The organism is Photobacterium galatheae, assembly GCF_000695255.1.
In the GTDB taxonomy this organism is placed as follows: domain Bacteria; phylum Pseudomonadota; class Gammaproteobacteria; order Enterobacterales; family Vibrionaceae; genus Photobacterium; species Photobacterium galatheae.
On record NZ_JMIB01000023.1, the window covers coordinates 1 to 57,671 of the forward strand.

At 46.9% G+C, this 57,671-nt stretch carries 46 protein-coding genes (1 of these 46 running past the window's edge); 19 read left to right on the top strand and 27 right to left on the bottom strand.

Annotated elements, in window-relative coordinates:
* Positions 1–276 (top strand): IS3 family transposase (locus EA58_RS11225; RefSeq protein ID WP_036752631.1); only part of this gene is annotated, 276 nt, incomplete at its 5' end.
* Positions 277–407: 131 nt separating this feature from the next.
* On the opposite strand, the gene rmf is transcribed toward EA58_RS11225, so the two are convergent.
* From rmf to pepN, 10 genes are all read right to left on the bottom strand, one after another.
* The gene (gene rmf / locus EA58_RS11230) at positions 408–581 is read right to left on the bottom strand and encodes a ribosome modulation factor (protein WP_036752980.1); all 174 of its coding nucleotides are present in this window, start codon (positions 579–581) and stop codon (positions 408–410) included.
* A 167-nt stretch (positions 582–748) separates the two neighbouring features.
* A complete protein-coding gene (locus EA58_RS11235; RefSeq protein ID WP_036752634.1) occupies positions 749–2,770 on the bottom strand; it encodes a DUF3466 family protein in 2,022 nt (673 codons plus the stop codon).
* On the bottom strand, positions 2,770–4,698 hold the full coding sequence (gene uup / locus EA58_RS11240) for an ATP-binding cassette ATPase Uup (protein ID WP_036752636.1): 1,929 nt from the start codon (positions 4,696–4,698) through the stop codon (positions 2,770–2,772). Before uup ends, EA58_RS11235 begins: the two co-directional genes overlap by 1 nt.
* Positions 4,685–4,933, bottom strand: coding sequence for a glutaredoxin family protein (locus EA58_RS11245; protein ID WP_036752639.1), 249 nt, complete (start codon positions 4,931–4,933; stop codon positions 4,685–4,687). Before EA58_RS11245 ends, uup begins: the two co-directional genes overlap by 14 nt.
* 31 nt (positions 4,934–4,964) lie before the next feature.
* Positions 4,965–7,109, bottom strand: coding sequence for a bifunctional 23S rRNA (guanine(2069)-N(7))-methyltransferase RlmK/23S rRNA (guanine(2445)-N(2))-methyltransferase RlmL (gene rlmKL / locus EA58_RS11250; protein ID WP_036752642.1), 2,145 nt, complete (start codon positions 7,107–7,109; stop codon positions 4,965–4,967).
* Between the two features lie 994 nt (positions 7,110–8,103).
* Complete coding sequence (locus EA58_RS11255) at positions 8,104–8,643, bottom strand: cell division protein ZapC (RefSeq protein ID WP_036752645.1); 540 nt, start codon at positions 8,641–8,643, stop codon at positions 8,104–8,106.
* A gap of 238 nt (positions 8,644–8,881) precedes the next feature.
* Complete coding sequence (gene pyrD / locus EA58_RS11260; RefSeq protein ID WP_036752648.1) at positions 8,882–9,901, bottom strand: quinone-dependent dihydroorotate dehydrogenase; 1,020 nt, start codon at positions 9,899–9,901, stop codon at positions 8,882–8,884.
* A 44-nt stretch (positions 9,902–9,945) separates the two neighbouring features.
* On the bottom strand, positions 9,946–14,775 hold the full coding sequence (locus EA58_RS11265) for an NAD-glutamate dehydrogenase (protein WP_036752651.1): 4,830 nt from the start codon (positions 14,773–14,775) through the stop codon (positions 9,946–9,948).
* A gap of 419 nt (positions 14,776–15,194) precedes the next feature.
* Entirely contained in the window at positions 15,195–15,416 is a 222-nt protein-coding gene (locus tag EA58_RS21350) for a DUF2835 domain-containing protein (RefSeq protein ID WP_081819632.1), read from the bottom strand.
* A gap of 93 nt (positions 15,417–15,509) precedes the next feature.
* The gene (pepN, locus tag EA58_RS11270) at positions 15,510–18,134 is read right to left on the bottom strand and encodes an aminopeptidase N (RefSeq protein WP_036752654.1); all 2,625 of its coding nucleotides are present in this window, start codon (positions 18,132–18,134) and stop codon (positions 15,510–15,512) included.
* A gap of 457 nt (positions 18,135–18,591) precedes the next feature.
* Between pepN and pncB the strand changes: the two genes are divergently transcribed.
* Positions 18,592–19,788, top strand: coding sequence for a nicotinate phosphoribosyltransferase (gene pncB / locus EA58_RS11275; RefSeq protein WP_036752657.1), 1,197 nt, complete (start codon positions 18,592–18,594; stop codon positions 19,786–19,788).
* Positions 19,789–19,864: 76 nt separating this feature from the next.
* Here pncB and EA58_RS11280 read toward each other — a convergent pair whose 3' ends face one another.
* The 4 genes from EA58_RS11280 to EA58_RS11295 form a co-directional block, all read right to left on the bottom strand.
* Positions 19,865–20,530: a lipocalin family protein gene (locus EA58_RS11280; protein WP_036752660.1), complete on the bottom strand. Its 666-nt coding sequence runs from the start codon at positions 20,528–20,530 to the stop codon at positions 19,865–19,867.
* 311 nt (positions 20,531–20,841) lie between these two features.
* Positions 20,842–22,845 carry a carboxy terminal-processing peptidase gene (prc, locus tag EA58_RS11285; protein WP_036752663.1) on the bottom strand — a complete coding sequence of 668 codons (2,004 nt, stop codon included), beginning with the start codon at positions 22,843–22,845 and terminating at the stop codon, positions 20,842–20,844.
* 17 nt (positions 22,846–22,862) lie between these two features.
* Positions 22,863–23,501: an RNA chaperone ProQ gene (proQ, locus tag EA58_RS11290; protein ID WP_036752666.1), complete on the bottom strand. Its 639-nt coding sequence runs from the start codon at positions 23,499–23,501 to the stop codon at positions 22,863–22,865.
* Positions 23,502–23,612: 111 nt separating this feature from the next.
* Positions 23,613–24,071, bottom strand: coding sequence for a GAF domain-containing protein (locus EA58_RS11295; protein WP_036752669.1), 459 nt, complete (start codon positions 24,069–24,071; stop codon positions 23,613–23,615).
* 84 nt (positions 24,072–24,155) lie between these two features.
* Between EA58_RS11295 and EA58_RS11300 the strand changes: the two genes are divergently transcribed.
* From EA58_RS11300 to EA58_RS11320, 5 genes are all read left to right on the top strand, one after another.
* Positions 24,156–25,988, top strand: a complete 1,833-nt coding sequence (locus tag EA58_RS11300; RefSeq protein ID WP_036752672.1) for an ABC transporter ATP-binding protein — start codon at positions 24,156–24,158, stop codon at positions 25,986–25,988.
* Positions 25,989–26,041: 53 nt separating this feature from the next.
* Positions 26,042–27,232, top strand: coding sequence for a paraquat-inducible protein A (locus EA58_RS11305; RefSeq protein ID WP_036752675.1), 1,191 nt, complete (start codon positions 26,042–26,044; stop codon positions 27,230–27,232).
* Positions 27,219–29,882, top strand: a complete 2,664-nt coding sequence (locus tag EA58_RS11310) for an MlaD family protein (RefSeq protein ID WP_036752678.1) — start codon at positions 27,219–27,221, stop codon at positions 29,880–29,882. The genes EA58_RS11305 and EA58_RS11310 overlap by 14 nt, the downstream gene beginning before the upstream one ends.
* A 135-nt stretch (positions 29,883–30,017) precedes the next feature.
* Positions 30,018–31,454 (top strand): 16S rRNA (cytosine(1407)-C(5))-methyltransferase RsmF, encoded by a 1,437-nt coding sequence (rsmF, locus tag EA58_RS11315; protein WP_036752681.1) that lies wholly within the window; start codon positions 30,018–30,020, stop codon positions 31,452–31,454.
* A 392-nt stretch (positions 31,455–31,846) separates the two neighbouring features.
* Positions 31,847–32,440 (top strand): FMN-dependent NADH-azoreductase, encoded by a 594-nt coding sequence (locus EA58_RS11320; protein WP_036752684.1) that lies wholly within the window; start codon positions 31,847–31,849, stop codon positions 32,438–32,440.
* Between the two features lie 148 nt (positions 32,441–32,588).
* Here the strand turns inward: EA58_RS11320 and EA58_RS11325 are convergent, their stop codons facing one another.
* Positions 32,589–32,903 (bottom strand): DUF496 family protein, encoded by a 315-nt coding sequence (locus EA58_RS11325; protein WP_036752687.1) that lies wholly within the window; start codon positions 32,901–32,903, stop codon positions 32,589–32,591.
* Positions 32,904–33,371: 468 nt separating this feature from the next.
* On the opposite strand from EA58_RS11325, the gene cspE (EA58_RS11330) reads away from it, so the two are divergent.
* The 4 genes from cspE (EA58_RS11330) (at position 33,372) to EA58_RS11345 (ending at position 36,210) form a co-directional block, all read left to right on the top strand.
* Complete coding sequence (gene cspE, locus EA58_RS11330) at positions 33,372–33,581, top strand: transcription antiterminator/RNA stability regulator CspE (RefSeq protein ID WP_036752690.1); 210 nt, start codon at positions 33,372–33,374, stop codon at positions 33,579–33,581.
* A 397-nt stretch (positions 33,582–33,978) separates the two neighbouring features.
* Positions 33,979–34,188, top strand: coding sequence for a transcription antiterminator/RNA stability regulator CspE (cspE, locus tag EA58_RS11335; RefSeq protein WP_036752693.1), 210 nt, complete (start codon positions 33,979–33,981; stop codon positions 34,186–34,188).
* 235 nt (positions 34,189–34,423) lie between these two features.
* Positions 34,424–35,839 (top strand): tyrosinase family protein, encoded by a 1,416-nt coding sequence (locus EA58_RS11340; protein ID WP_036752695.1) that lies wholly within the window; start codon positions 34,424–34,426, stop codon positions 35,837–35,839.
* A 56-nt stretch (positions 35,840–35,895) separates the two neighbouring features.
* Positions 35,896–36,210, top strand: a complete 315-nt coding sequence (locus EA58_RS11345; protein WP_036752697.1) for a hypothetical protein — start codon at positions 35,896–35,898, stop codon at positions 36,208–36,210.
* Between the two features lie 108 nt (positions 36,211–36,318).
* Here the strand turns inward: EA58_RS11345 and EA58_RS11350 are convergent, their stop codons facing one another.
* From EA58_RS11350 to EA58_RS11390, 10 genes are all read right to left on the bottom strand, one after another.
* Positions 36,319–37,335 (bottom strand): hypothetical protein, encoded by a 1,017-nt coding sequence (locus EA58_RS11350; RefSeq protein ID WP_036752699.1) that lies wholly within the window; start codon positions 37,333–37,335, stop codon positions 36,319–36,321.
* A gap of 323 nt (positions 37,336–37,658) precedes the next feature.
* Positions 37,659–38,759: a hypothetical protein gene (locus EA58_RS11355; RefSeq protein ID WP_152547998.1), complete on the bottom strand. Its 1,101-nt coding sequence runs from the start codon at positions 38,757–38,759 to the stop codon at positions 37,659–37,661.
* Between the two features lie 244 nt (positions 38,760–39,003).
* A complete protein-coding gene (locus EA58_RS11360) occupies positions 39,004–39,564 on the bottom strand; it encodes a hypothetical protein (RefSeq protein ID WP_036752701.1) in 561 nt (186 codons plus the stop codon).
* Complete coding sequence (locus EA58_RS20930) at positions 39,561–40,586, bottom strand: hypothetical protein (protein ID WP_152547999.1); 1,026 nt, start codon at positions 40,584–40,586, stop codon at positions 39,561–39,563. Before EA58_RS20930 ends, EA58_RS11360 begins: the two co-directional genes overlap by 4 nt.
* A 1-nt stretch (position 40,587) precedes the next feature.
* Positions 40,588–42,312 (bottom strand): hypothetical protein, encoded by a 1,725-nt coding sequence (locus EA58_RS20935; RefSeq protein WP_051642033.1) that lies wholly within the window; start codon positions 42,310–42,312, stop codon positions 40,588–40,590.
* 63 nt (positions 42,313–42,375) lie between these two features.
* Positions 42,376–42,543, bottom strand: coding sequence for a hypothetical protein (locus EA58_RS21685; RefSeq protein WP_161781036.1), 168 nt, complete (start codon positions 42,541–42,543; stop codon positions 42,376–42,378).
* Between the two features lie 295 nt (positions 42,544–42,838).
* Positions 42,839–43,450: a class I SAM-dependent methyltransferase gene (locus tag EA58_RS11375; RefSeq protein ID WP_235199602.1), complete on the bottom strand. Its 612-nt coding sequence runs from the start codon at positions 43,448–43,450 to the stop codon at positions 42,839–42,841.
* A gap of 305 nt (positions 43,451–43,755) precedes the next feature.
* The gene (locus tag EA58_RS11380) at positions 43,756–44,274 is read right to left on the bottom strand and encodes a hypothetical protein (RefSeq protein WP_036752702.1); all 519 of its coding nucleotides are present in this window, start codon (positions 44,272–44,274) and stop codon (positions 43,756–43,758) included.
* Entirely contained in the window at positions 44,267–44,458 is a 192-nt protein-coding gene (locus tag EA58_RS11385) for a hypothetical protein (RefSeq protein WP_036752703.1), read from the bottom strand. The genes EA58_RS11380 and EA58_RS11385 overlap by 8 nt, the downstream gene beginning before the upstream one ends.
* 187 nt (positions 44,459–44,645) lie before the next feature.
* Positions 44,646–45,815, bottom strand: coding sequence for an alpha/beta hydrolase (locus tag EA58_RS11390; protein ID WP_200872180.1), 1,170 nt, complete (start codon positions 45,813–45,815; stop codon positions 44,646–44,648).
* 398 nt (positions 45,816–46,213) lie between these two features.
* On the opposite strand from EA58_RS11390, the gene sbcB reads away from it, so the two are divergent.
* The 6 genes from sbcB to EA58_RS11420 all read left to right on the top strand — a co-directional run bounded on the left by sbcB (position 46,214) and on the right by EA58_RS11420 (position 51,834).
* Entirely contained in the window at positions 46,214–47,638 is a 1,425-nt protein-coding gene (gene sbcB / locus EA58_RS11395) for an exodeoxyribonuclease I (protein ID WP_036752704.1), read from the top strand.
* A gap of 305 nt (positions 47,639–47,943) precedes the next feature.
* Positions 47,944–48,486 carry a hypothetical protein gene (locus EA58_RS20940; protein WP_051642052.1) on the top strand — a complete coding sequence of 181 codons (543 nt, stop codon included), beginning with the start codon at positions 47,944–47,946 and terminating at the stop codon, positions 48,484–48,486.
* A 93-nt stretch (positions 48,487–48,579) separates the two neighbouring features.
* Positions 48,580–48,927: a CidA/LrgA family protein gene (locus tag EA58_RS11405; protein WP_268748946.1), complete on the top strand. Its 348-nt coding sequence runs from the start codon at positions 48,580–48,582 to the stop codon at positions 48,925–48,927.
* Positions 48,927–49,604, top strand: a complete 678-nt coding sequence (locus EA58_RS11410; protein ID WP_036752705.1) for a CidB/LrgB family autolysis modulator — start codon at positions 48,927–48,929, stop codon at positions 49,602–49,604. The genes EA58_RS11405 and EA58_RS11410 overlap by 1 nt, the downstream gene beginning before the upstream one ends.
* 242 nt (positions 49,605–49,846) lie before the next feature.
* Positions 49,847–50,734, top strand: coding sequence for a cytidine deaminase (cdd, locus tag EA58_RS11415; protein ID WP_036752706.1), 888 nt, complete (start codon positions 49,847–49,849; stop codon positions 50,732–50,734).
* A gap of 191 nt (positions 50,735–50,925) precedes the next feature.
* On the top strand, positions 50,926–51,834 hold the full coding sequence (locus EA58_RS11420) for a DMT family transporter (protein ID WP_036752707.1): 909 nt from the start codon (positions 50,926–50,928) through the stop codon (positions 51,832–51,834).
* Between the two features lie 79 nt (positions 51,835–51,913).
* Here the strand turns inward: EA58_RS11420 and EA58_RS11425 are convergent, their stop codons facing one another.
* Together EA58_RS11425 and acnA are read right to left on the bottom strand one after the other, a co-directional pair.
* Entirely contained in the window at positions 51,914–52,315 is a 402-nt protein-coding gene (locus EA58_RS11425; RefSeq protein WP_036752708.1) for a hypothetical protein, read from the bottom strand.
* Positions 52,316–52,475: 160 nt separating this feature from the next.
* The gene (acnA, locus tag EA58_RS11430) at positions 52,476–55,142 is read right to left on the bottom strand and encodes an aconitate hydratase AcnA (RefSeq protein WP_036752709.1); all 2,667 of its coding nucleotides are present in this window, start codon (positions 55,140–55,142) and stop codon (positions 52,476–52,478) included.
* Positions 55,143–55,381: 239 nt separating this feature from the next.
* Between acnA and EA58_RS11435 the strand changes: the two genes are divergently transcribed.
* Together EA58_RS11435 and EA58_RS11440 are read left to right on the top strand one after the other, a co-directional pair.
* Positions 55,382–56,305 carry a LysR family transcriptional regulator gene (locus EA58_RS11435; protein ID WP_036752710.1) on the top strand — a complete coding sequence of 308 codons (924 nt, stop codon included), beginning with the start codon at positions 55,382–55,384 and terminating at the stop codon, positions 56,303–56,305.
* A 137-nt stretch (positions 56,306–56,442) separates the two neighbouring features.
* Positions 56,443–57,671, top strand: partial view of a DUF3179 domain-containing (seleno)protein gene (locus EA58_RS11440; RefSeq protein ID WP_036752995.1) — the 5' portion only. Its footprint extends 1 nt past the window's final position; the window shows 1,229 of its 1,230 coding nt (coding positions 1–1,229); the start codon lies at positions 56,443–56,445; only part of the stop codon is in view: it crosses the right edge, with 2 bases visible at positions 57,670–57,671.

The following is a 57,671-nucleotide window of genomic DNA, read 5'->3' on the forward strand; positions in this document are numbered from 1 at the left end:
CATAGCGATCAAGGTTGGCACCAGCAGACAGTGGCTGCCAGAGGGTTAACGCAAAGTATGTCGAGAAAAGGTAACTGCTTAGACAACGCCGTCGCTGAGAACTTCTTTGCCCTGCTCAAAACCGAGATGTACCATAACCAGCACTTTGAAGACGCAAATGATCTCATAGAGAAAATCCAAGAATACATTGAGTATTACAATACCAAACGCATCAAGGTGAAACTAAAAGGCCTGACACCGATAGAATATCGGAAGCAGGCCTTACAAGTCGCTTAACAGAAATGTCCAACTTTATGGGGTCACTTCATTTTGCGGCTTTTTTACGTTTCGACACGCCTAAAAAAAGAAAAGCCCCTACTCCAAAGGGGCTCTGCATGGTTGTGGATATGAGGGTGAAAGACTTATCTTTATTTCGCGCGGCCAGACTGTACCTCTTCTCTTGCATCACGCCAGCCACCTAGCCAATTCATACGGGCGTCCATGGTTTGATATGGACATGTATCACTGGAACGACCATTTAAACCAGCTTGATAGCCTCGAGATTGTGCGCGTTCCATACGATCCCGCTTTTGTCTCTTCATAGTTCGATCCTCATCCTTATTCATATTCATCATTACCATTACATAATGATGGAGCTTTTGTGACTCCACTTCTAAGGATTGGATATTTAGAGAAAGATATCAACCTTCATAAAAAATCAGGCTCACAACTTGTGAGCCTGATTAAAATTTAAACAAAAATGACAGTATTACCGTCTCCGGCGTAACCCAAAAAACGCCAGAAGTGACAGCGTCACCAGACCAATCGAGCCACCTTTTCGAGTGACCTTCTCTTTTTCTTCTGCGCGTGGCTGTACTTTCGCATCTGTTCTTGGCACCAGCTTCACCGCCACCAAACGCTCCTCACCAGCACACTCTGCATTTTTGCTGAGCGTTTTGAAACCATTCTCACACTTCAATGCCGTCGCAGAAATTACCCCAGCATCATTAATTCCTGTTGCCTGAGCGATACGATATTGGTTCGCTGTACCACCAATAACATCATCATTCGTCAGATCATCCAACAACCAGGCTGATTTCGCAGGCAAGGCATCCGTGACAACGTCACTACCAGCAAGGTATGTGAAAGCACGCTGACGGCGTTGACGACCGTTTACTTGATTGACCGTTTCCGTATCAACCCACCCAACAACTTGGTCTTGATTATTAATCTCACTGGCGAAGCCATTTGCGCCTTTAAAGAACAAACCGCTGACTGAAGAATCTAACCAAGAGAATTTTTGCGTGTTGACGTCGTATAAATACAATTTTTCAGCAAAGGAACGTTCTTCAGAACGTGCTGACTTTGCAACACCGATCACCTTGCCATTATCATTGATATCCGTGGCGATGGTATAGCGATAAACACGCTCATTCCCGGATTCAATATTCATATTTGGAATGTAAGAGACACTCCAGTCTTTCGCCGATGGTGCTCCAGTTACCCCATCTTTCAGCTTGTAAACAGCGGCACGGACAGCGTAATAGTCATTATCAACGGAGTCAGTCGTGTAACCCACCATCACAGGCTTGCTGTTGACCAAAGCCACGGCACGCGCTGAAGCCTGGAAAGAGCGGTTCTTATCATCCGGATCAAGCGCTGGACGGTTGGAAGCCCTTTCGGACAATAGCTGTGCTTCAGGGTTCGTTGCACTGCCATCGACGTTCCAGAACACGGCGTCATTCGCAAACACAACAAACTGACAAGCCCAAGAGCCAAACAACTGGCTAGGGTTTGAGCCATAAGACTTACAGTTGTTCAGATCACCACGGTTGATGGGAACATCATCCGGCAATTTGAGATTGTTATTCAGTTCAGAAGGTGAAAATGCAGCGCTGCCAACCACCAGCAGATTACCACTACTTTCAGGATACTCTACAGCATCCCAAGCAAGCGTCTGGCCCGTGTGTTTCACCAGATCGTCTCCGGTGAGCGGCAACAGCGACACCTGATTGCCATTCACATTCACAAAACCACGCTTGTTAAACTGACGTGCATAATGGTTATTCTTGGAGAAGTAAGCTGAGCTCGTTACACCCAGGGTAAAGTCCCCCAGCGTTGAACTGCCTACCGCATTCACAGCGCCATTGGTCGAAACATGATCACCACCATCCACCAGCGTGCCAAGTGACGGCGTCACACTTGAATCATACCCAGAAGCTGTGTTGGCAAAGGTTGTCACTCGTCCAAGGCTGTCTGAGCCATTATCAAGCAATGGCAAGGTGTTCGCGTAATAGTTATTCTGCCAAGCAAACTGTTCCCGACGTAAGCCGCCGAACCCCTCTCCATTTTCCGGGTCATCAGAATTGTAATTAACCCCGAAGAAACGAATATTCGCCCAGGTATCACAGGTATTGAACCCTAACGCAGAACTACAGTGCCTCTCCAGAGACCACTGATCATTAATCTGCTGAAAGTTATCCAGCTGATAAGGAATCTCATCACGAATATCGATACCATCACTACCGAAGCGGCTTTCACCGAAAACTTTGTAGTTGGTTGAGGTACAGCTGGTTTCAAAACATTTTTCACCAGAAGACTGGCTGACACCCTGTCCGTAAAACTGCACCTGTGCAGCCAGATCGCTATTGTTTTTGTCATAATATTGCAGTGAATCAACACCACTGCTTTCACCAGAGACTTCAACGACGTCATAGACTGCCGCCTGAGCCTGAGTAACACTGGCGATTAATATCGCCAGTGTCGAAAACGTAAACGTCTTATGTCGCATTAGGATTCCTTCTGCATTGCTTCTAACTCTTCCCAACGCTCAAATGCTTCTTCAAGTTCCTGCTCAGCCTCCGCAAGGCGTGACAGCGTCACTTGAGTTTCATCTGATGCACTCTGGAAGAAGGCAGGATCATTAATTTTCTCCTGCAATTCGGCAATCTCATTTTCCAAATCTTCTAAACGAGCGGGCAGCTCTTCAAGTTCCTTCTGGAGCTTATAAGATAGTTTTTTTGCCGGTTTCTCACGGTTCGTCTGCTGCCGCTGTTTGTTCTCAGCTTTTTTCTTCTCTGCCTCAATCACTTCAGCTTGTGCTTTTGCGCGCTGAGATGCAGAGTTCGCCCGCTGGGCCTGCGCATCATGGTAGCCACCAACATACTCATGAATGACACCCTGACCTTCAAAAATCCAGCTTGTGGTCACAGTATTGTCAACAAACTGTCGATCGTGGCTGACCAAAAGCAAAGTGCCCTGATAATTGGCAAGAATTTCTTCTAAAAGTTCCAGAGTTTCGATGTCCAAATCATTCGTTGGTTCATCGAGCACCAGTAAGTTATTCGGTTTCAGGAACAGTTTTGCCAGTAGCAGCCTGTTTTTCTCACCACCGGAGAGCGCTTTCACCGGGGTGCGAGCACGTTTGGGATGAAACAGGAAATCCTGCAAATAGCCAAGTGCATGGCGACTACGCCCATTGACCATCACCTCTTGCTTACCTTCTGCGAGGTTATCCAAGACCGTCTTCTCCGGATCCAGAATTTCCCGATACTGATCAAAATAAGCAACTTCGAGCTTCGTACCGCAATGGAAATGCCCTTCAGTCGGCTTGAGTTCACCCAACAATAACTTGAGCAAAGTACTCTTCCCACAACCATTTGGCCCAATGAGTGCAATCCGGTCGCCCCGCATCACATTAAAGCTGAAGTCCTTGATAATCGGTTTTTCATCATAACGATAACTGATATTTTCCGCTTCGAAGACCACTTTTCCTGAACGGCGCGCCTCCTGGAGCTGCATGTCAGCTTTGCCCATGACTTCGCGACGCTCACTTCGTTCGACACGGAGCTGCTTCAATGCACGGACACGCCCTTCATTACGGGTACGGCGCGCTTTAATCCCCTGACGAATCCAGGCTTCTTCTTGTGCGAGCTTTTTATCGAATTCAGCATTTTGTTCGCTTTCAACACGCAACAGGTCTTCTTTCGCATCCAGATACTTGTCGTAGTCTCCAGGAAAAGAATTCAGTTGCCCCCGATCCAAATCCACAATCCGGGTCGACATCGAACGGATAAAAGCACGGTCGTGAGAAATAAAGATAATTGAACCACGGAAATCTTTCAGAAATCCTTCCAACCATTCAATAGTCGAAACATCCAGGTGGTTTGTTGGCTCATCCAGCAGCAGGATATCGGGATCACTCACCAAAGCGCGGGCCAGTGCAGCTTTGCGCTGCCATCCACCCGACAAATCCGCCAAAAGAATTTCTGGTTTCAGTTCCAGATGCTCAAGCACGGAAGTGATCTTATTATCAAACTGCCATGCATCAGCATGATCCAGCTTTTCCTGCACTTTCGCCAACCGGGCAAAGTTCAGTTCACTCGGCTCCGTCGTGATGCTCTCCAGTAGATGGTGATATTCACGGAGCAAACGCCCAACATCCGACAGCCCTTCTGCGACGTAATCAAACACAGTGCCATCTGCATCACGCGGCGGATCCTGCTCAAGACGTGACACTTTCAGCTCGCTCATCCGCTGAATACTGCCGTCATCTAACAGCACGTCACCAGCAATCACTTTCATCAAGGTGGATTTACCGGCACCATTCCGGCCAACCAGACACACCCGCTCATTCGGTTGCAGCAAAAACTCAGCGTGATCCAGCAGAGGATGATCGCCATAAGCAAGCTGCGCATTACTAATCTTAATTAACGCCATGACTCTTTAACCAATTAGCCAGCTGACTGGCATCAAACGGCCAGCCAAGCTCAGAAATAGATCCATCAATTTCGAGGGAAACCACAGGGATGGTGACACCGTAACGAGAAAACAGGCCATCATCAAAGGCAATATCAACAACGTTGACCTGTTCGGCTACACCCACCTCTGTGAGCAACGCATAAGCCTGTTCACAGAGATGGCACCCTTCCGTACTGTAGAGGATGATAGGCAAGTAACAATCCTTAGTTCAATGTTATGGCGGCTCAGTGAGCGCCTTCCTGATGCGTGATAATCCAGCAGTTGTGGATGTGCTTATTCCGGGCAAAATCCTGCGGCAAGGTCTCAGACGAAATATTCTTCGCTTCCAGCCCTAACGCCAACAATCCGGCATCATCCATTTTGAAATGACGCTTGTTATTTGAGAAGACAATCTGACCGCCTGGACGCAACATCCGTTTCAGATTCTCCATCAACATGATGTGATCACGTTGCACATCAAAACTTTGTTTCATGCGTTTTGAGTTCGAGAATGTTGGTGGATCAATGAAAATCAAATCAAACGTGTCATCGACTTCTTGCAGCCACTGCAGACAATCCGCCTGAATATATTCATGCTGTCGGCCCACCTGCCCGTTCAGCGCCATGTTCTCCTGAGCCCAACGCAGGTAGGTATTCGACATATCCACCGTCGTTGTCGATTTCGCGCCACCACAGGCAGCATGGACTGTCGCAGAACCTGTGTAGGCGAACAGGTTGAGGAAATCTTTACCATTCGCCATTTCACCTAAACGACGACGGGTAATTTTATGATCCAGGAACAAACCAGTATCGAGGTAATCAAACAGATTCACCTGAAGCTTCACGCCGTATTCATTCACCGTCATGTAACGGGCAGCACTGGACAATTTCTGGTACTGGCTCTTGCCTTTCTGGCGTTCACGCACTTTCAGGACGACTTTGTCGCTATCGACACCTGTCACCTGAATCGTTGCACGCATGATATCCATTAATCGACGGCGCGCTTTTTCTTCAGGAACAGATTTTGGTGCAGCATATTCCTGAATCACAATGTAATCTTTGTACTTGTCCACCGCCGCGTTATATTCAGGCAGATCTGCATCATAGACGCGGTAGCATTCCAGTTGTTCTTTCTTCGCCCATTTATCCAGCTTGGAGAGGTTTTTCTTTAAGCGGTTCGCAAAATCAGGTGCAACCTGCTGTTCTTCCAATTGCCCTTCCTGAGCACCTTCTACCTGCTTCACACCACCGGCGGTGATCTTGTATGTCTTGAGCACACAGTCCAGTGCACCATTTCGGAGCTTGAACTGTTTATCGGCACGCATTCGCATACAACTCAATAATTCGTTAGAAGATGAATAAATCGCGGCAGTCGAACCGGCAAATGCTAATTTCAGGCGATTCCCCAGCTCTGTATAGAGCGCAATCAGTTCAGGTGTCGTTCCCAGACGCTCACCATACGGTGGGTTACACAAAATCACACCCGTTTCAAAATCTTTCGGGCGAACCAGTTGTGTTGCATCACCATATTTGAAATCCATCAGCTCAATCACGCCTGCGCGACCTGCATTATCTCTGGCAATGCTCAGGACGCGTCTGTCCATTTCGCGGCCATAGAACCGGGTCGTGACTTTACCGACGCCGCGACGAGCTTTTACCGATGCTTCCGCATGAATTTCATGCCAGGCCGGCGCATCAAAATCTTTCAGTACTTCAAAGCCCCAATGTTTACGCTTCAGGCCCGGTGCAATCTCAGCAGCAATCATAGCGGCTTCAATCAATAACGTGCCTGAGCCACACATTGGATCGAGCAAGGGTTGCTCAGGTGTCCAACCACTTTTCATCACTAAAGCCGCAGCATGCGTTTCACGCAATGGTGCCTGACCGGCTTCAGTCCGGTAGCCACGCTGGTGCAGCCCACTCCCCGCCATATCCAGACCAACAATGGCTTTATCATTAGACAGGCGAACATGAATACGTAGATCTGGGCGTTCACGATCAATGGTTGGCCGAGGCTGATTACCTTTCACAAAACGGTCAACAATAGCATCTTTGACCTTCATCGCACCGTACTGGCTATTCCGTATTTCGCGGTTTGTACCGTTAAAATCCACCACAATGCGCGTGCTGGAATTGAAATACTGGTCCCAGTTGATAGCCGTTGCTCCCAAGTAGAGATCTAAATCATTTCTGACATTGAATTCACTCAGAACTTGGATGATGCGTGATGCTACTCGAGTCCAGAGGCAACAACGATATGCTGTATGCTGATCCGCAGAAAAACGCACGCCAGCATGCACCACTTTCACGTGTGAAGCACCCAGTTGTGACAGTTCATCGGCAAGGAGATTTTCCAGGCCACGGGAAGTAATAGCGAGATATTGATTCATGAGGTTCTTTTCATACAAATGTTGAGGCCAATTATACCTGAAATCGGCGCTAAACACCTGTATACCGGCTCTCAGCTGCCCTTTTTTTACACATTCACTTCCTATGAAGGCGATTCTGATCGGTAATCCTCTCTTTTCCGTTTGACTCACCGCCCATTTTTAAGCCCAACCCAACCGTTTCCCACGAGAAACAAACATCATATCCCCCTAGAACGCCTGATGGTCATTCAACCGATTGACGTACTCTCTTCTATAAGACACAACTGTTTCCCTGCGGAAACACCTGATTTATCCAATTAAAATCAATATCTTATATTCAATACAGACACAAACCTCCCAAAGCTGGCCTGATGCTATTAAAAAATGATTCGTGAACACTGGCCCCCACAATAGATATGTATATACATTTAAGGTGGGTCATTTCCAATCTGGAAACTCTAATTATTTCCAGATTGGAAACAATTGCCGCGTGGTGATTTTCACCTGTGTCATGGAGTTTCAGGATGGAGGAAAAACAGGAAATATTGATGAGAGAGAACGAATTTTTCCGTGACTGAGCTTGTATTTTTTTGCTGTAAAAAGACAAAAAGAGGCATTAAAAAATGCAAAAATTTACGGTCTTTTGACCTTGGTACAGCTTTTCAGATCACTGAAAGTCTCTTGAAATTGGTCTTTGTGGCCAAAAAGCCGCCACTGAGATGACGCAGATCTGGTTTTTTCGCAATTTCCGCCAACAAAAAACATGGTTCAGCAAGGGCTGCCAACGAATGATCAGCGCACTCAATACCTATCTTGATTGAAGCTCTCGATTGGAACAGTCGACTGAAGCGGATTATTTTTGCAATCAACACCAAGCAATGGGAATCAGAACCAGGATGAATCAAAATGGGTCATGAACTTCGCTTTTCCGGTAGAGGGAAACGGAAGATTTGGATGAAGGGAGAATAAATAACGTGAAGGAAGGTTTACAAAGCAGCGGCTATACCCTGTGGGTTTAACCCACCAGGGCGAAGCCTAATTCATCATCCATGCGCACTGGCTGCATGCGATCGTTCATGACCTTAATTACACCACAAAAGGCAATATCCTTACCGACTGCTAACTGATGTGACTCAACATCAGCCAGCATACACAGGCTTGCACAGCCGCTATTTTCAATGACTAAGTACTTTGCCGAGGCCAATTCAGTATTCAGCACGATAATGTCGCCATTTTGGGGCTCATATGTCCCCTCCTGCTGCATAAAAAACCAACTCTTTGGCATCATCGGCTTGTGGAATCGGCTTGCTGCGACTGCATTGAGCGCCAATTCGACCTTACGGGGACCGGATAGCTCCAACGTCGCGATATTTTCCAGGAAGGTTTGATAGGTGCTGGCATCATCCACAGTAAATTCACTGCGATTGAACGCACAGGTGATGAGATGTTTGCATGGAATGGAAACGCGGAAAACCATCTCTTCGCCCAAATCGAGCATTAAAGAGTCATTCTTCTGGTCGTAATACCACGTCCATGAATTATTTGGTTTTAACACGATAAGCTCCAATGTCCTTCTATGGACAGTCATCAAAGCAAGAGATTGAATACGCACATAGAATTGTACTAATCAAGTGATAAATTAAAAGGGGAAAAACCTTAGGAGATCATGCGGTTAAGGAATGTAATTTTGACAACATTCTGGCTTTTATCATCCCCAGATATGCAAAAACGCCCACATTTATTGTGAGCGTTTTCAATTAAAGAGGGTTATTAATACGTGACAGCGTCACTGATTAGCGTAAATCGCAGTTCATCACAATCTCTTTCACCAATTGAGGGCCATGGTAAATGAAGCCTGAGTAAATCTGCACCAGACTCGCACCAGCCAGTAGCTTCTCACGTGCTGCAATCGCTGAATCGATACCACCAACTCCAATAATCGGGATTTGGCCTTTCAGCTCGTGATTCAGCATACGAATGACCTCTGTACTACGGTGTTGCAAAGGACGACCACTCAAGCCCCCTGCTTCCTCACAATGCGGCATCCCTTGAACCAAGGTGCGATCCAGGGTGGTATTTGTCCCTATCACACCGTCGATCTCATTTCGGATCAGTGAGTCTGCAATTTGGATCAGCTCGTGATCTTCAAGATCTGGCGCGATCTTCAGCGTCAATGGAACATATCGTCCAAATTTCTCGGCCAGAGCCTTCTGTTTATGCTTCAGCTGAGTGAGAAGATCATCTAATGCCTCGCCATACTGCAGATTACGCAAACCCGGCGTGTTTGGCGACGAGATATTCACGACAACATAACCCGCGTGCTCATAGACCTTATCCATACAGATCAGATAATCGTCTACCCCTTTTTCGAGCGGTGTGTCTTTGTTCTTACCTATGTTGATGCCAATAATACCGTCGAACGTGGCTTTCTTGACGTTTTCAACCAGTTGATCAACCCCTAGATTATTAAATCCAAAGCGGTTGATGATGCCTTCTGCCGGTTTTACCCGAAATAAACGCGGTTTATCGTTACCAGGCTGAGGTTTTGGGGTTACTGTACCAACCTCAACAAAACCAAAGCCCATTGCGCCAAACGCATCAATACATTCGCCGTTTTTATCCAGGCCAGCAGCCAGACCTACAGGGTTTTTAAAGCGAAGTCCCATGACTTCGACAGGACGTTCCGGGAGGTGTTGACGGTAAAAAATATCGAGAGGAGTGCCGGTGAAGCGAGAAAAGTTCTTAATAGCCAAATCATGCGCTTTTTCAGGATCAAGCTGAAACATGGCCGAACGCGCGAGGCGGTAAAACATTATACCTCCTTAAAAAAAGCCCCGTATAAACGGGGCCACATTATTCACTGATTTGGTTTGCAATTCAAATTTAATAGCACTAATTCCCTCATCGCGACTGAGAATTTCGCGAATTCGTGGGTCGTCCCCACTTTGAATTCGGTCAAAACACTTTCCCAGCGCTGAATCGCAGGATGATGGTGATCAACCCACAGGTCAATTAATGCTTCCGGAGCTTCATTGCCCTGGCCTGCTCCAATCACTGCAGAAGTCAGCTGACGTTGCTGCCAATCCAGATCTTCGCGGAAAGAAGCGCGAGCCAGCGCCTGCCAATGGTTTTCTACAGGCTGGTTATGTACCTGCTGCAGGAACCAGTGCAGTGACAACTGAGCACCCAAAACAAAGTAAACACGAGCGATGAAACCAACTTCTTTGTTCAGCTCTCTCGCAATCTGAGCGATATCCATTGCGGAGTACAGGCTGCTCAGACGAGCAATGTTGTGCGCCAGTTGAGCCGGAACACCTTCTTTGATCATAGTGTTGGCCTGATCATCATGCTCCTTCACTTCCTCTGCAACCAGGTATTGCTCCAGATTGTCACGCAGGGTGTTCAAGGTTGGCTGATAGAAAGCGATTTGCTCTTCAATGCCCATCTTACGGTCACGATTACGCAGGAACCAGCGTGTGATACGGCGCAGCATACGACGGCAGCGATACATCATTTCGTACTGGGCATGTGCCGGCACTTTATTATCCAGCTCGCGAATCTGCTCGAAGAACTGCTCAAAGCCAAACACAGCACGGCCTACAGAGTACGCAGAAGAGATTTCCGCGACCGTTGAACCCGTTTCTTCCATCAAACGCGTGACGAAGTTGCAGCCCATTTCGTTTGACATCTGATTTGCCAGCGATGTTGCAATCAACTCACCTTTCAGCGGGTGATTCTCCATCTGAGTGCGATACTTCTCTTGCAATGCTTTCGGGAAGTATGCTGGCAGCAGGCGGTTATGATAAGGATCTTCTGTGATCTCTTCAGTCACCAGATCTTCTTTCAGAACCATCTTACCGTAGGCAACCAGTACCGCCAGTTCAGGGCGTGTCAGGCCAATACCATCTTTTTCACGCTCTGCCAGTGTTTCGTCATCAGGCAGGTACTCCAGTGCACGATCCAGTTTGCCTTCTTTTTCCAGATGATGAATAAAGCGGATCTGCTCTTTCAGCAACTGTACATTCTGATGCTGAGTGACTGAGATGGATTCACTCTGGGTATATGCATCGTCAAGGACGATCTCACCCACTTCATCTTCCATCTGCTCCAGCAGCTCATTCCGTTGCTTGTAGGTCAGATCGCCTGCAGCAACCAGACCATTCAGCAGGATCTTAATGTTGACTTCGTTATCTGAACAGTCAACACCACCCACGTTATCGATGAAGTCGGTGTTTACGCGGCCACCATTTTTCGCATACTCAACGCGGCCCAGTTGGGTCATCCCCAGGTTACCACCTTCACCAACGATCTTGGCTCGAAGCTCACCACCGTTCACACGCAGCGCATCATTTGCACGGTCACCAACATCGCTATGCGTTTCAGAATCAGACTTCACATAAGTACCGATACCACCGTTCCACAGAAGATCCACTTCCATTGTCAGGATCAGTTTGATCACTTCATTCGGTGTCAACGTCTGCTTCCGAGTGCCCAGCAGTTTCTGGATCTGAGGCGTCAGTGTGATTGACTTGCTGCGACGAGAGAATATACCGCCACCCTCAGAGATCAGGCTGCTGTTATAATCTTCCCAGCTAGAACGCGGTAAGTGAAACAGACGGTTGCGCTCTTCCCAGCTTGTGGCTGCATCCGGCGTCGGATCCAGGAAGATATGCATATGGTTAAAGGCCGCAACCAAACGTGTATGCTTCGACAGCAGCATGCCGTTACCAAATACATCACCGGCCATGTCACCCACACCAGCACAGGTAAAATCAGTGGTCTGACAGTCAATTCCCAGTTCACGGAAGTGACGTTTTACAGATTCCCAGCCACCCTTCGCGGTGATCCCCATCTGCTTATGGTCATAACCATTCGAGCCACCAGAAGCAAAAGCATCCCCCAGCCAGAAGCTATAATCAGCCGATACAGAGTTTGCCAGATCAGAGAACGTTGCCGTCCCTTTATCCGCAGCCACAACCAGATACGGGTCATCTTCATCATGACGAACCACATTGGCTGGCGGAATAATTTCACCCTCATGAATGTTATCAGTCACATCCAACAGCGCGCGGATAAAGCGCTTGTAACAACGCTGACCTTCAGCCAGGATTTCCTCACGGGAGCTCATTTGTGGTTGACGCTTGCAGACGAAACCGCCTTTCGCACCCACAGGAACAATGACGGTGTTCTTCACCTGCTGAGCTTTTACCAGACCCAGAATCTCTGTACGGAAGTCTTCCTGGCGATCAGACCAGCGCAGACCACCACGGGCAACTTTACCACCACGCAGGTGAACACCCTCGATATCCGGTGCATAAACGAAGATCTCGAAGAACGGCACCGGTGCAGGAATTTCTGGAATCTCAGACGGACGCAGTTTCAGAGACAACCAAGGTTTTGGCAAACCACTTTCATCAAGCTGATAGTAGTTCGTCCGTTGGGTTGCCTGAATCATTTCCATATAACGACGGATGATACGGTCATCATCCAGGCTTTCGACTTCTTCAAGCTTCGCATGCATCTCTGCAATCAGCGCTTCTTCCGCTTTCTCGCTGAAGTTGCGTTCAGGATCAAAGCGCAGTGCGAACAGCTCAACCAGATCACGGGCCAGATCCGCATGATTGGCCAGCGTATCTTCAATATATTGCTGACTGAACGGGAAACCAACCTGACGCATGTAGCGTGCGTAACTCCGGACAATCGTGATTTCACGACCGGTCAGTCCTGCACACAGCAGCAGACGGTTAAATCCGTCACTTTCCAGTCCACCGTGCCAAATCGAAGCAAATGCTTCCTGGAAACGATCACGTGCATCACTCAAATCGATCTCGCTCGTGCCGGTCACCAGCATGGCGAAATCCAGGATCCAGTAAACTGTACCGTTCGCTGTAACAACCTCATACGGTGATTCACCAATCACGCGCAGGCCCAGGTTTTCCAGCATTGGCATCACATCAGACAGATGGATTGGCTCATCACGATGATAAAGTTTCAGTTTCACGAAACGTGAATCAGTCGCAACTTCCTGTGGGCGGTAGAACAACATACCCAGCTTGTTCTCTTCACTCAGGCCTTCCAGCAATTCGATGTCTGCAACGGCTGAACCCGGCAGCATTTGCTCTTTATATGAACGAGGGAAAGCGCGAGCGTAATTTTTCGCAAGCGGTGTCCCTTGGTTCTCACCAAAGTTGGAGATCAGTGAATCACTCAAACGATCTTCCCAGGAAACAGCAGCTTCCACCAGATTACGTTCAATCGCTTTTACATCTACATCGAAGTTATTGTTATCTACACGCACAATATAATGAGTTCTCGCTAGTGGGCCTTCAGAGAAAGAAGTGGTGAAATCGACGTTTTGGTCAGAACCAAAGTATTCTTTGAAAATTTTCTGCGTTTTAATCCGCAGCTCAGTGTTATAACGCTCACGAGTCACATACACCATGCAAGAGAAGAAACGGCCGAAAGGATCCCGGCGGACGAACAAACGCAGCAGATCACGATCCTGCATACGCACAACGCCACTGGCCACATCCTGCATTTCTTTCTCACTGGCCTGAATCAACTCATCTCGCGGATACGTTTCAAGGATGTTGTTCATCGCTTTCCACGAGTGTGAGCCTTCGGAATAACCGCTGCTCTCAAGGATACGAACGACTTTGTTGCGGATCAGTGGAATGTTCATCGCCGTCTGATGATAAGCGGTTGCTGCATACAAACCGGTAAAACGATGCTCGCCGATGACATTCCCATCTTTGTCGAAGCGTTTAATACCAATGTAATCGGTATAAGCTGGGCGGTGGATTTTTGATCTCGCATTACTCTTGGTCAGAATCAGTAAATTTGGTTTTCTTGCTTCGACTCTTGCTGACTCTGGTAACTCAGACAACATCAGGCGACGGGCTTTACCCGGCTTACTCAGCAGACCCAACCCTTTTTCATCACAAGGACGGAGTTCAAAATCCCCTTCAACAGGAATCAAATCATATTGATGGTAACCCATGAAGGTGAAGTTGTGGCGAGTGACCCACTCCAGGAATTCGATCGCTTCATCACAATGGCTTTGTTCTACTGGCAAGCTGGCTGTTTTCAACTCTTCAGCAATTTCAATCATCTTGCTTTGCATGGCCTGCCAGTCATTCACCACCAGCTCAATATCCCGCAAGACTTGCTCAAGTTCTGTTTTCAGCGCTTCCATTTCTTCTTTGCTGGACAAACGATCCACTTCGATATGGAACAACGTTTGTAAGTCGCCTTCTTCACCACAGGCTTCAATAATGGTACCTTCTTCATCGCGCTTGAAATAATAAGGACCATTAAACATCAGGTGACTGTTAATCCCCTGACGATTGAGTGTCATACGTACGGAGTCGACCAGGAACGGATGGTCTGGCGTCACAATTTCCACGACCGTGTGGGTTGACTGCCAGCCATAACGACTGAGTGTCGGGTTATAAACACGAACAGAGGTTTGGTCCGGTTGGTTTTGCACAAGATGGTGCCAGAGGCTCAGAACAGCACCATACAAATCAGATTCATTCCGTTGAAGCAGATCGTCTTCTGCCAGTTGTCCTAACAATCGTTGAGCAAACACTTCGACTAATGACTGCTGAGGCGTTTCTATCTTGTCCTGGATTAAGCCGTACACTTTTTCAAGTAGTACCGGCACTATTGGGTCAGGTGCGGTCATAGCAGATGCTCCATCGTTATTACTTTTATCAATCTAGTATAGGGTTTGATAACGACGCCCCGAGTTCAGCACTAAAAACTTCTCTCTGGCGAGGTATAGTTGATTCGGAAGCTATTGTAGGGCGTTTTGTTGCCAAATGGTTACGATAATTACTCTGTAATCAGAAGAAAAAATCGAATATGTGACTAAGGTAGATGTTTTAGCTCGAGGGAAGATGACCAAGGGATAATATGACGCACTCTGATGCTATTAACCCAGTATTCTGGTCTAACCATCTAGAAATCAATGATTTTTCACTGCAAAAAAACTAACCAACACGGTTGCTGCGACGCAGAAATCGACTTCATTCAAAACAGATAAAAAATCTACATTCGCATAATTATGTAGTGTTTTTGTTAATTTCTGACTAAAGCAAGGTTCTAAGCGATTTTCTCCAATTTTTCCAGGCGATTTTCTGAACTGACACTCACTCTGAAACGTCCCCGAACGCCAAGTTGGCTCAGAAACGGCCGGAGTCTGCTTGCAGGTAGCTGAAGACGAAGACCTTCATCGGTGTACACCAGTACGGCACTCGCAGCACCGGAGTAATGTTGCAGGAAGGTTTGGTAAGGAATGTTGACTGAAAAGCTGTATCTCTTCATGCAGACAGGCCTGGCAGCGATAGACAGAAAAAGAAATGGCAGATAAAAAGAAAGCTCCCTTTTGAGGAGCCTTCTGATTAAAACAAATTGAGCTTATTGTTCAAGGGCTTTTTCCACTTTCTCGAACAAATCTCTCGCTAGATTTTCCAGTTTCGCCAGTTGCTCAAGCTCAGCGCGCATCAGTGCCTGACGATCTTCATCGTACAAACGATACTTCAGGAAAGGTTCAATCAGGCGTGAAGCCACCTGAGGATTTGAACTGTTCAGCGCCGTCAGAATCTCAGTCAGGAAACGATAACCGCTGCCATCTTTCGCATGGAAATGAACTGGGTTATTCGCACAGAAGCTGGCAACCAGACTACGCGTCCGATTCGGGTTCTTCAGACTAAACGCCGGATGGTTCATGGTTTCGCGGACATTGGCCAGTGAATTCCCCGCTGGGTTTTTACCCTGCAGGACAAACCACTTGTCCATCACCAAACCATCATGGCTCCATTTACTGCTGAAGTCCGCCATCTGTGTTTCACGGCAAGCGAGCTGTGCTTCATTTGCTGCACTCATCGCAGCAATCGTATCTGTCATATTGTCGGCTTTCCCGTACTGAGCAGAAACCAGTTTTTCCCCCTGCTCTGTATACGCCAGATAAGCCAGGCAACGATTACGCAGTGAACGTTTTGCCATCGCATCATGAGTAATGCTGTAGCCGCTTTGTGACAGAGAATGATAAATAGCAGACAGTTCATCTTCCAGCGCTGATGCGAGGATCTGTTCAATCTGCGCCAGCACTGTGTGGATCGCATCCACATCAACCCGCTCATACCAACCGGCGACTTCATTTTCACTCGGTAATGTCAGCATTTCAGCAATGAAAGCCGGATCCAGTTTTTCATCCAGCAACGCACCACGGAATGCATCAACCACATTTTCCGGGAAGACGACGGCATTACCAGCCTGTACTGCCTGAACATTACTGCGGATATACTTCGCTAGCAGCATCTGACCAGCGTCCCAGCGGGCAAACTCATTCCGGGCATGCGTCATCAGGAAGACCAGCTCTTCGTCGCTGTAATCATATTCCAGCACAACCGGTGCAGAAAACTCACGCAGCATCGAGATAACAGGCTTTTCATTCACCTGATCAAACGTGAAAGTTTGCTCAGACTGAGTGACGTTCAGAATGTGATGCACACGCTCACCGTTACACTGTAACTCAATCACCTCGCCTTTACTGTCATACAGCTCGATATCAAACGGAATATGCAGCGGCAACTTCTCTTTCTGCCCTGGTGTGGGTGCAGTTTGCTGCTTCACTGTGACTAGGTAACGTTTCGCATCCGCCTCGTACGCTGTGCTGACAGTCACTACCGGTGTACCAGACTGGCTGTACCACAGACGGAACTGACCCAGATCAACGCCAGAAGCATCTTCCATCGCCTGAACAAAGTCATCACAGGTGGCAGCAGTGCCATCGTGACGCTCGAAGTATAATTTCATTCCCGCCTGGAAGCCGTCTTCGCCCAGCAGTGTATGCATCATCCGAATCACTTCACTCCCCTTCTCATAAACGGTCAGGGTGTAGAAGTTATTCATCTCAATCACTTTCTCCGGACGGATTGGATGCGACATTGGGCCACGGTCTTCCGCAAACTGAGGACCACGCATGATCCGGACATTTTGAATACGGTTCACCGGACGAGAACCCAGATCAGAAGAAAATTCCTGATCCCGGAATACCGTCAGACCTTCTTTCAGACTCAGCTGGAACCAATCGCGGCAGGTCACGCGGTTACCGGTCCAGTTATGGAAGTATTCGTGACCAATCACAGACTCAATCCCAAGATAGTCGGTGTCTGTCGCAGTCGCTGAATTCGCCAGAACGAACTTAGAATTGAAGATATTCAGACCTTTATTTTCCATGGCACCCATGTTGAAGAAATCAACGGCAACAATCATGTAAATATCCAGGTCATATTCCAGGCCGAAGCGCTCTTCATCCCACTTCATGGAATTGATCAGCGAGTGCATCGCATGCTCTGCACGGTCCAGATTGCCTTTATCGACAAAAATTTCCAGTGCCACATCGCGACCACTGACTGTTTTATAGCTGTCTCGCAGCACATCAAAATCGCCGGCAACCAGTGCGAACAAATAACAAGGCTTCAGAAACGGATCCTGCCATTGTACCCAGTGACGGCCATTCTCCAGATCACCGCTCCCCACTTTGTTACCGTTACTCAGCAAATAAGGGAAACTTGCTTTATCGGCAATCACTTTGGTTGTAAAACGGGCCAAGACATCCGGACGATCCTGGTAATAAGTAATTCTTCGGAAACCTTCAGCTTCACACTGGGTACAGAAACCACCACCGGATTTGTACAGACCTTCCAGAGAGGTATTTGCTTCCGGATTGATCTCAGTTTCAATCGTCAACTCAAACACCGCAGGAAGTTCACGAAGAATCAGGCCACTCTCCGTCTGCTCAAAGTGCTCCCAGCTTTCACCGTTGATTTCCAGCCGATGCAAAACCAATTCATCACCGTCCAGTTCTAGCGAAGTCACCCCTTGTGTTTGTTGCTTAACTTGACTGACAGCAATCACGCGGGTGGCTGTGTCATGCAGATCAAACGTCAGGTCGATATCCGTGATCGTAAAATCTGGTGCCTGATAATCTGCACGATATTTAGCAGTCGGTTGTGCGGCAGTGGGTTGATCAGCCATTTCTATTCTTCCTTAGTCATCCATATTGGCAGTCTCGCCGTCAGAGTAAACCTTTCAAAACCATGAACGGCCATTAGCTCTGGCGTGTTTCAGTCATTGAAACACCAGCTGCGAGACTGAGAAATTACAAAACCAGCGCAAAAGATGTTCACTGGTAACTCAGCAGATAAAGACAAGATTCACGGCATCACTGCCGCTTCGGGTCAAAAGAAATCAGACAAGATTGCTTAAAAGTGCATCAGCTATACTTCATAGTAATACTTCAGCATGTTCTCATCTTGTCTTTACTCTGAATGAAGACAAAATGTTAGCAGATAGCACTTGCGCTGAAAATCTTATCTTTTTACTTGTTCCCCATGCCTTGTCGCGCAACAATGGCAAATCTAAAAAATTCCAACCGATACACTCTGCTCAAGTAGATTGATTTTAGCCGTTTTAACAGGAATTACTCTGCAATATGAACCACATTATGCAACCTTGGATCATTGATTCACTGCTTGATACCGATGCCTACAAACTCCATATGCAGCAGGCAATCTTCCACCTGTATCCCGATGTAGATGCTGCCGCTGAGTTTCATTGTCGCAGTGACGAGGATCTACGGCCATACAAGGATGATATCCAAAGACAGCTCGAACACATGGGTGAGCTGAAATTTACCCATGAAGAAATTGAATATCTTGCGACTCTACCTTTCTTTCAACAGGATTATCTGGATTTCCTCAAAGACTTTCGCCTGAATCCTTCGCAAGTCGAAGTCGGTGAAGCGGATGGACAACTCACGATACGTATTGAAGGGAAATGGCTGGATCTGATTTTATGGGAAGTCCCTTTACTGGCCATTGTCTGTGAACTCCGCTGTCATCAGCTTTACCCTCAGGCCACAGTCACCGACGCCATAAATCAGCTACAACGTAAGCTGGCGCATTTCGATGCGCTGGGCCGAGATACAGATACGAGCCATTTTTCACTGGTTGACTTTGGTACTCGACGTCGCTTTTCGAAAGAAGTCCACTATGCCGTCGTGAATTACCTGAAACAGCATTTTCCTCATCTAAGCGGCACGTCAAACTACCATTTGGCTCGAACGCTCAACCTGACACCCATTGGCACACAGGCACATGAATGGTTTCAGGCGCATCAGCAGCTTGCGGGGGAACTTGCAGACTCGCAACAGCTTGCACTCAACCGCTGGTTACAGGAATACCCGGATAGCCTGGGGATTGCCCTTACCGACTGCATTAACATGGATGCATTCCTGCGCGATTTTGATCTGCGTCTTTCCCTGCGCTTCACCGGACTTCGTCACGATAGTGGTGATCCAATCGCATGGGGTGAAAAAGCCATTGCACACTATGAAGCATTAGGGATTGATCCAAAAAGCAAAACCCTGGTGTTTTCTGACAGCCTGACATTGGAACGCGCGCTGACCATTTATCAGCATTTCTGTGAACGTATCAACGTCAGCTTTGGGATTGGCACAAGCATGACTTGTGATTTACCGGGTGTGAAAACGTTAAATATCGTTTTGAAACTCACAGAGTGTGAAGGCCGGCCAGTGGCCAAAATCTCAGATGAGCCGGGCAAAAGCATTTGTCATGATGAGGCCTATCTTGATCAGCTGCGCCAGGCATTCAAGATTGCCAACGACTGATCGTTCCGAATCGAACGTAAAAAAGAGAGGCTTTTCAGCCTCTCTTTGCTTTCACTTTTTGATAAATGAAGTCTACTTACTGACGTTGCATCACTGCTTCCATTCCAAACTGTTTATTGGTCAGGGTGAGTGTATTATCTCCCCCTAACTTGAAATGACTGTCGTGCTGACCATCTTCATAAATAAGGACAATACGATCATCTTCGAGATAATAAATACCTTTATGCTCAATTCGCTTCCCGTCTTTGCCAATGACCTGAGCAGAAAATAAAAAGTCCGGCCGTAAAGATAACTTCAGTTCAGAAACCCGTTTATCAACGTCTGAACCTTGAATCCTGGAAGAACGCCAACTGCCAGGCAGATTCTCGGGCGCTAATTTAGTAAATCGAGCACCATCCAGCAGAAACTGGTTATAACTCAATACATATTCATGCTGCTGTGTAGGCTGCCCTGCAGAATTCATCGTAAGAGTTGTTTCATCAATATCGTACTTCCCTTCCCATTCATCAATACGGCCATCTGTTCTGAGTAACCGCACTTTAAAATGGTAAGCAGAATTAAACTTGATATTCATGGCTCGATAGTGGATCCCCTCACTCTCTACACCTTCATCGGTTGTACTGAACCAGTACCAATCACCGAGTAATAACGGATAGTCAAACTCTGTCAGCTCATCCGCAGTGACAGCGTAACTCCATGAAAAAACACTCAATATCAAGGACAAAAAAATGGAACGCAGCATGATAGTACCCCAGACAAATATCAGCCCCTACTATTCACACTAGCTCCCGTTCCTGTTTCTCGCGCAAGAATATGACAAGCGTCACAAGTATTCCTCAACCTGTTTCATGTTTGAGACGGCTTCTGGAAGCTACCTTGCGAACAGATGAGTGCTACAAAGAAAGGTGATGTTGAAAATTGCTTCTGTGCTACTCATTCACCGATCACCACCGCCATAGGCGGTGGTTTAGAGGTGACAAAAAAAAACGGCACACCTAAGTGTACCGTCTGGGTTAATTTTGCGTTGTATCTTCGTGCTATCTCAAAGAAGAATTAACTCTGTTCAGCCTTCACTAAATCTGCCGTAATGGCTACGGCTTCATCCAGATAGGCATCCGGTGCTTCATAATCCTTCGGAATATCCTTCAGCGCGAGGAATGGTTTCTTACCCAGCGCTTTCTGACGGACATTCAAACGCTCAAGACGCTCTTTCTCATCCTTATCCTGCTCTGCGCGACGCATGCTCTCGTTTAACGATAAAGTATTTTTATCTTTCTCAGCCTTATATCTGGCAATGTCATCAAAGATAAAACCGAATTCTCTATCATTTTTAATACGTTGCAAGTGCTTCGTACGCAAAGAAGGCAGCAATGGCGAGAAGTCATACATTTTCTGATAGCCCGCAGGCTTGATGCTATCCCAAGGCAATGCATTATCTTCTACGCTCTCCCCTGTATCAGCAGGATCAACTGCAGTCGGGAAACTGATATCCGGGACAACACCAAGATTCTGAGTACTACCACCATTAATACGATAGAACTTTTGAATCGTGTATTGTACATGGCCCAACGGCTTATCAAACAGATCATAGATATGGTTCAGAGAACGATGCTGTTGCACGGTTCCTTTACCAAAGGATTGCTCACCAATAATGACAGCACGGCCATAATCCTGCATTGCAGCTGCAAAAATTTCAGATGCAGAAGCACTGTAGCGGTTAATCAGAACTGTCAACGGACTATCGAAGTACACGCGATCGTCGGAATCGCCATTCACTTTGACCCGGCCGTAGCTATCACGCACCTGAACCACAGGACCACTGTCAATAAACAAGCCGGTCAATGCTGTTGCTTCCGTGAGTGCGCCACCCCCGTTATTTCGCAGGTCAATCACAATCCCATCGACTTGCTGTTGATTCAGCTTGGCAAGCTCTTTCTTCGTGTCTTCAGACAGGCCCACATAAAAGCTCGGGATCTCGATAATACCGATCTTACGACCCTGATAGACTTCTACCGAAGATTTAGCGGCTCGGTCTTCGAGACGAATTTTATCGCGAACAATAGTGACACTGTAACTCTTCGCATTGCTTCCCTCTGGTAGAATCTCCAGACGGACTTTACTGCCCTTCGGTCCTTTAATCAGCTGCACAACGTCATCCAGACGCCAGCCAACGATGTCGACCATCTCTTTCCCTTCCTGACCAACACCGATAATTCGGTCTCCGGCAGCAAGTTTTTTCGAGTTGGACGCTGGGCCACCAGCCACCAATGAACGAATCACTGTATATTCATCATCCACCTGCAGAACTGCACCAATCCCTTCCAGAGACAGGTTCATTTCAGACTGGAACTGTTCAGCACTACGAGGTGAAAGATAACTGGTGTGCGGATCGACTTCACGCGCGAAGGCATTCATGTAGAGCTGGAAAACATCTTCACTGTGGCTTTGAGTCAGACGTTTTAAAGCATTGTTATAACGCTTTCTCAACGTCTCCTGGATTTCTTTCCAGTCTTTACCGGCCAGTTTGAGATTCAACTCATCCGACTTCACTCGCTCTCGCCAAATCTCATTCAGCTCAGCTCGGTCTTTCGGCCATGCCATTTCAGACCGGTCGATCACCATATCTTCGTTCACACGAAAAGACATCGGTTTATTCAATAGGCTGAGTGCATATTGGTAACGATCAAACCGGCGTTTGAGGACAGTATTGAAGATATCATAGGCTGCGGTGGTTTCCCCCCGCTTGAGTTGATCATCCAGCTGATGCTTCCATTGTTCAAACTGCTGAATATCAGACTGCGTCAGAAAGCTTTTGTTATAGTCCAGCATTTCCAGATAGCGATCGAAAATGTGGGCTGAGAATTGATCATCAAGTGAGAACTGGCGATAGTGAGAACGGGTAAACCGTGAGGCTACTCGTTTACTGGCGGTCGCATGCTGTTTTTCTGGTGTTAAAACAGGCAATTCACTTTGAGTCTGTGTGGCTTCCAGGGCCTGGGCTGATGCTGCCAGCACAATGCCGGCAGCGATCAGTGAGAAACGGAATCGACATTTCATACGTCGAGCATTCTCCTTTACGAACGAAGGTGCTCCGCTTTCACAACCATGGTCAGGCCATTAGTCAGACGGACACGCACATCGTCCTTATTAATTTCCACAATTGTTGCCGGCATGTTGCCATTGCCCATATTGACACTGACATCTTTACCAACCTTCACTTCATCTGAAGACAAAGCGCGAGTTGTTTCTACCGGCTTCTTATCTAGCTTAGACGTTTTTGGCTTCACGTTTCTAGCTTTAGGCGATTTTGCTCGAACTTTCTTTGGCTTAGCGTCACCTTCTGCGGCGGCTTTCGCTGCTGCCTGCTCTTTACGGCGGGCACGAACCTTAGCTTTGCTTTCTTCAAGCGCTTTCTGTGCGTGCTCGACATGTTCTTGTTCTAACACACCACACTCATTGCCATCAAGGTCAATACGGCTAGCGCCGGCTTTAACACCATGAAGATAACGCCAGGAAGAAGTGTACTGACGAAGCGCTGCTCGCAGCTGAGTTTTGCTGACTTTAGGATCATCACTCAGTCGTTCAGCGAGGTCTTGGAAGATACCAATTTTTAATGGTTTAGCTTCACCTTCAACAGTAAAACACTTTGGAAATTGCTCGGCAATATAGGCAATCACTTCTTTACTGTTCGTTAACTTTTCAGAGTTTTCCATGGAATTTCCTGACAAAGCGAGAGTATCTCGCTGTTAGTGCTTTTTAATTAAAACCAATAAGTGCGGGCTATTATAATTACCTAATACTGAAAAACCACCGAAAGCATACAATTAGAGCTTAATTTGTAGTTCCTCAATGAATGAAACTAGTCCGTCTTCATCTTCTTGGTCAAATCTTGACAGACTTGGACTATCAATATCCAACACACCGTACAACTGGCCTTTGACCAAGAGTGGAATCACGATCTCAGAATTACTGGCAGCATCGCATGCAATATGACCTTCAAATTGATGAACATCACTCACCCGCTGAACTTTATTCTCAGAGGCTGCTGTACCACAAACACCACGACCCACCGGAATTCGAACACAGGCTGGCTTGCCTTGGAATGGCCCTAACACAAGCTCATTCTCTTTCAGCAAGTAGAAGCCGACCCAGTTAATATCCTCTAACTCCATGTTGAGTAAGGCACTAATATTAGAAATATTAGCAATGATATCGGGTTCTCCGTCAATCAGAGCTACTGCCTGTTGGGTGAGGCGTCGATAAAATGCAGATTTATTTTCCATGGCTTACTCCTTATATAGCCGCTAAAATGGCACCCTTTCATAGAAATAGGAATCATTATCATAGTGAAAGACTCAACGAATCAAATGATTAACTGGTCGTGGCTGATAAAGCAAGCAAAACATCATAAAAAGAGGCTCATCACTGCCAATATCATCGCCGTGATTGCCACGCTCATCAGCGTCCCGATCCCCCTGCTCATGCCACTGATGGTAGATGAAGTTCTGCTGCAACAACCCGGCCAAGGTATCGCTCTGCTCAACTATCTTCTTCCCGAAGCCTGGCAAACATCAGCAGCCTACATTGTACTGGTACTCTTGATGGTGGTTCTGATGCGTACCGCGAGTCAGGCCCTGAACATTTTGCAGAGCCGCCAATTTACGCTGGTGGCGAAAAATATCACTTATCAGATGCGGCGCCATCTGATTGATAAGCTCGGTCGGATCAGTATGCGCCAGTACGAAGAACGCGGTAGCGGTGGGATCACCTCGCACCTCGTCACCGATGTCGAAACCATTGATAAATTTGTCGGAGATACACTCAGCCGTTTTTTGATTGGTGTTTTGACTGTCATCGGAACCGCGACCGTCCTGCTTTGGCTGAACTGGGAACTTGGACTGTTTATCCTGCTGGTCAACCCTGTCGTTATCTATGCTTCCCGAAAAATGGGCAACCGGGTCAAGAACCTGAAACGTCAAGAGAACCAGGCATTCGAGAAGTTTCAACAGCGGCTGGTGGAAACTCTGGACGGGATCTATCAGTTACGCGCGGCAAACCGCGAACGGGATTTTCTGGCCAACCTGAAAGAACATGCGAATGGCATTCGGCACAATGCAGACAAATACGCCTGGCAATCTGAAGCCGCTGGACGTGTCTCCTTCCTGCTGTTTCTGATTGGTTTCGAACTCTTCCGGGCCGCCGCGATGCTGATGGTGCTGTTCAGCGATTTAACCGTTGGACAGATGTTCGCCGTCTTTGGCTATCTCTGGTTTATGCTGAGTCCGGTACAGGAATTGCTGGGGATTCAGTTTGCCTGGTACGGTGCTTCAGCAGCAATGCAGCGACTGAATCATCTGATTGCGCTAGAAGAAGAAGTCCGTCCGGTTGCCAAAGTTGATCCGTTCAACAACGGTCAACACATTGCCATTGAGATCAACAACCTTGATTTCTCCTATGATGAAGATAAGAAAGTCCTGAATGGCCTGAACTTATCTCTGCCTGCCGGCAAACGAGTGGCTCTGGTTGGTGCATCCGGTGGTGGCAAATCCACACTGATTCAACTGCTCCTTGGCATCTATCAGAAAGACAGCGGCGATATCCTGATTAATGGTCATCCGGTTGAGGACGTCAGCTATGAAGCACTGCGGGAAAAAATGGCCGTTGTCCTGCAACAACCTGTTCTGTTCAATGACACCCTTCGTAACAATCTCTCTCTGGGTGCTCACTACAAAGATGAAGCATTGTGGCAAGCGCTTGAAGTTGCCCAGTTAACAGATGTCACACAACGCCTGAGTGAAGGGCTGGACACACAGATCGGTCGTCAGGGCATTCGTTTATCCGGTGGACAACGTCAGCGACTGGCGATCGCGCGGATGATCCTGACCAACCCGGACTTCGTGATTCTGGATGAAGCGACCTCTGCGCTCGATACAGCAACAGAAGCCGCTCTGCATACCGCACTGAACGATTTTCTGTATGGCAAAACCACATTGATTGTTGCGCACCGTCTGTCGGCTGTGAAACAGGCAGATATTATTTATGTTCTGGAAGACGGACAGGTCAGCCAAACCGGCACACATTCCGAACTGGTCAATACCACCGGTCTTTATCAGACGCTGTATGGCTCAGCCCAATCCAGCGAGACTGAACAACCATTGAATAACGCTGGTCTGACAGTAGCCAGGATCAATACAAAATAATATAGTGTCGCCTGTTCAAGCAGTTAACCGAATTGAAGAGGACGGAACCATCCATGTCGACAGTAAGACTCTGCCCTTGCTGTGATTTGCCTTTAACCCCGATGGTCACACCTCGGGGTCAAAGTGCATTCTGTCCTCGCTGTGAAACACGTCTTTACCGGGGAGGCATGCCCTCCCTGCGTGGTGATCTGGCGCTGGCCATCACGGGGCTGATTTTGTTTCTGCCGGCCCATTTATACCCATTGATTACAATTCGCCTGTTTGGTGTGATGATCCCGGCCACCATTCCCTCAGGCACCTTCGCGCTCGCGTCTGACTTTCCAGCCGTTGCTGTTCTGATCCTGTTTTGCAGTTCCATCGCTCCCTTTGTCGTCTTTCTGGCTGTGCTGGGTGCTCACCTTGGATTGGCCAAACGACAGCTGACACTCTTCAAAAGCGCATTATGGTGTCTCGAAAAACTGAAACACTGGGCGATGTTTGATGTTTATCTCGTCAGCCTCGGCATTGCCTGCTTCAAAGTGAAAGACTATGCCGATATTTATGCCGGACCAGGACTTTTCTGCTTAGTGGGCATGCAGTTGCTCATCGTCGTGATGCTGACCCGTATTCACGTCAAACGTTATTGGGAGCGATGGCAGCCAGAAACTGAGCATAAAAGCACAGCATTAAAGTTACATTGTCACACATGTCACATGAGTCAGGCCGAAGGTGATCGCTGTCTGCGGTGCCATAGCCCTATTCACTATCGCGAACCCCGTTCAATTCAAAAAACCTGGGCTTACCTCATCACAGGTGCAATCTTTATCATTCCAGCCAATGCATACCCAATTTCAATTTTCCTCAACAATGGCAAACGGCTTGAAGATACGATTCTCTCTGGCGTTGCCACGTTGATTAACACCGGCATGGAAGGAATTGCCGCCCTGATTTTTTTCGCCAGTATCATTGTCCCCATTGCCAAAATACTCGGTCTGGCATTCATTCTGCTCTGTATACATTTCAAAAGAAAAATTAATCACATCTATCGAATGAGGATTTACCGTATTATTCAATGGATTGGAAAATGGTCCATGATGGACTTGTTTGTGATTTCGATCATGGTCGCGTTAATTGACCGTGGTCAAATTCTTGATTTCACGCCAGGCCCTGGCGCCATTGCTTTTGCTACGGTTGTGGTACTGACCATGTTAGCCGCAGAAAGCCTGGATCCTCGTCTGATTTGGGATAACTATGACAAAAAATAACTACCCGCCACAGCCTCCGTTTGGCCCGCCTGTCGGCCCGCAGCAACCGCAACCGGTGAATGTCAAAAGAGACAGACAAATCTCCCCACTGTGGATTCTCCCGCTTTTGGCACTGGGGCTGGCAGCTTGGCTCGTTTTTCAGGCCGTCAGTGAAGCCGGACAACGGATCACCATTCACTTTGAAGATGCTGCCGGTCTGATCGCCGGCCGGACAACGATCCGTTATCAGGGACTGGAAGTCGGGATCGTCCGTGACGTCAAACTGTCAGAAGACCTGCACAGCATTTACGTCACGGCAGATATCTACCCGGAAGCCGTTCAGATCCTGCGAAAAGGCACCCGCTTCTGGCTGGTCAAGCCGAAAGCCTCTATTACGGGCATCAGCGGCTTGGATGCTTTAGTGTCGGGTAACTATATTGCTTTGTTACCCGGACAAGGAGAACCAACCAATGAATTTACTGCACTGGATAGCCAACCGTCAGAAACACCAGCCGGTGATGGCCTGACCATACAGCTTCAGGCACCCGATCTGGGGTCCGTCTCTGTGGGCGCACAGGTTTATTATAAGAAAATCCCTGTGGGCGAAGTGTACAACTACACCCTGAGTAACAATAAAAAACGCGTTCTGATTGATGTGCTGATTCAGCGCCAATATGCCAATCTGGTGACCAATAAAAGCCGCTTCTGGAATGTGAGCGGCGTCAGTGCCAATATCGGCTTCAATGGTGTTGATGTTCAGTTTGAAAGCCTGTCCGCACTCATTGCGGGTGCCATTGCCTTTGACTCCCCTGACGAAGGTTTGCCGATTCAGCCCAATCACCTGTTTCGCCTCTACCCGGATCTGAATACAGCTGGACGAGGCATTGCGATTACCATCGAATTACCGGATAACAACAACATCAGTGCCGGTGGTGCGCCTATTATTTACCGGGGGTTGCAGATTGGGCAAATTTCCGATCTTCGGCTTGATCGTCAACGCAAACGTATTATTGCCAGTGCTGCGATTGAGCCCAGCATGAGTGATTTACTCACAACGGGTACCAGCCTGCTGCTGGAAGAAGCCGATCTCTCCTTGAATGGCGTGAAAAATCTGGGGAATCTGATTAAAGGAAACTATCTGACCCTGCTTCCCGGCGAAGGAGAACCATCACGTCAGTTTCAGGCTTTTACTCAGGAACAATTAGAGGAAAAACGTCCTGGTGCAGCCACAATTCAGCTCAACGCAGACCAGAGCTATGGCATCGGCAGAGGCACTAAAGTCACACACAAAGGCATGACGGTCGGCAGCGTCAAGCAAGTCACTCTGGATAAAGGCTCCGTACGTTTTGATATCATTATCAAACCCGAGTACACCACATTGGTCCGCAATCAAAGCCGATTTTATATTGATGGGGGCATCCAGGCAGATATCAGTCCAGAGGGGATCAATGTATCTGTTCCGCCTGCAGAACAATTAATCAGCAACAGTATTGCGTTCACCAGTGCAGGCCAACATCCAATGCGCCAGCATTACCCGCTATTTAAAAATCAGGCACTCGCCCGTCTGGCCGGAAATCAGCAACAAGGAAGCACAACGATCCAGCTCTTTGCCGATACGCTGCCATCAGTCAGTGAAGGCAGTCCGGTTCTGTATCGAAATCTGCCGGTCGGTCAAGTCAGTCACTACGCCCTGACACGTGACGGCGTCACAATAAAGCTGGCGATTCAAAACCAGTATCGTCATTTGATCACAGCCAGCAGTGTCTTTTGGAATCAGTCCGGAGTGGAAGTTGAAGCCGGCCTGAGTGGCGTCAACATTAAAGCCACCCCTTTGGCTGCTCTGATCAAAGGTGGCATAGCATTTGACAGCATGAGCGGCATTCCGAATCGTGTTGGCAAACAGTTCAAGCTCTTTGCCAGTTTGAAAGATGCAAAAGAGTTCGGAACTCAGATCAGCCTGACCGCCAGTCATGCGAAAGGCATTACAGCAGGAACGAATATTCAGTATCAGGGCGTTGTGGTTGGTAAAGTTCTGGCGCTCACACCAGACTTTAAAACCGGTCAGGTGACGATTGATGCCAGGCTCTTTCCACAATTTGCCGATTCACTGACCCGGGACGAAACGCACTTCTGGCTGGTCGCACCTAAAATTGATCTCACCGGTGTGAAGAATCTCGATAGTATTCTTCACAGCTATATCGAAGTAGAACCCGGAGACGGAAACTACCGTCAGACTTTTGCGCTTTCTGAACAAGCCAATGAAACTTTTCATGGCTTGACGGTTATTTTGGAAAGCATTGCTCGCGCCTCCGTTCGTCCTGGTACACCACTTTTATTCAGAGACATTCAGGTCGGTCAGGTCAGCCATGTCGCATTAGGAGAACTGTCTGACCGGGTTCTGATTGAAGCGCAAATCGAACCTGATTTTCGCCATTTGGTGCGTACAGACACCGTGTTCTGGAATACCTCCGGATTAGATGTCAGCCTGGGACTGACTGGCGCCAGCATTCAGGCGGGTACGGTGGATACACTGATCCGGGGAGGCATTGCACTGGCAACGCCTGAAGGTCAGCCCCTGTCAGCGCCAGCTCAGACAGGAACCCATTTCCTGCTTCACGAAAGAGCAAACCCTGAATGGAAAACATGGCGAACCGCCATTCCGGCTGAATAAGCACCTTATTCTTCACGACTACAGGCAAGCCAGTTGGCTTGCCTGTTTTGTTCCGGGCACTCGATACACTTAGGCTATATCCAACTGCCAGTTTGTTATAGACTTGCCGCCTCTGTTCTAATTGAGATAAAGCAAGTGCATCAGTCCATTTATATTCCAGACGATTTCATTCACCACATTCGCCAGATTTTGCCCGATAGTCTGGATATGGACAGTTTTCTTGCCTGTTGCCGCACCCCACTGCGGCGCAGTATCCGGGTTAACACGCTGAAAATTTCTGTTGAAGATTTTCTGGAACGCATCCAACACAACGACTGGCAGCTCACACCGATTCCATGGTGCAAAGAAGGCTTCTGGATTGACTACGATGAAGCCAAAACCGAATCGCTTGGTAATACTCCCGAGCATCTCGCAGGACTTTTCTATATTCAGGAAGCCAGCTCAATGCTGCCGGTCACCGCATTACTGACAGATAACGACCAGATCGGCTGTGTACTCGATATGGCTGCAGCACCCGGCTCCAAAACCACCCAGATTGCCGCAGCGATGCAGCATCAGGGAGCACTGGTTGCCAATGAACTGTCTGCCAGCCGCATCAAAGTGCTTCATGCGAACCTGCAACGCTGTGGTGTTTCAAACACAGCCCTGACCCATTTTGACGGCAAAGTGTTTGGCACCTGGACCCCGGAAGCATTCGACAGCATTTTGCTGGATGCACCCTGCTCTGGTGAAGGCGCGATTCGAAAAGATGAAGATGCGATGGCGAACTGGAGCCTGGCACATATCGAAGACATCGCCGCAATTCAGCGTGATTTAATTGTCAGCGCATTTCAGGCGTTAAAGCCAGGTGGGGTTATGGTGTACTCCACCTGTACCCTGAACCGAACAGAAAACCAGGGCGTCTGCCATTATCTCAAAGATACTTTTGGTGAAGCCGTGTCGTTTGAGCCACTCAATGATCTGTTCGAAAGCGCAGAAAAAACCTGTACTGAAGAAGGCTTTTTGCATGTCTTTCCTCAGGTCTACGACAGCGAAGGCTTTTTTGTTGCCCGTATCCGAAAACTCGCTCCCGTTGAAACTGAGCAGGCCAAAAAACGTAAAGCCAAGTTCCCTTTCACTCCAGCTTCCCGCAAAGAAAGTGAGCAAATTCTGAACCAGTTGAATCAGGATCTGTCCCTCCGAATTCCAGATGACCGTGAGCTTTGGCTTCGCGATCAGGAGATCTGGCTTTTCCCGGCCCGTCTGCGTCCACTGCTAGACAATATTCGTTTTCAGCGCATTGGCATCAAGCTGGCAGAACAGCATAAAAAAGGCTATCGCTGGCAGCATGAAGCCATCATGACGCTGGCATCAGGCAACGAACCACAGTGCATTGCCCTAACAGACGAACAAGCCAATGAATGGATTATGGGGCGCGATATTCGGCCTGAATCGCTTTCTGGTCAAGGTGAAGTCATTGTGACGTATCAGGATTATCCATTCGGCTTAGGAAAATGGGTCGGTAACCGCATTAAAAACGGCATGCCCAGAGAACTGGTCCGAGATACGGGTTTATCTGGAAATCGCGGTTAAATTCGGAGCAGATGATTAATTAAAGGTTCTATCTCAGTAGCCTTGCCTGTCTCAGGGCTAAAACTGGCAAAAAATACTGTGTGAACTAAGATTGATATTGTAATTGATCTCCATTTACAAACCAGTTAGCGCAAGGCTCTCACGAGCCATTCCCCTAAGCCCGAAACAGGAGTCGTTTCGGGCTATTTTTTATCTGTAGCTCAAAGGCATTTTCAATATATTTCAAAAGCTTAACCCACCCACTTATTCATCGCTTGAGTACAGCTTTTCACATCCTTCAAAATTGTTGAACAAGTTACACAACATTTTCAGCTTTCAGCGACTCATTTCAAGTTTTATAGTGGGTCCCAAGTTCAGCAATGACCCAGCATTTTTATTGAAGGAAGCATGTTATGTCTAAAATTCTTGTTCTGAAATCCAGCATCCTTGGCGGTTACTCTCAGTCGAATGCCCTGATCGATCATCTGGTCAATTCAAAGGCAGACGACATCTCAACCATTATCGAACGCGATCTGGTTGCTCACCCACTGCCAATTCTGGATGGTGAACTGGCGAGCGGTTTACGCGGCAGCGATCAACTGACTCAACGTCAACAGGAAACGATCGCACTTTCGAACCAGTTGATTGAAGAAATCAATGCCAGCGATACGCTGATCATTGGTGCGCCAATGTACAACTTCAGCATTCCGACTCAGTTAAAGAACTGGTTTGACTTGATTGCCCGTGCTGGTGTGACTTTCTCTTACACTGAAAATGGCCCTGTCGGTCTGCTGACCAACAAAAAAGTGATTGTCGTCACCTCTCGTGGTGGCATGCATCAAGGCAACCCTACAGATACCATGGTGCCTTACCTGAAAACCATTCTGGGCTTTGTGGGCATGACAGATGTCGAATTTGTTTATGCTGAAGCACTGAACATGGGTGATGAAATGGCCAGTAAAGGCCTGAATCAGGCCAAAGCACAAATTGAAGCTTTGGCTGTATAAGCACTTTTCTTTATCGTTCCTTGCCTTTTCACAAAAAACCGCCCTGTGCGGTTTTTTCTTGCTGATTTTTCCGAATGTCCCATAAAAAAAGCTGCGCCTGAGCGCAGCTTTTTATGAAACACATTGATTCAAGTGTGATGAAAGCAACTTACTTGGCAGGACGACTCGCCAGCTCTGCACGTTTTTGCTCTTTCAGCAGTTTACTGGCTTCACGACGCTCTTTAGAGAGCTCGGCACTGATAATAATGTGGTCATCCACACGATCTTCATAGTCAGCTTTCATTGTCTCAATAATGCTGACAATTTCATCATGTGACATATCAGGCTGAATGTAGTCAATCAGGTTTTCAAGCAATTCAACACGCTTGCGGTTATCTCTGATCTTACGGTCATTATCCAGAATTTCACGTTTGAGCTTATTTCTACGTCTGGCAAGCCGAACCAATTCCAGAATATTGTTCATGTTTTGTCCTTACTATGAAACTTGAAAGCCTTAATTAATCTGGGTTATATCAGAAACCTCGCTTGCTTCTCAAGTAAGATCTCAATGAAATCAAACCACCCTTCATTTCATTGATCTCACTCAGGACTTTATTGTTTGAATCATGTACTCAACCAGACAACCATGTCACAAAAGACTATCAGTCTGATGACAATTGTTTTTCATTTATGCGACAAGGACTTAAAAAACAAATATGCGTACTGTTTCTTGTTAGGTGACTCACAAACTTCCGCTTAATTATTTGCTTTTGGTATGCCAGAGCCTACTCTTTCCAGATACCAGTAGTGATTTGGCAAGATGCAATACACGTGCAACACTTCTCGTCAAGGTTCTTTCAGAAGGCTGTTGTCCTGAAGCTCGCGGTACGTTGGCATTCACGTTAAAAAATTATTGGTTAGCAACGTAAGAGTTAGTGATTCAGGAGACAACATGTCTAAAGCAACAGGTACCGTTAAGTGGTTTAACGAAGAAAAAGGATTTGGTTTTATCACTCAGGATAACGGTGGCGCCGACGTATTTGTACACTTCCGCGCAATTATTGGTGATGGATTCAAGACACTGGCCGAAGGCCAAAAAGTGACCTATGACGTTGAGCAAGGCCAAAAAGGCCTGCAAGCGGCCAATGTCGAAAAAATATAAGTTAACAGTACGTTAGCGACCAAAAGGGCTAGTCAGCCCTTTTTTTGTCCCTATCTGGCACCAGTCATCCGACCAATATGTGATATTCACATCACCGCTAACCACCTGACTTTCTTTTCAAAATTCAGCACAAGTGTCGCTAACATCACAATTACTCAGAAATTTTTAGGTGAAACTCACTATTTTCTTGCCGTGGCCCCTGCAATATGGCCTAATGTGCCTGCCTATAATGCAACGCTATTTATGCAACAAAGTGAAAAGTATACTTCGTTACACCCGCTTCACCTTAAGCGCCGTTGTCCTGAAGAGCTACATCCTTGTCCATAAGCAATCCATTATGTTGGCATGAAGCACGCCTCAGGGCGTTATTGTTCCTAATATTTTCAGGAGACATCCTATGTCTAAAGCAACTGGTACTGTTAAGTGGTTTAACGACGAGAAAGGTTTTGGTTTCATCACTCAAGACAACGGCGGTGCAGACGTATTCGTTCACTTCCGTGCGATCACTGGTGAAGGCTTCAAATCTCTGGCTGAAGGTCAGAAAGTGAAGTTCGATATCGAGCAAGGCCAAAAAGGTCCTCAAGCTGCTAACGTTGAGCGCGTATAAGCCCTCTGCGTAAACGAACATAATCAAGAGCGCCCTCGTGGCGCTCTTTTTATTTCTGCCCACTCATCAGTTTATCAACCCGGTTCACCGTCTTTTCTGCGTTTCCCCCCTCTCTTGTCAACTTCTTCAACAGGTTTCCCTCCATTGTCTTATATTCACTACAGGCAAGCATTACTTCTCAGGCAAAAAACGTTGCAGTTTTGCCTTTCGACCCATCCCAATTTAGGAGCAACCCATGACGACTGTCGCGAAACTCAACCACCGGAGAAAACTGGCAGGACTTCCACTGATTCGCTTCAACTTACTGCGCCTGAACCCGGAAGATGTTCAAGACTTACGCGATGCTTATGCAGCCATGTATGAAATCTCTGAACTCGCAATCGGGGATCGCCGGGGATATTACGCGTTAGCCCGAGGACATGGATATGATCAGGATCTCTGTCACGATGACAGCCGGACATTCCTGACCTGGCATCGCTCTTATCTTTATTCATTCGAAAAAGCACTGAACACCGCATTACAGTGGAAACGTCAAGATAAAGAACTGGAGCTGACACTGCCCTACTGGGACTGGACACAGTTCAACAAATCTACACATGCTGCCAATGGCCTGCCGAAATTACTGGATGAAAAAAGCTACAAAAATCAACGGGGAGATATCCTCGAAAACCCACTGAACCGGGCCAAAAGTCTGTACCGGACCCTATCGCAAAACTTGGCTGACGAACAAGCATACACACAGCGATTTCCCGCAAGGTTCAAAGCCAATATCGCTCTTCTGAAAAATGAAGTTGATCGCTATATGGATAACCCCAACTTTATGAGCTTTCAAAATGATTTTAACGCTGGTGCGCACGGCGCAATTCATGTCCTTGTCGGCGGCGAGAGCAATTCCCCATTACCCGGCAACATTGGTGACATGACGGCAGTCATCTCAGCAGCCTATGATCCACTGTTCTGGCTCCATCACAGTATGGTCGACAAAGTCTGGTTCGACTGGCAGACATTGCATCCAGATGCCAACATCCCTCTCCATGTCCTCCAGAAAGTGGTGTACGACGGCAGAGTCGGTAAAGACCTGATTGATGCTGAAATTTCCCTGAGATACATCTACTCTGAAAACTCTGTTGAATCTGCTGTTGCAACCACCGGAACCACGAATACACTGCCGGCCCGATCGCTCTCGGCCGCCGCAAGTCAGGCAAAAGAACTCTCGTTAGGCTTGATTGAAGGCGGCTTTGTTCGGGCTCAGCTTGATTTTCTGCGGCTTCATCCGCCCAAAGAAAGCTTTGAAATCCGTGCTTATATTGAAAATCCCGCCTGTAACGCAGACACCGGTTATGACGATGACAGCTATTGTGGACGGCTGGTTCTTTTTGGACATGGCAGATGCCATGGCGCACCCGGCCACTGTAACCCGGCACAGGCCGTCAGAGATGAGTACGATCTCCGAGCGAAGCATCCCTTGCGATATGAACATACACAATACACCATCGATCTCACCCGTGGACTGCGACGATTTATTGGGCGGAAAAAGTCGGTTGATGATCTGAAGATTTATCTCATTGTGATTGATGGTCAAGGTAAAGTCGTTGCGCCAGAAAGCATCAAATACGATGGTTGTTCCCTGCGAACTTTTGCAAAACAGTAAAGGTTGCCCTTCGTTCACAAACCGCCTGACGACAGGGGCACTATACTGAGGATATGATGAAAGTCACCGTCTCCCCCCATGCCGCTCAGGAAGGCACACTACGTATCTGGCTGCGGCGGATTCCCGTCAGCAGCCAGATCATTTATGCTTTTCGCTCTGGCCATCCTCACAATAGAAACGAACCTGTTAGCCAGGCTTTCATTTATGGTCGCGGAGAAGGTTCAAGTGCTTCTGAACATGTCATGTTACTTTTTCGGCCCGGGGAAAATATCCAACCATTTCAGGTCGGCGAAGAATTAACGCTGAAGGTACGTGATGAAAAAACAGGCCACTATCAGGAGATCGAGCTGGATGTCACCCACATTGAGTGACAGGGTCACTCTCTGCATCAAAGAAAACAAATGTCATTGATACCATCACTAAAAATAAGAAAGTGCCCAAGGGACACTTTCTTGACCTGCCACTGACATTGATATCGATCAATTCACTTTTGATGATGAACGGCGATGACGCCACATCAAGCCAGCACTGCCGAGTAACAACAAACCGAAAGAAGCTGGTGCAGACACAGGATTCGGAACCTCAAGTTCTGTAATGGTAAACGCCGAATCGTCAAAGAAGTTCTTAAATACCCCCGTCCCCATGTGCCAGTCGATGCGCGCAAAATAGTCCATCGACATCCCCATCGCCAGATTGGTGAACACATTCAGCGTAGATGTGCTGCTGCTATCAAAAATACTCAATGACCACGTGTCATCCAAAGTATTGAAACTGAAATCGAACCGGTCGTAGGCTGCCGGATCAACAGTAAAAGCCACCGATGTCCAAGGGTCTACAACACTGGTTCGGTAAAGCAAGCCGTTGGCATCATCCCAGCCAACCTGACCACCAATGTTGCCGTTACCATCGGTAAAGGTCCAATAAAACTTCTCGGTGGTTCCGACAGGTGGTGTACGCTCATCGCCACACGCCCATATCGACCAGTCAACAATGTGATTCGTGGTATCCGTCGGGGTCACTGGCGTACCACCATTGTAAAAGTCCCGCTCATCTAAGAAATAGGCAAAGTCGATGTCAAAATTAGGAAAACCGGAAGAACCTGAAATGGTTCTCATCCCTAACATCGCTGTACCACTATGCGCCAATGTTACTGGTGTGACGGCATGCGCGATAATATAGTTTCCGCCATGATAATCATCATTCGGGTGTCCATTCAAATCCATCCAGCGACCCGAATTCAACATAATGGTCATTGGCCCGCCACCAGGGCCGCCGTTCGCCGTACCATACAAACCCGCATTGTAATTATTCACAACATAATCATTAAACTCAGGGAAGGTTGTCGTAGGCTCCAGATAATCATTCACATAGCCATCGTTATCTTCAAACCCACCGAGATAAGCGAGTGCTGAATGACAGTTTCCCATCATTGCTATTGCAATCGCGAACATCCCGATTTTCCCTGCCAATCGACTCGTTTGCGGTGTTTTATCCATGCGCCTTATCCTCTTTTACTTGAACCAAGCCCAATGTGATCACAGCCTGTCATTTACATACCAGAGGGATAAAGCAAGGCTAATACCAAGTCTCAGATAAAGGACAGAAGATCCAAAGTAACCCCCTCATAAATCACAGATATTTTTTTGATGAAGCATCTCAGCAGTCATTTTCCCTTACCTCAAAAAAAGACAATTGTAAAAAAAGATGACATTTCAGCACAACGGCTCAGCCATCTATTCAGGTGAATCATTCAGGCGAATCATTCAGGAGAAAGTTTCATTTTTACTTCGCGGCCACTTTCATTAAAAAGTAAGCAAGATCATTGCAGCCATGCTTCTTGCGGTTTTTCATCCATGCAACTGTCAAGCTTGAACGTCTCTATTTCCTTAAGCAAATGCTGCAACAAAGCTTCGCCATAAATCGAAAAATGAATCTCCCATGAATCTGTGTATGACCCCAAGTCGCCTCGTTTCAAACAAGCATGAACCCATTCCAATTGTTCCGGGTAATCCGGAAAAATACGATCGCGCCCACGCTCACCCCCACCAATGGTCAACCAACATTCTTCAGCATAATGTGAACGACTCAGACGAAATTCCCAACCGTTACAGAGTTTAATTTCACGCTGCGACCAGGATGCTCCCTGCCATTTGTTCATTAACCGATATGTTAATTCAGACGCTGGGTAATCATCGATAAATTGAGCCATCCAATTTTCAAGTGTCGTTAACGTTTCATTAGTTAAATGACATTTTTTCTGATGAATCAAATAATCTAAATTTTCAATCAATAAAGGGAAACATTCCGGGCTTGAATAAAAATCATCATGAAAGTTTTGGTGGTAAAGCGCATAATATCGCAGGACGGATGTACTCCGATATCCAATACTATACAGTGCATCCGAAAATGTCATGCGAGTACCAATCCCCCACTCATAATCGAATACTAAAGGTAATACCCGGCAAGCGATATCTGGACAATACTTCGCTAAATCTTTTCCAATTGATGCGGGTAGATGATCGGTTCGATTGAACGAATGCTTTAATCGCGCCATCAGTTGACTTTCAAATCGCGGTATAAAGTAGCCATCATGGCTTAAGATGACGCTCTCTGCCGAATAATCAAGCAATGTTACGGCAGATATCCCGTCGAAAATCTCATCTAACAACAAGTGCCAGTCATCCTTAGAAGAAAGAAACTTCTCAATGCTATACTTCAGTGATGTTCGTAAATCTGTTTGCAGGCAGTCTTCTTGACTATAACGAGGATAATGTATAGATAAAAAATCAGAAATTTTGGGGAAAATATCGCGAACCGCATGAAAAGCCGCGTTCATTTCACCTCCCACACTTTCATTTGAATATAAGTAGGGATTCAACCGATTGACAAAAACAGCTATTTTACATAAATATGGGGTCATATTTAACAACCTTCATGGAGGATTCTATTTCATTTAAATTGAAAGACAGAAAGAATAGAACAAAAGCATACATCCTGACATTTTATTATTGGCCGCAGATTTTCCTACAGATAATTCTTCATCAACCCTAATCAAGAAATCGAGTTCATTCACGACCATTACGGTGCTCTTTGATTGAACGGCTAGAAATGAAATAAGGATTCCTATCATACATTAATCCGAGCTGTTTCATTTCTGAACCCACCTATAATGTTCCTTCCTGATATCGTTTTGCTAAGTCCTTCCACAATTCCAGCAAACCGCCTTCAAAAAGGAAATTGTCTGGAATAATTAAACCCTGATAGAAATAGCTATTTTTTGGGATTTCATCATTTGGATCAACTTTATCCATATCATGTTCAGTACGACTCTTATTAACAATTTTATACCCTGGGTATTCACATCCAGCACGCATTAATCGCATAATAGTCAAATATTCACCACCAACATTATCTGCATCTGTTTCAATCTTCCCTGAACGTAATCCTCCCTGTGATGATGGAAGCATAAAAAACTCGAGCTTATCTACAAACCAAGGAAGTACTTCCAATGGGAATTCAACTTGAGTAATACTATAATAAGATTGACCTGAATAAATAACTTCCCTGTGAATTAAAACAATTAATTCATTTTTGAACAATAGAAACATGTAATTATAACCGTAATTATTCTCATCTTGAATCTCAGCTATAACATTTGCTCCTAAAGGTAGTTTTTTATGGTGTTCAATTAATGGTAGAATCTCTTTCTGTGGATAAACATTCATAATGGTTTCAACTCGTCAAAAATAACTATCGCGTTTAATTTTTTTTCACCGACGCCTACATTAAAAAAGTCATTAAGTTGCATTTTCTTTCTCTCAAAATTTAGTGTTTCTATTGCACCATACTGTTGTTCTGTTAACAGGTTTTTTGTTAATCCATTCCCAAGGAAATGATTGTTATTCCCGAGAGTATCTTGCATATCCACTCGTTTAAGCATAAGTTTTTTCTGTTCAAGATCCGATATCTTTTTACTAATAAATTTTTTTAAACCTTGAGTATCCCATGCTCCTGTCATAATCCCGGGTGATTTTAAAGCCTCATCATACAAAGAAGAATATTCACTTTGAAATCTTTTACTTAGTAAAACATTTAGTTCTTCATCATTGAATAAATCCGGGATTTCCTCTTTCGAAAAATTCTTCAATGCATCAAAAGTAGGAACGATGCTCTTAGTATCAGCAATGTCTTTAGCAATGTCAGTATCAATAATTATCATCGCATGTGTTTTTGATGGATCATACTCAAGGCCTAATTTCTCATGAATTAATCGTGGATCTTTATCAACATCTTCTAGCTGATCCAGCGTGGTAGACCAATATTTCACCCCCTCACCAGACTTTCCTTTAAAGTCAGCACCCATTTTCCCAGCTCTTTCTGCTCCACCTAAGAATTTTGATTCCATAATGCGAACATGAAACCTTTCTGCGGCAACATTACCAGATTTAGCGAGCAACAATAATTCATCATCTGAGTATTTACCACCCCGATATCCATGTTTTATCAGCTCTTTCCTGCGATTATCTAATATTTCAGCTGCTTCTTTAAGAGTATCGGGTTTTACCATTTTTTTGCGAATTTTCTCCAGCATTTCGGCTTCTTTAGCCGTCAGCTCAGCGGTTTCATGGTATTGCTTCTGGTTGGTATTGCCAGCATGAGGTGTCGGTGCGTCTTCGCGTTTGAGCAAATTATCGACTTTTGTCTGAATCTGCCCCATTGCCCCGGCTAGGGCTTCATCACGCTTCAATTCAAGCTTTCTGAGCGAGCCAGGAATCTTGCACCACTTTCAGGCCAGAAATTAACTTTTGAATGATTTCTTTGCACTTAGTTTGAATGCTTTTTGTAATCTCAGCCCAAGGAATATTTTTCAGAAATGCTTTTGGATCGCCTTTCCCTGTTTTTCGTAATATTGCCAGAATCGCATCCAGGGCAACATCCGCATTTTTCATGATCAGCTTAAACGTGCCTTTTAATGCTGAGCCTAAACCCGGAATCAAACCGACAAGCGTAATGGCAAGTGCAATCCATGCGAATTGTTTCACCTCCTCCGATTTTCCTTCGTCGGCTAACACCATCAGGTTGGCAATAACATCCCTGACATCCATGATCTGATCAATGATCGGTAGCATCGACAAAATCGTTCCGACGACAATCTGGGCATTCGTCGGATCTTCATTAAAGTCCCCCTGCAAGACACCCCAGATCCATTCAGCAGCGTCCCCTGCCACCTCAGCAGCGACCTGAATCGCCGCCAGATCACCCGAGTCTGCCGCGCGACGGACAGCCACAGGATCAAATTGCTGATACAGCGGATTCGGCGTTGATGCCAGCGAAATAGCCTGCCACGGGCGCTGATCTTCCCCATAAAACACCTGATATGCGCCAGTCTGCACGCGTTCAACACGCGCAAAACCACGTTCATCAAGCTCGCCCGTGAGTTCAGAGTTATCTGCAAATATCACTCTGAACGGCGCTTTTTGGACAGGCTCACCGTCTTGATAGCAGTAATTCAGCTCCAGCCAGTCTTTCCCTTCCCCCGGACGGATATTCACGACAGGTAATTCCGGTGCGATAAACCCCAGTGACGTAATCGGTATCACCCCGGATTCACCCTGTAAGTAATCGCCTGTATACAGATAATGCACATTTTCAGGTCGATTACAGCGTTCAGGTGAAATCGGTGGCAGCCCATAGACAGGCTTCTGCCGCGCAATTGCTGCAGGTGGTACAACGTTAAGTGTGTCTCCAACGGCCAGAGCCAACGGATTTTCATCAAATTGCGGATTCAGCTTTAACAAGGCTTTGGGCGTGAGATCATACTGTTCTGCTATCTCCACCCAGCTTTGCCGCTTGACCCCGGTCGCGTCGAATTGAACTTTATGTGAAACCGGCTTTTTCTCTGCCGCACACTCCTCCGCTTGCTCATCAGGCTCACGCACGGCGACTGGCTGGTTCAGTGCATCCAGTAATTCATTGACGTTCACCCGGTAGCCATATTCATCCAGCCAGGCGGTTGTCAACTTTTTCAACTGCTGAGCTGTCATTCTTTCTTCCAGATAAAGAATGTGCTGATCCTGAACGTCTTGTCCGGCAACTTTCCAATGAACAAGCAAAGCAGAACGAGCCCTGCCGTGCAGTGCTTGATCAGCGAGCGACTCATGAGTTGCAAACGTTGCCCGAAAAGCCCATTTTCTGTCACCCAGAATGCGATATTCCTGCATCAGCCGGGCAGACTGAAACACATAGAAATAACCCCGGGTTGGTAATCCCAGTCGTTGACCGACCTGAATCGTTGGAATCAGTGGAATGAAGGTTTCCTGTACAATCCCCGTCCCATTCGGATGTATTTCTACATTTTGAACGGTTTTCAATGTCGATGAACCAAACATGAACCCATGATACAAAGTCTTGGGTTCTTGCACCCGAACCGGCACAGTAAAACGGATAGTCTTTTCATCTGGCGCTTGCTGCACCCAATTTTCAAGCGCTTTTTCCTGCTTCGTTCGACCAAGCCAAAAAACACCCCCAATTCGTTTTCAGAATGTTTCTTCAGAACAAGCGACTTCAAAAATATACTCAAATGCAGGCTTCGGCTCGACCGTCTCTTTCACCTTCTCAACCGGAGAACAGACCTCAACCTTGTCTGCCAACGATGTATAACCCGCTTTTGGATAATATCTGCATTCTTTCTCGAATAGCGACATCTTCAATTCCCGACTGGAAAAACAGGCAGGAAAAATAGCAGAGGTCATAATATGCAACAATATCCACTTAGTTCAAAAATACCCGCAAAACCAAGATCTTAAAATAATAAATCTATTTTTTCGTGATGCATTCCAACTAAATAAACCAAATATCGAATAATCACTCAGATATTTTCGCTATAGACGGTGAATTGAAGTGACACTGTGATCTGTCCCCTGAGCGTCACCTGAACAACCTTGAAACAGCTTAAGGACGTCGCTGCGATTATCGTTAAACATCACCATGACAACCGAGTTACTCTCGTTTAATCGCAACCACAGAAAATGTATGCCAATACTTCTCCTTTCCGATTAAAGATCTTCCCGGTTCGTGGCGTTCCTGAAACTGGATGATTTCAAATCCCTCGAATAAATGAAGTATTTGTTGTTTACTCAGTGGCGCTGTCGCACAGTGAAATCCTGAGGCCCAGCTGTCATCGGTTCCCATGAAATCCCCCGAAAACACACCGCCTGTCACTAAACTTGATGTCATGACATTCCAGGTCTCTTTGAACCGTATCGGGTCGGCAAAGAACAAACTGGCATGCGCAATCATCAAACCAGTCTCCGGGTAGATAAACTGCTCAAAAGTTGACTGTGAAACACTGACCTGTGGCGTTTGCTCGAAACGTGCATGGCAGATTGCAACAGACTCATCGTTGATATCGAAGCCATGCACCTGATACCCCTGTTCTGCAAGAAAAGCAATATCACTTCCTGTCCCACAGCCACAATCAACCGCAACCTTCAACCCCGATTCATTGCACTTTACCGCCAGTTCTGTTGCGAAAGCATGTTCCCTTGCAATGGTTTTCGCATAAAACTGACTCCAGTTTCCTTGTTTACCCTGTTCATCCTTGATGGGCACGGTTTTCTCCTCAAGCAATTTGGGAATCTCACCGTTCAGTATCTACTGAGAGATAAAGAGAATCCACAAAAACGCTGACACAGAACTATGAACACCCTCACGCCAATGTACATGTGATGAACTGCGATAATCGCCCATTGTCCACTTACTTGTGGTGAATAAGAGGACTACTTCTAACATGGGCATTTCTACGGGTAATAGCCCAAAAGAACAATCACCACCATAGGCGGTGGTTTAGAGGTGACAATTAATAAAAAATCAATTTATATTGCAAAATGCAAACATGTTTAATGATGTACAAATATCTAATAACAAAAAGCTCTTGTCTTTACATAACAGTCAAAGGCAGATCTTTGACTACTTGTTCCAATCTCTTCCGCCAGTTGTTCAGCAGCAGATTCACAATTTTCTATAGCCATCTCTTCAGCTTGCTCTAAAGTAGGAGCTCTTCCTAATCCAAATGCCTTTTTTAAACTATACTCTTCTATCCGCTGACAATATTGATAACCGCACCAATAATACATTGGATTTATCCATCCGCAACAATACCCCCACCCTTCACTTCGTTTTCTAATTACATCTCTCTTAGTCGCAGCCATTGCTGATGCAATCCTTTCATATTTCACTTCAGCCCTGTTAATTATTTCTCCCATAACAATACCACGCCTATTATCAACATAACTTATTACAGTATTCGGTCGAGATCGCTCAAAGTCACAAATATCAGCCTCGACTCTTTCTCTCTGCTCTTCAAGAGGATCAGAGCCACATGACAAAAGGAAAAACGATATGACACCAAGATATGCAACAGATGATTTATTCATTGCCTTCTTTCTCAAGAACGCATTTATCACCAGCGTTTCTGCACTTTTCTACAGTTGACAAAATTGACTGGTTTTTTGATTGAGCAATCCCTTCAAGTTCATTAAGTTGCTCAACTGAAGGTTTCACACTTGATACATTTCCAAAGACATCAGAAAAAACACTAGGATCTAATGCTAAAGGCATATCAAGTGAACTCCTCATTGAAGATTCCGCTGTACTAGATATGAACCGCCTACATAACCACCAGAATTTTGAACTGTCGAAATTGTGTCTCCTTTATTACTTGAACAGGCACCCAATGAAATAGCCACAAGACAAAAAACAAATAAAAATCTCATGTTTCACACCTATTAGTTAAGAATGATAAAAATCACCTAATTAATTTCCAATACATTCCTCTTCTAGTATTAATCGGATTCAGACTAGCTCTTTCATTAGCTCTTATATCATGATTAATAATATAAAATAAATCTGTTAATATTGTTTTTTCTTCAGTCAAATATGAATGTCCCCAAAAACCAGAGGTAACACCTGTTACATCAACCGTTTCTATACCAGGGGCTATGATGATACTATTGCCAGAATCTCCAGCTCTTGGATATCCTCCATGAAATTCTTTAGATAGTTTCAATGGTATATCTTCAGAAGAGGCATACAGAGTAACTGGCTTTCCAATACCAGCTAATGCTGGAACGATATCATTTTTAAAAACTTCCGCATCAATATCTGGAGCAGCAAGAATAACTTCCTTTATTTTTCTCCCCAAATTAGGGTATTCATTTTCAACATCTATATAGGCATCAATTAATGCTCTATTACCCATACTATGGGCTAAAAGGTATACATTTTCTGCCTGCGTTTTTTTTAAAAAATCTCTTAAAAAATATTTTATGTTGTTCTTTGACCACTCCACATTCCCTTCATCAGAAGGGTATTTCAACATCGAGCCACTTGACGGCCAACTATAAAATATCGGTATTCCTTTAAATTTCAAATCGTATGTCATTTGTGCCGTTCTACGAGCTGCATCTTCAAAAGTTACATTAAATCCATGAACAAAAATAAAAGCACTTCTTCTCCCCTCCTTTAAGTGGTCATTTATTTTATTAAAGAATGAATCATTTTTCAATTGAACCACATCCAGTAAAACAACATGCCTATCAGGATTTTCTCTGAATTCAAAACGCCATAAAGATGGCGACTCCACTACTCCCTTTTTATGATGAAGCATTGGAATGCTAACCTTAGTCATCCCATATGATATTTCACTTCGGCTTTCCCCATAAGAATTTTTACCACGATAATCCATATAATGATTTCTATCTGTTGCAAAAAATGTATTTATTAACACAACACTTGGGGTTCTATAGTCAATTCTACTTGTTGCTGTACTATGGATAGAACCACCAACATATCCACCAGATGTACTAACTGTACTAATTGTAACCTCATCAGGTGAACGATCATCTGTTACATTCGAAGAACACCCGGCCAAGAAAACAATGAAAATAACTACATATGTTAATTTGAACTCATTCATATCATCAACCACATCAGAATAATCAACCAAATTAATGAAATAAAATGCATAATAAGGAAGGGGATTTAATGAGCAATAATTAATGACCGAACCAAATCAAATAAAAATATTAGCATTTTATCCCTAAATGAACCTCAACCGGTCGGAGTATTTTTAAATAAATTTAATTCACTTTAGTTTACACGGAGTTTTAATAATATTCACAACCAGATAAAAACTAAGTATTTGAACATTGAAATATAAGTAATTTCAACTATCTGTCCTATGTAATCAACTTAATGAACCAGCATATCTCAAGCATAACAACACCCTCCATACCCCCAAAATCCTCCACACCTCCGGCACGATTCTTTGGTATCATGACAACAGAAAACACCTGAATGCCATTAAAGGTAAGAATGAGTCATAACAACAACCAACCAACCCTGTTCTGGCTGGACTACGAAACGTTCGGTGCCAACCCATCGCTAGACCGGCCTTGCCAGTTTGCCGGGGTGAGAACCGACATGGATTTGAATGTGATTGGTGAGCCGCTGGTCATTTACTGCCAGCCGCCCAGCGATTACCTGCCTTCTCCGGAAGCCTGTCTGATTACCGGTATCACGCCGCAAGAGGCGATGGAAAAAGGTCTGCCGGAGCACGAATTCATTGCCCGTATCCATGCGGAGTTATCGAAACCAAATACTTGTGTGATCGGCTATAACAATGTGCGGTTTGATGACGAAGTGACGCGCTATACCCTCTACCGCAATTTTTACGATCCCTATGCCTGGAGCTGGCAGAGCGGGAACTCGCGCTGGGATATGCTGGATATCATGCGCACCTGCTATGCGTTGCGTCCGGACGGTCTGAACTGGCCGACCAATGAAGACGGCTTCCCGAGTTTCAGGCTGGAAGATCTGTCTGTCGCAAACGGTATTGAGCACAGTAATGCGCACGATGCGATGGCAGATGTCTATGCGACCATTGAGCTGGCTAAGAAAGTGAAAAACAGTCAGCCAAAGCTGTTCAGTTATCTGTTCAACCTGCGCCATAAACGTAAGTTACAGGAACTGATTGATATCGCAGAGATGACACCGCTGGTTCATATTTCAGGCATGTTCGGTTCTGAGTGCGGAAACACCAGTTGGATTGTGCCAATGGCCTGGCATCCGGATAACAAGAATGCCGTGATTTGTGTGAATCTGGCGATGGATCCGACGCCGCTGTTTGAGCTGGATGCCGACAGCCTGCGCGAGCGTCTCTACACTAAGCGTGCTGATTTAGGTCCGGATGAGCTGCCGGTGCCACTGAAACTGGTGCATATCAACAAATGTCCAGTGCTGGCCCCAGCGAAAACGCTGACCGCTGATGATGCAGATCGCCTGGGGATCGACCGGGAACAATGTCTGGTTCACCTGAAAGCGCTGAAAGCACAGCCGCAGATCCGAGAAAAACTGCTGACGGTATTCAGTCAGGACAGAGAATTTGCACCGAGCGACAATGTCGATACTCAGCTCTATAACGGTTTCTTCTCGGTAGCCGACAAATCGGCAATGGACATTATTCGTGAAACCGCGCCGGAAGAATTGGGCAAGCTGGATCTGAACGTTGACGACAAACGGATCAAACAGCTGCTGTTCCGTTACCGGGCACGCAACTTCCCGCTAACGCTGGATCATCAGGAACAGCAACAGTGGAAATACCATTGTCAGGATTACTTCGAATCGAAACTGCCAGCCTACATGCAAAATCTGGAAGCCGTTGCAATGGAACATCAGAGTGACGAGCGAAAGATGAAAATCCTGAAAGCTGTGTACGATTATGTAGGCAACCTGGTGTAAAGAATCTGCACAACGTCAGACGGAACGATTCCAGCCAAGCATCTGATCTTCCCTGCTATTTTCAAAACCCCAATTGTGTCTGCGATTGGGGTTTCTTTTTTCAGACACTTTTCATCCCTCTGAAGTTTGAACTTCATGTGAAGCGCATTAACACTTAAAACAAGGTCAATGACCCGCAGTTGGTTTTATCTGCCATGGAACACAGAAATGGTATGACGGATCAATCCGGCTGGTTCTCCCATGGTGTATATTGCCAGACAGGTTAAGGAGTCTGTTCAGGCAATAATTTGGCAGAAGAGATTGTTATGGCAACTGAGTCCCTCACCCGCTGTTACCGATTTAACCGAGTCGATTTCGAACCCGATCTGCGATTGCTTGTCTGGCCGGATAAATCAGAGACGGCTTTAACCCTGCACGAAACACGCCTGCTGGAAACCTTGTGCTATTTTGCAGGGGAAGTGATCAGCCATAAAGTGCTGTCAGATAAAACCTTCTTGCCTCAGGATTCACTCTCGCAGGTACAGCAGATCGATTTGGCCTCCGTGTTTAATTCACTCCGACGTAAACTCACGGTGAACGGCATGATGGCGATTCCGGTTGAAGTTCTGCCTCATTATGGCTTTCGGGTACCGCTCCCCAAAGAAACTTGCCGCCATATTCACCGTTTTCAGCAACCGAGTGCGCTGCCCCCCAAGCCCCCTCGGCATCCCCCCAAAGCCGCAGTGAAATCAAGCCGCCCACGGGTCTCGGCAACAGAGCATATTGTCAAACACAGCCTGATGCATAAATTATCTGTCATTTTGCTGGCGGCGGCTGGTGTTGCACTGGTGATCGTGTCGAACATGTAAGTCTGTTGTGTTGGATCAAGTGCAGACTTCAAAGAAGTGTGGTTTAGATCTCACCTTTTTTGTATGATTGCGACACCATTCACCTTCATCCTTATGTATATGAGCTACTTGCGTTCATTTGCAATCATTGCCATTTTTTTGATGGTCGGGAAAGGATTCCAATCTCTGACGCAGATCCCCATTCCGGGCAGCATTCTTGGCATGTTGTTTCTTTTTACCGCGCTTTCCGTTGGATTGCTTCCGCCAAACTGGGCAAAACCCGGTTGCCACCTGTTTATCCGCCATATGGCAATTCTGTTCGTCCCGGTCGGAGTCGGACTGATGAATTATCTGGATCTGCTTCAGGCCAACGCCCTGCCTGTTCTGCTCAGCACCCTCGGCAGTAGTCTGATTGTTCTGTTGTTTGTGGGCTGGTATGTACAGCGTAAGGAGTCAGACTGATGTGGCTATTCTTGACCCTGATTGTTTTCTGGCTGGCCCGTTTGCTGTCTAAGCGATTTCAACATCCTGTGCTCAACCCGCTGTTGATCTGTCTGGTGGTGATTATTCCGCTACTGATCGTCCTCAACGTGCCCTACGAAACCTATTTTGCAGACAACCGCTGGATCCATTATCTGCTGGAACCTGCTGTGGTCGCGCTGGCATTTCCACTTTATGAGCAGCTGCCTCAAATTCGCAGCCGCTGGAAAGTCATTGTCACGGCATGTGTATGCGGCAGTATTCTGTCTATGCTAACCGGAACGGCGATTGCACTGGCACTGGGCGCAGATTTACAGCTCGCCGCCAGTATTCTGCCAAAATCGGTGACCACACCAATTGCGATGGCGGTGGCTGAACAGATTGGCGGTGTTCCTTCACTGGCGGCTGTCATGGTGCTGATTGCTGGTGTTTTTGGTGCAGTCTTGGGTTATCCGCTGTTCAAGCTGTTCGGGATTACGCATCCGATGGCAAAAGGGTTGAGCATGGGTACCGTGGCACATGCATTGGGTACGGCCAAAGCTGCCGAGGAAAACTACAAAGATGGTGCCTTCAGTTCGCTTGCGCTGGTGCTATGTGGTGTGATTACAGCAGTACTCGCCCCGGTCATCTATCCGTTGCTGTTATCTGTTTTTCAATAGACCCTACTGATTTCCAACCCAAATCGTTCTGTAATCGTGTGCATTCTCTCTCATCACAGAGGTGCACACTTATGCACTCTACAGTGCATTGAAATTCAGACATATTTCTCATAAAACCTGTGATAGCACTCACTAAAATGCAATAAGAATGAAATGAACACAGATCAAAGGTGATTTAGGTCACAATAATTATTCTTAGCTCCTCTAGAATGCTTTAGTGAATTCACATAGGAGAAATCACTATGCGCGCTGACGTTATGGATGCTTTAGGCCAACTCCCGCTAGAACTGTCACAGGCACTGAAGCCTGTTATGACTGCTCCAGGCTTTGACGCCACTCTGAGCAAAGAAGAATTTGAACACCTGATGGCCGTCACTCAGCTGTCAGATGCAGACCTGCGCATTCAACTGCTGAAAGTTGCCGCTGCTTATTCCATTGCCAGCCTGTCGAATTTCTATGTCGGCGCAATTGCACGCGGCAACTCCGGTCGGCTTTACTTTGGCGCAAACATGGAGTTTGAAGGGACGTCGATGTCCCAGACCGTCCATGCTGAACAATCTGCTATCAGCCATGCATGGTTGAAAGGCGAAACCGGGATTGTCGATATCACGGTGAATTACTCGCCTTGTGGCCATTGCCGCCAGTTTATGAATGAGCTGAGCACAGCCCAAAGCCTTATGGTTCAGTTGCCTGAGCGCGCCCCGAAAGCATTGCAGACTTACTTACCGGAATCATTCGGCCCTACAGATTTAGGCATCACCGATTTGCTGCTGTCTGACCGTTCCAACGGCTTAAGTCTGGACTCCGACGATGCCCTGCTTCAGGCCGCTTGTCAGGCCGCAGATAAGTCTCACGCACCGTATAGTAAAAACTTTGCTGGTGTGGCGCTGAAAGCGAAAGATGGCCGGGTTTTCACCGGGATGTATGCCGAAAACGCCGCATTTAATCCAAGTCTTCCACCGTTACAGGTGGCGATGATCCATATGAATATGGCGAACTATCCACTATCAGACATCGCTGAAGCTGCACTGGTCGAACAAAAAACATCTTTAGTCAGTCTGCTGGCTGACACACAAAACACACTGGAAAGCTTTCTACCCGATATCCAACTGTCTTACGCAGCAATCTGACCTGGCAAAGCAATCTGACCTGGCAAAATCAGGGAAACAGACTGAAGCTGATTCAGCATGAATCTCCCCCGCACAACTTCCTTGTCGCCGGCAAAGCAGCTTGTTTTGTCGGCTTTTTTTATGAATAAATATTTGGCGCTATGCAGTCATCAGAGTATGATTCCAGATTATTTTTGACTTGAACAACACCTATGACGCATCGACACAATCCAATTCAGGGAGCCTGCTGGATGTTAACCGCAGGCTCAGCCTTTGCTGTAGTCAACAGTATGGCTCAGTACCTGAGTGTAGTTTTTCATTTGCCTTCAACAACGGTCGGTCTGATTCAATACTTTATTGCGCTGATTGTCATGTTGCCCTGGCTTTACAGTATCGGGCTGCGTCAGTCGCTGAAAACCCAACATTTTGGCATGCACTGCTTCCGGGTTTTTCTCTCGGTGATTGGGATTCAGTTGTGGCTCTGGGCGCTCGCCTATCCGGTGCCCATCTGGCAAGGCATTGCGCTTCTCATGACCTCCCCCCTCTTTGCTACCGTAGGTTCTGGTTTACTGCTGAAAGAAAAAGTCGGCTTTGTCCGCTGGGTTGCGACGCTGGCAGGTTTCTGTGGGGCAATGATCATTTTGGAGCCATGGTCGGACAATTTTAACTGGGCATCATTATTGCCTGTCGGTGCGGCATTTTTCTGGGCCAGCTATTCATTAATGGTGAAGAAAATGTCTCACCATGACTCTCCAAGTACCATGGTGGTCTACCTGCTGGTGCTGATCACGCCATTTAACCTGTTTCTTGCAGTGCAAGATTTCACCATGCCAGAAGGCCAGAAAACCTGGTTGCTTCTGCTGGGCGCTGGTGTCTTCACTGCACTGGCAAACTGGGCGATTGCCAAAGCTTACGCCGTCGCTGACGCCTCATTCGTCCAGCCATTTGATCATGCCAAACTGCCACTCAACGTGCTGGCCGGATTTATGGTCTTTGGGTGGGTGCCACCAGGCCGTCTCTGGTTGGGTGCAACGATTATTATTGCCTCGGTTGCCTTCGTCACGCAGTGGGAAAGACGAAAACCGATGCTGCAGTCCGCAACCATTCGGGAAGCTTCCTGAACGGATCAAAAAAGCTGGCTTTCACGCCAGCTTTTGATTCACGATGATATGGATGAATGAATAGAGATAGTGCTGAAAATCAGAAACGAACTCTCACGCCCATTGCAGCTTCCAGTTCCACATTCACGTCTTCGACCATATAAAGTGTCGGTCCAACTTCACCATACAATTCAAACTGATTCACCGGGATTTCCAGACCCACACCAGAACGCACACCAAACTTGTCCCAATGATCATCCACAAACTGCGCCCCAACAAAAGTGTACCCGTTATTGAGCTGCGGGTTTTGGGTCAACGCCCCCAGGTTAAAGGTTTTATCAACAGCCACACCAAAATCGTCTACCCCCAAAGAGAAACGCAGATCATTCTGCTTCAACTGAACACCACTCATGGGTGAGCCCAGAAAAATACCCGCAGATTGTGATGCAACAGCGGACGCAGACAGTCCGCACAATAACAAACCAATCAAAGACTTCTTCATGTTACTGCCCGTTTACCTTGAAATACACTCTGATTCTCAGAGCTTTTTGAATGCTTTGTTCTACTTTATCTGCAATTTCTCAACAATTCGAACCTATCGCCGCACATATGACAATTAATTGACATAGAGCTGTCAATTCCTCATCATCCAGCATCGTCAATCAATCCGCTTCGAGCATCTTTCTTAAAACATAATGAAGAATACCGCCCGCTTTCAGGTAAGCCATTTCTGTCTGCGTGTCCACTCGGGCGCGAACCGGATAACTTTGAATTTCTCCCTGTGTATTTACGATTTCAAGCGCAAGCGATGCCCCGGGCGATAACGCATCAATTCCTTTCAGATTGACCCGCTCCTGCCCCGTCAGATTCAGCGCATCGAGTAAACCATCCGGTAACTCGACAGGAATCACGCCCATGCCCACCAGATTCGAACGATGAATCCGTTCGAAACTTTCGGCCAGCACAGCTTTCACACCCAGCAAACTGGTGCCTTTGGCTGCCCAGTCCCGGCTGGAACCTGTACCATATTCTTTCCCGGCAAAAACCACTAGTGGCACATCCTGCGCCTGATATTTCATCGCAGCATCATAAATCGACATGGTTTCACCGGTTGGCTGATATCGGGTATTCCCACCTTCCTGACCACCTAACATCCGATTTTTGATACGAATGTTGGCAAAGGTACCACGCATCATGACTTCATGATTACCGCGCCGGGAGCCGTAAGAATTAAAGTCGGCAGGACGAATTCCCTGTGCCTGCAGGTACTTGCCCGCAGGGCTGTCGGGTTGAATATTTCCGGCTGGTGAGATGTGATCCGTCGTGATCGAATCGCCAAATACAGCCAAAATCGCGGCCTTGTGGAGGTCTTTCAGTGGCTGTAATGGCTCGCTGATCGCTTCAAAGAACGGCGGCAATCGCACATAAGTTGAATCTGGCTGCCATGGATAGGTTTGCCCTGAATCCACAGGGATCTGCTGCCAGTGTGCATCCCCAGAGAAAATATCAGCATACTCCTGGCGGAACAGGTTATTCGTTACGGCTGCCATGACAGTGCTTAACTCTTCTGCCGTTGGCCAGAGATCTCGCAGGAACACCGGCTTGCCGTTCTGATCTTCGCCTAACGGCGTCTGAGTCAGATCAATACACGCCGTCCCTGCCAGCGCAAAAGCAACGACCAAGGGTGGTGAAGCCAGCCAGTTCGCTTTCACCAGAGGATGTACCCGACCTTCAAAGTTCCGGTTGCCAGACAGCACCGAGGCAACCGTCAGCTGGTTCTCCTGAATGGCAGCTTCAATCGGGGCCATCAAGGGGCCAGAGTTGCCGATACAGGTTGTGCAACCATAGCCCACCAGCTGAAATCCCAGTTCATCTAAGGAAGACTGCAAACCGGATGCGGCCAGATACCGTGTCACCACTTTCGAGCCGGGAGCCAGTGAACTCTTGACCCAGGGTTTGCGTGTCAGACCTTTTTCAACCGCCTTTTTAGCCAGCAAACCAGCCGCCAGCATCACGCTGGGGTTGGAGGTATTGGTGCACGAGGTAATTGCGGCGATCACCACATCGCCATGCTTCAGAGAAAAAGCGCCCCGCTCCGTATTCACCGGCACAGTCAGATCAGACTGTAAGCCATTCAGCGACAGCAGATCTGTCATCGCCGATGCCATTGCAGGCAAGGGGACACGATCCTGCGGGCGTTTCGGGCCAGCCAGACTGGAAACCACATCGGCCAAATCTAACTGAAGTGTCTCGGTATAAAGTGGCTCCGGATGATTGGAATCACGCCACAATCCATTCGCTTTGGCGTACGCTTCTACCCGGTTGATCAAATGATCCTCACGGCCAGACAGGCGCAGATAGTTGAGCGTTTCCTGATCGACCGGGAAAAAGCCGCAGGTTGCACCATATTCCGGAGCCATGTTCGCAATTGTCGCACGATCAGCCAGCGGCAAACCATCAAGGCCCGGTCCGTAGAATTCAACAAACTTACCGACGACGCCTTTTTTACGCAGCATATCAGTGACGGTTAGCACTAAATCTGTCGCCGTCACACCCGGCTTGAGCTGACCGCTGAGCCGAAAGCCAATGACTTCCGGGATCAGCATTGAAATGGGCTGCCCCAGCATCGCCGCTTCGGCTTCAATGCCACCCACGCCCCAGCCCAGCACGCCAAGACCGTTGATCATCGTGGTGTGTGAATCCGTTCCGACCAACGTATCCGGAAACAGATAGCCGTCATCCTGCCAGACCGTCTGGCCCAGATATTCCAGATTGACCTGATGACAGATCCCCGTTCCGGGAGGCACAACACGGAAGTTAGAAAACGCCTGCTGTCCCCAGCGAAGAAACTGATAACGCTCATGATTTCGCTGCATTTCCAGGGCGACATTCTGTTCAAAAGCTTGCTCAGAAGCATAGTGATCAACCATCACCGAGTGGTCGATCACTAAATCTACAGCAGACTGCGGATGAATACGGTCTGGATCTTTGCCAGCTTTAGCGATGGCATCCCGCATCGCAGCCAGATCCACCACAGCAGGCACACCCGTAAAATCCTGCATCAGCACCCGTGCTGGACGATACTGAATTTCCCGATCAGACGTTCGTTTTTGAAGCCATGCAATCATCGCTTCAATATCACTCCTCGTGACAGTGTCACCATCCTCAAACCGGAGCAGGTTCTCCAACAGTACTTTGAGTGAATAAGGTAAGCGATCAACATCTCCAAGAGGATTCAACGCCGCCAGATTGAAATACTGATAGCGCTTTCCATCAACATCCAGTGTTTGCTGACTCTGAAAACTGTCAATCGGGTTTCTTGCTTTCATCGCTCACCTCCGTCTTTTTACAGAGACTATAGACGGGATAAATAGAATGACAATGATGTCTGGCAAACAATACAGGTTCCATTTTTCCATCAACCATCAACCATCAACCATCGCATTCTCAGGACAGAACCGCTTCGTCGCCTGCACATGCAAAGCCCGCAATAGCGATTGATTTGTGTTTGGCCTCTCCTTCAAACCCATTACACTAACCCGTTATCCTGCAATGTCAGAAAAAGTATATGCGTCTTGAAGATATGGAGTTATTCGTAAAAGTTGTCCAGACCGGCAGCTTTACCCGTGCTGCCGAACTCGCCGACATGCCGAAGTCTACATTCAGCCGAAGAATCCGACATCTGGAACAAAGTCTGTGTAGCCGGCTACTGGAGCGAACAACCCGAAAATTAGTGCTGACGGAAGTTGGCGAGATTTTCTATCAAAAGTGCCTTTCTATTCTTGATCAAGTCGAGTCCACACAGCAGGAACTCATACAGTCTCAGGAGGAAATCGGGAAGCTCACCATCTACGCGCCAGACTATCTTGTCGAGTTGAACATTGCTCAGGTTTCAGCATTTTGTCATCAGCACCCGAATCTCTCTGTCACTTTCAACACGACCTGCCAGCCGCTCTCTCTGATGGCTGACAAGCGCTTTGATTTACTACTCGATATTGGCACACAACCCGATTCATCCTTTATCGCTCGTCCGATTGCTGAAGCCAGCTACGACTTATTTGCTCACCCGGATTATCTTGCGCGTCATGGCACTCCCGACAGCCCACATGAACTGACAGAACATGATCTCATTGTGCATGAACTGTCATCACAGATGATTGCCTGGAATGCGAACGTCATCCGTTTACCCTCATCACCCAAGTATGCCGCCAACTCACCCTACGTCGTTCGTGGCTTGACGTTAAACGCCCAAGGCATTGGCTGTATGCCTGTTGCCATGACAGCAACAGCAGTTCAGGAAGGCAATCTGATTCGGTTATTTCACGGCCAGTTTGTCTTCCGGCAAACCATCTATGGTATCTACCACTCCCGCCGCTTTGTTCCCAACAAAGTCAAAGTACTGATTGATCACATTCGGGAGAAATTACCTGGCAGAATCAAGGCGCTGGAGGATCAAGTCACTGCCCCATCGTTGCCGCCTGCGCACAAGTAACTCAAGCCCTGCCTCACCCTGAAGATTGTGCCATTCAGTGGCACAATTTGTCCTGCCAGTCACGGTTTTTCATCTCAAACGCCACCTTTACACTGCTTTCAGACCAACAACAGGCCAGCCATTGAAAGAGGTAAATGATGAAAACATTCTTAGAAAAACATGCAAAAAAGATCTTTTGGCTTTGCATGATCATCGCCCAATACATCGGCGCATTATTGTTCAAAGATCTGGCAGATATCAGCCAGTGGTTCGTTCAGTCTGATCGCGAAACCACCATGTGGGTTTGGTACAACCGGCATGGGATTGCCATCATCGCCTTACTCGCTTTTGGTGTCATGATCGGCCTGAAATATATCCAGAGAAACATTATCGGGAACAAGACGTTTATCACACTTGGTCTGATCTTTGCGTTTAGCTTCTTCAGCGGCATGATGAATCCACATCTCATGATGCGTGATCGCATGCACAACGGTCACTTTGTTTCTGTTGAAGCGGCGAAAAAATACCTGCGTCCTCATGAGAGTGTCATTGTGATGGAGATTCACGGCAAAGCCAGAGCGCACTCAGACAAACAGCTGCTACGCCCACACGTTGCCGGTAAGCCCGTGACGGAAGGTCAGGACAACGTCGTCATGACCTACTGCGGACTCACCAATCTCGGCATGGCGTACATTCCGGAAATTAACGGAAAACCACTTGATTTAGCACCAGCCAATCAGCTTCGGAATAACCTGGTCATGTGGGATCGTCACTCAGGAGAGCCCGTTCAACAACTTTGGGGACAGCATGAAGCTGACCGTAATCATGGCCTCCCGTCAAAGATGAAAGAATGGCCGACATTCCGTATGCCTTTTGAGCGGTTTGCTGAAGCTTATCCGGATGGTGAAGTCTTTGTGAACGACTATCTGGTGGCTGATATGCGCCCGACGTTCTGGGAAAACCCGTTCCTTGCAGTTTATGACCCAATCATGGAGTCCATTTTCAAGCTGGCCATTTCCTATCAGGCGTATTACGACGAACCGACTTTCCCGACCGTTGAATACAAAGACATGCGTCTGCCAAGTAAAGAAAAAGTATGGGGGCTGAATATCGGCGAGGACTATGTCGCTTATACGGAGCGTTTTGTCCGTATGCAGCCAAATCCGATCAATGTCGCGATTGGTGAACAGAACATTGTCCTTCACTTTGATGAAACCTATGAAAGTCTGGGAATTTTCTACAATCACACCGGAAAAGACATTCAGGATATTAATTTCTTTGGGGAAACCGAATTCGGTAAATTAGCGCGTGTTGAAACCGTGAAAGCCGGTGCCTACTGGATCATTTGGGCTGATTTCTTCCCGCAGACTGACGTCAACCGTCTGTA

Coding starts and splice junctions, on each gene's coding strand:
- EA58_RS11300 (WP_036752672.1), top strand. CDS start 24,156: ATGATTAACTGGTCGTGGCTGATAAAGCAAGCAAAACATCATAAAAAG.
- EA58_RS11425 (WP_036752708.1), bottom strand. CDS start 52,315: ATGAAGAAGTCTTTGATTGGTTTGTTATTGTGCGGACTGTCTGCGTCC.
- EA58_RS11320 (WP_036752684.1), top strand. CDS start 31,847: ATGTCTAAAATTCTTGTTCTGAAATCCAGCATCCTTGGCGGTTACTCT.
- EA58_RS11355 (WP_152547998.1), bottom strand. CDS start 38,759: ATGACCCCATATTTATGTAAAATAGCTGTTTTTGTCAATCGGTTGAAT.
- uup (WP_036752636.1), bottom strand. CDS start 4,698: ATGGCGTTAATTAAGATTAGTAATGCGCAGCTTGCTTATGGCGATCAT.
- EA58_RS20940 (WP_051642052.1), top strand. CDS start 47,944: ATGGCAACTGAGTCCCTCACCCGCTGTTACCGATTTAACCGAGTCGAT.
- proQ (WP_036752666.1), bottom strand. CDS start 23,501: ATGGAAAACTCTGAAAAGTTAACGAACAGTAAAGAAGTGATTGCCTAT.
- EA58_RS11345 (WP_036752697.1), top strand. CDS start 35,896: ATGAAAGTCACCGTCTCCCCCCATGCCGCTCAGGAAGGCACACTACGT.
- EA58_RS11280 (WP_036752660.1), bottom strand. CDS start 20,530: ATGCTGCGTTCCATTTTTTTGTCCTTGATATTGAGTGTTTTTTCATGG.
- EA58_RS11350 (WP_036752699.1), bottom strand. CDS start 37,335: ATGGATAAAACACCGCAAACGAGTCGATTGGCAGGGAAAATCGGGATG.
- EA58_RS11295 (WP_036752669.1), bottom strand. CDS start 24,071: ATGGAAAATAAATCTGCATTTTATCGACGCCTCACCCAACAGGCAGTA.
- pepN (WP_036752654.1), bottom strand. CDS start 18,134: ATGGCTGATCAACCCACTGCCGCACAACCGACTGCTAAATATCGTGCA.
- EA58_RS11325 (WP_036752687.1), bottom strand. CDS start 32,903: ATGAACAATATTCTGGAATTGGTTCGGCTTGCCAGACGTAGAAATAAG.
- EA58_RS11235 (WP_036752634.1), bottom strand. CDS start 2,770: ATGCGACATAAGACGTTTACGTTTTCGACACTGGCGATATTAATCGCC.
- EA58_RS11385 (WP_036752703.1), bottom strand. CDS start 44,458: ATGCCTTTAGCATTAGATCCTAGTGTTTTTTCTGATGTCTTTGGAAAT.
- sbcB (WP_036752704.1), top strand. CDS start 46,214: ATGAGTCATAACAACAACCAACCAACCCTGTTCTGGCTGGACTACGAA.
- EA58_RS11310 (WP_036752678.1), top strand. CDS start 27,219: ATGACAAAAAATAACTACCCGCCACAGCCTCCGTTTGGCCCGCCTGTC.
- EA58_RS11305 (WP_036752675.1), top strand. CDS start 26,042: ATGTCGACAGTAAGACTCTGCCCTTGCTGTGATTTGCCTTTAACCCCG.
- cdd (WP_036752706.1), top strand. CDS start 49,847: ATGCGCGCTGACGTTATGGATGCTTTAGGCCAACTCCCGCTAGAACTG.
- pyrD (WP_036752648.1), bottom strand. CDS start 9,901: ATGTTTTACCGCCTCGCGCGTTCGGCCATGTTTCAGCTTGATCCTGAA.
- EA58_RS11360 (WP_036752701.1), bottom strand. CDS start 39,564: ATGAATGTTTATCCACAGAAAGAGATTCTACCATTAATTGAACACCAT.
- EA58_RS11340 (WP_036752695.1), top strand. CDS start 34,424: ATGACGACTGTCGCGAAACTCAACCACCGGAGAAAACTGGCAGGACTT.
- EA58_RS11435 (WP_036752710.1), top strand. CDS start 55,382: ATGCGTCTTGAAGATATGGAGTTATTCGTAAAAGTTGTCCAGACCGGC.
- pncB (WP_036752657.1), top strand. CDS start 18,592: ATGAACCACATTATGCAACCTTGGATCATTGATTCACTGCTTGATACC.
- acnA (WP_036752709.1), bottom strand. CDS start 55,142: ATGAAAGCAAGAAACCCGATTGACAGTTTTCAGAGTCAGCAAACACTG.
- EA58_RS21350 (WP_081819632.1), bottom strand. CDS start 15,416: ATGAAGAGATACAGCTTTTCAGTCAACATTCCTTACCAAACCTTCCTG.
- EA58_RS21685 (WP_161781036.1), bottom strand. CDS start 42,543: ATGTCGCTATTCGAGAAAGAATGCAGATATTATCCAAAAGCGGGTTAT.
- EA58_RS11265 (WP_036752651.1), bottom strand. CDS start 14,775: ATGACCGCACCTGACCCAATAGTGCCGGTACTACTTGAAAAAGTGTAC.
- cspE (WP_036752690.1), top strand. CDS start 33,372: ATGTCTAAAGCAACAGGTACCGTTAAGTGGTTTAACGAAGAAAAAGGA.
- EA58_RS11410 (WP_036752705.1), top strand. CDS start 48,927: ATGTGGCTATTCTTGACCCTGATTGTTTTCTGGCTGGCCCGTTTGCTG.
- EA58_RS11380 (WP_036752702.1), bottom strand. CDS start 44,274: ATGAATAAATCATCTGTTGCATATCTTGGTGTCATATCGTTTTTCCTT.
- cspE (WP_036752693.1), top strand. CDS start 33,979: ATGTCTAAAGCAACTGGTACTGTTAAGTGGTTTAACGACGAGAAAGGT.
- prc (WP_036752663.1), bottom strand. CDS start 22,845: ATGAAATGTCGATTCCGTTTCTCACTGATCGCTGCCGGCATTGTGCTG.
- EA58_RS11390 (WP_200872180.1), bottom strand. CDS start 45,815: ATGAATGAGTTCAAATTAACATATGTAGTTATTTTCATTGTTTTCTTG.
- EA58_RS11420 (WP_036752707.1), top strand. CDS start 50,926: ATGACGCATCGACACAATCCAATTCAGGGAGCCTGCTGGATGTTAACC.
- rlmKL (WP_036752642.1), bottom strand. CDS start 7,109: ATGAATCAATATCTCGCTATTACTTCCCGTGGCCTGGAAAATCTCCTT.
- EA58_RS11405 (WP_268748946.1), top strand. CDS start 48,580: ATGTATATGAGCTACTTGCGTTCATTTGCAATCATTGCCATTTTTTTG.
- rmf (WP_036752980.1), bottom strand. CDS start 581: ATGAAGAGACAAAAGCGGGATCGTATGGAACGCGCACAATCTCGAGGC.